This is a genomic window from Amycolatopsis sp. NPDC114484 (assembly GCF_055633755.1).
In genome coordinates this window covers 57,672-113,936 of sequence record NZ_JBVKDQ010000006.1, presented here as the reverse complement: position 1 = coordinate 113,936, position 56,265 = coordinate 57,672, and the positions used below count along the sequence as shown (strand labels likewise).

The 56,265-nt window shown below is 69.7% G+C and carries 49 protein-coding genes, 2 tRNA genes and 1 pseudogene (1 of these 52 cut by a window edge); 29 read left to right on the top strand and 23 right to left on the bottom strand.

Annotation, left to right across the window (positions count from 1 at the left end):
- Positions 1-474 carry the end of a vWA domain-containing protein gene (locus ACZ7SW_RS17275; protein WP_470231396.1) on the top strand. It extends 1,140 nt beyond the left edge of the window, so only the last 474 of its 1,614 coding nucleotides appear in the window; the start codon falls outside the window, past its left edge; its stop codon occupies positions 472-474.
- The gene (locus tag ACZ7SW_RS17270) at positions 471-1,037 is read left to right on the top strand and encodes a hypothetical protein (protein ID WP_470231395.1); all 567 of its coding nucleotides are present in this window, start codon (positions 471-473) and stop codon (positions 1,035-1,037) included. Before ACZ7SW_RS17275 ends, ACZ7SW_RS17270 begins: the two co-directional genes overlap by 4 nt.
- Here the strand turns inward: ACZ7SW_RS17270 and ACZ7SW_RS17265 are convergent.
- The 5 genes from ACZ7SW_RS17265 to ACZ7SW_RS17245 form a co-directional block, all read right to left on the bottom strand.
- A complete protein-coding gene (locus ACZ7SW_RS17265) occupies positions 991-3,174 on the bottom strand; it encodes an AfsR/SARP family transcriptional regulator (RefSeq protein ID WP_470231394.1) in 2,184 nt (727 codons plus the stop codon). The genes ACZ7SW_RS17270 and ACZ7SW_RS17265 overlap by 47 nt on opposite strands.
- Before the next feature lie 177 nt (positions 3,175-3,351).
- On the bottom strand, positions 3,352-3,747 hold the full coding sequence (locus ACZ7SW_RS17260) for a hypothetical protein (RefSeq protein ID WP_470231393.1): 396 nt from the start codon (positions 3,745-3,747) through the stop codon (positions 3,352-3,354).
- 133 nt (positions 3,748-3,880) lie between these two features.
- Complete coding sequence (locus tag ACZ7SW_RS17255; protein WP_470231392.1) at positions 3,881-4,537, bottom strand: response regulator; 657 nt, start codon at positions 4,535-4,537, stop codon at positions 3,881-3,883.
- A complete protein-coding gene (locus tag ACZ7SW_RS17250) occupies positions 4,534-5,688 on the bottom strand; it encodes a sensor histidine kinase (protein ID WP_470231391.1) in 1,155 nt (384 codons plus the stop codon). Before ACZ7SW_RS17250 ends, ACZ7SW_RS17255 begins: the two co-directional genes overlap by 4 nt.
- Positions 5,685-6,293, bottom strand: a complete 609-nt coding sequence (locus ACZ7SW_RS17245; RefSeq protein WP_470231390.1) for a DUF1453 domain-containing protein — start codon at positions 6,291-6,293, stop codon at positions 5,685-5,687. Before ACZ7SW_RS17245 ends, ACZ7SW_RS17250 begins: the two co-directional genes overlap by 4 nt.
- Before the next feature lie 223 nt (positions 6,294-6,516).
- Between ACZ7SW_RS17245 and ACZ7SW_RS17240 the strand changes: the two genes are divergently transcribed.
- A complete protein-coding gene (locus ACZ7SW_RS17240; protein ID WP_470231389.1) occupies positions 6,517-7,134 on the top strand; it encodes a VC0807 family protein in 618 nt (205 codons plus the stop codon).
- Here ACZ7SW_RS17240 and ACZ7SW_RS17235 read toward each other — a convergent pair.
- Complete coding sequence (locus ACZ7SW_RS17235; protein WP_470231388.1) at positions 7,125-7,574, bottom strand: MarR family winged helix-turn-helix transcriptional regulator; 450 nt, start codon at positions 7,572-7,574, stop codon at positions 7,125-7,127. The genes ACZ7SW_RS17240 and ACZ7SW_RS17235 overlap by 10 nt on opposite strands.
- 47 nt (positions 7,575-7,621) lie before the next feature.
- On the opposite strand from ACZ7SW_RS17235, the gene ACZ7SW_RS17230 reads away from it, so the two are divergent.
- The gene (locus tag ACZ7SW_RS17230; protein WP_470231387.1) at positions 7,622-8,083 is read left to right on the top strand and encodes a nitroreductase family deazaflavin-dependent oxidoreductase; all 462 of its coding nucleotides are present in this window, start codon (positions 7,622-7,624) and stop codon (positions 8,081-8,083) included.
- Entirely contained in the window at positions 8,080-9,279 is a 1,200-nt protein-coding gene (locus ACZ7SW_RS17225) for an FAD-dependent oxidoreductase (RefSeq protein WP_470231386.1), read from the top strand. The genes ACZ7SW_RS17230 and ACZ7SW_RS17225 overlap by 4 nt, the downstream gene beginning before the upstream one ends.
- On the opposite strand, the gene ACZ7SW_RS17220 is transcribed toward ACZ7SW_RS17225, so the two are convergent.
- From ACZ7SW_RS17220 to ACZ7SW_RS17210, 3 genes are all read right to left on the bottom strand, one after another.
- Positions 9,231-9,854: a CPBP family glutamic-type intramembrane protease gene (locus ACZ7SW_RS17220; RefSeq protein WP_470231385.1), complete on the bottom strand. Its 624-nt coding sequence runs from the start codon at positions 9,852-9,854 to the stop codon at positions 9,231-9,233. The genes ACZ7SW_RS17225 and ACZ7SW_RS17220 overlap by 49 nt on opposite strands.
- Positions 9,851-10,747, bottom strand: coding sequence for an NAD(P)H-binding protein (locus ACZ7SW_RS17215; protein ID WP_470231384.1), 897 nt, complete (start codon positions 10,745-10,747; stop codon positions 9,851-9,853). Before ACZ7SW_RS17215 ends, ACZ7SW_RS17220 begins: the two co-directional genes overlap by 4 nt.
- 90 nt (positions 10,748-10,837) lie before the next feature.
- Positions 10,838-11,281 (bottom strand): MarR family winged helix-turn-helix transcriptional regulator, encoded by a 444-nt coding sequence (locus tag ACZ7SW_RS17210; protein ID WP_470231383.1) that lies wholly within the window; start codon positions 11,279-11,281, stop codon positions 10,838-10,840.
- A 60-nt stretch (positions 11,282-11,341) separates the two neighbouring features.
- Between ACZ7SW_RS17210 and ACZ7SW_RS17205 the strand changes: the two genes are divergently transcribed.
- Entirely contained in the window at positions 11,342-11,686 is a 345-nt protein-coding gene (locus tag ACZ7SW_RS17205) for a hypothetical protein (RefSeq protein ID WP_470231382.1), read from the top strand.
- A gap of 69 nt (positions 11,687-11,755) precedes the next feature.
- Here the strand turns inward: ACZ7SW_RS17205 and ACZ7SW_RS17200 are convergent, their stop codons facing one another.
- Complete coding sequence (locus ACZ7SW_RS17200) at positions 11,756-12,106, bottom strand: hypothetical protein (RefSeq protein WP_470231381.1); 351 nt, start codon at positions 12,104-12,106, stop codon at positions 11,756-11,758.
- Between the two features lie 399 nt (positions 12,107-12,505).
- Here ACZ7SW_RS17200 and ACZ7SW_RS17195 point away from each other — a divergent pair, with 399 nt between their 5' ends.
- The 4 genes from ACZ7SW_RS17195 to ACZ7SW_RS17180 all read left to right on the top strand — a co-directional run bounded on the left by ACZ7SW_RS17195 (position 12,506) and on the right by ACZ7SW_RS17180 (position 16,188).
- A complete protein-coding gene (locus ACZ7SW_RS17195) occupies positions 12,506-13,420 on the top strand; it encodes a 3-oxoacyl-[acyl-carrier-protein] synthase III C-terminal domain-containing protein (protein ID WP_470231380.1) in 915 nt (304 codons plus the stop codon).
- Positions 13,421-13,432: 12 nt separating this feature from the next.
- Entirely contained in the window at positions 13,433-14,719 is a 1,287-nt protein-coding gene (locus ACZ7SW_RS17190) for a type III PLP-dependent enzyme (RefSeq protein ID WP_470231379.1), read from the top strand.
- Positions 14,719-15,477, top strand: a complete 759-nt coding sequence (locus ACZ7SW_RS17185) for a hypothetical protein (protein WP_470231378.1) — start codon at positions 14,719-14,721, stop codon at positions 15,475-15,477. Before ACZ7SW_RS17190 ends, ACZ7SW_RS17185 begins: the two co-directional genes overlap by 1 nt.
- A 66-nt stretch (positions 15,478-15,543) precedes the next feature.
- Positions 15,544-16,188, top strand: coding sequence for a LuxR C-terminal-related transcriptional regulator (locus tag ACZ7SW_RS17180; RefSeq protein WP_470231377.1), 645 nt, complete (start codon positions 15,544-15,546; stop codon positions 16,186-16,188).
- 97 nt (positions 16,189-16,285) lie between these two features.
- Here ACZ7SW_RS17180 and ACZ7SW_RS17175 read toward each other — a convergent pair whose 3' ends face one another.
- Positions 16,286-17,566 (bottom strand): sensor histidine kinase, encoded by a 1,281-nt coding sequence (locus ACZ7SW_RS17175; RefSeq protein ID WP_470231376.1) that lies wholly within the window; start codon positions 17,564-17,566, stop codon positions 16,286-16,288.
- Between the two features lie 138 nt (positions 17,567-17,704).
- On the opposite strand from ACZ7SW_RS17175, the gene ACZ7SW_RS17170 reads away from it, so the two are divergent.
- The 13 genes and pseudogenes from ACZ7SW_RS17170 to ACZ7SW_RS17110 all read left to right on the top strand — a co-directional run bounded on the left by ACZ7SW_RS17170 (position 17,705) and on the right by ACZ7SW_RS17110 (position 37,594).
- Positions 17,705-18,502: an ABC transporter ATP-binding protein gene (locus ACZ7SW_RS17170; protein ID WP_470231375.1), complete on the top strand. Its 798-nt coding sequence runs from the start codon at positions 17,705-17,707 to the stop codon at positions 18,500-18,502.
- Positions 18,502-21,075 carry an ABC transporter permease gene (locus tag ACZ7SW_RS17165; protein ID WP_470231374.1) on the top strand — a complete coding sequence of 858 codons (2,574 nt, stop codon included), beginning with the start codon at positions 18,502-18,504 and terminating at the stop codon, positions 21,073-21,075. The genes ACZ7SW_RS17170 and ACZ7SW_RS17165 overlap by 1 nt, the downstream gene beginning before the upstream one ends.
- Before the next feature lie 91 nt (positions 21,076-21,166).
- Complete coding sequence (locus ACZ7SW_RS17160; protein WP_470231373.1) at positions 21,167-22,843, top strand: phytoene desaturase family protein; 1,677 nt, start codon at positions 21,167-21,169, stop codon at positions 22,841-22,843.
- A 25-nt stretch (positions 22,844-22,868) separates the two neighbouring features.
- Positions 22,869-23,147, top strand: a complete 279-nt coding sequence (locus tag ACZ7SW_RS17155; RefSeq protein WP_470231372.1) for an acyl carrier protein — start codon at positions 22,869-22,871, stop codon at positions 23,145-23,147.
- Positions 23,140-23,706 carry a DUF2786 domain-containing protein gene (locus ACZ7SW_RS17150; RefSeq protein ID WP_470231371.1) on the top strand — a complete coding sequence of 189 codons (567 nt, stop codon included), beginning with the start codon at positions 23,140-23,142 and terminating at the stop codon, positions 23,704-23,706. The genes ACZ7SW_RS17155 and ACZ7SW_RS17150 overlap by 8 nt, the downstream gene beginning before the upstream one ends.
- Positions 23,703-24,923: an acyl-CoA dehydrogenase family protein gene (locus ACZ7SW_RS17145; RefSeq protein ID WP_470231370.1), complete on the top strand. Its 1,221-nt coding sequence runs from the start codon at positions 23,703-23,705 to the stop codon at positions 24,921-24,923. Before ACZ7SW_RS17150 ends, ACZ7SW_RS17145 begins: the two co-directional genes overlap by 4 nt.
- Complete coding sequence (gene sbnA / locus ACZ7SW_RS17140) at positions 24,914-25,894, top strand: 2,3-diaminopropionate biosynthesis protein SbnA (RefSeq protein ID WP_470231369.1); 981 nt, start codon at positions 24,914-24,916, stop codon at positions 25,892-25,894. Before ACZ7SW_RS17145 ends, sbnA (ACZ7SW_RS17140) begins: the two co-directional genes overlap by 10 nt.
- Positions 25,891-34,617 carry an amino acid adenylation domain-containing protein gene (locus ACZ7SW_RS17135; protein WP_470231368.1) on the top strand — a complete coding sequence of 2,909 codons (8,727 nt, stop codon included), beginning with the start codon at positions 25,891-25,893 and terminating at the stop codon, positions 34,615-34,617. The genes sbnA (ACZ7SW_RS17140) and ACZ7SW_RS17135 overlap by 4 nt, the downstream gene beginning before the upstream one ends.
- Positions 34,604-34,690, top strand: a pseudogene (locus tag ACZ7SW_RS17130) (acyl carrier protein); the annotation flags it as partial. The gene ACZ7SW_RS17135 and the pseudogene ACZ7SW_RS17130, both read left to right, overlap by 14 nt.
- An 18-nt stretch (positions 34,691-34,708) precedes the next feature.
- Positions 34,709-35,587 (top strand): alpha/beta fold hydrolase, encoded by an 879-nt coding sequence (locus ACZ7SW_RS17125; protein ID WP_470231367.1) that lies wholly within the window; start codon positions 34,709-34,711, stop codon positions 35,585-35,587.
- Between the two features lie 5 nt (positions 35,588-35,592).
- Positions 35,593-36,417: an ABC transporter permease gene (locus ACZ7SW_RS17120; RefSeq protein WP_470231668.1), complete on the top strand. Its 825-nt coding sequence runs from the start codon at positions 35,593-35,595 to the stop codon at positions 36,415-36,417.
- Between the two features lie 18 nt (positions 36,418-36,435).
- Positions 36,436-36,639: an MbtH family protein gene (locus tag ACZ7SW_RS17115; RefSeq protein WP_116202292.1), complete on the top strand. Its 204-nt coding sequence runs from the start codon at positions 36,436-36,438 to the stop codon at positions 36,637-36,639.
- 1 nt (position 36,640) lies between these two features.
- Positions 36,641-37,594: an ATP-binding cassette domain-containing protein gene (locus ACZ7SW_RS17110; protein WP_470231366.1), complete on the top strand. Its 954-nt coding sequence runs from the start codon at positions 36,641-36,643 to the stop codon at positions 37,592-37,594.
- A gap of 145 nt (positions 37,595-37,739) precedes the next feature.
- Here ACZ7SW_RS17110 and ACZ7SW_RS17105 read toward each other — a convergent pair whose 3' ends face one another.
- The 9 genes from ACZ7SW_RS17105 to ACZ7SW_RS17065 form a co-directional block, all read right to left on the bottom strand.
- The gene (locus ACZ7SW_RS17105; RefSeq protein ID WP_470231365.1) at positions 37,740-39,050 is read right to left on the bottom strand and encodes an MMPL family transporter; all 1,311 of its coding nucleotides are present in this window, start codon (positions 39,048-39,050) and stop codon (positions 37,740-37,742) included.
- Positions 39,051-39,170: 120 nt separating this feature from the next.
- Positions 39,171-40,148, bottom strand: a complete 978-nt coding sequence (gene sbnA / locus ACZ7SW_RS17100) for a 2,3-diaminopropionate biosynthesis protein SbnA (RefSeq protein WP_470231364.1) — start codon at positions 40,146-40,148, stop codon at positions 39,171-39,173.
- A 4-nt stretch (positions 40,149-40,152) separates the two neighbouring features.
- Positions 40,153-41,190 (bottom strand): 2,3-diaminopropionate biosynthesis protein SbnB, encoded by a 1,038-nt coding sequence (sbnB, locus tag ACZ7SW_RS17095; RefSeq protein ID WP_470231363.1) that lies wholly within the window; start codon positions 41,188-41,190, stop codon positions 40,153-40,155.
- Positions 41,191-41,227: 37 nt separating this feature from the next.
- On the bottom strand, positions 41,228-42,598 hold the full coding sequence (locus ACZ7SW_RS17090; RefSeq protein WP_470231362.1) for a preATP grasp domain-containing protein: 1,371 nt from the start codon (positions 42,596-42,598) through the stop codon (positions 41,228-41,230).
- A gap of 73 nt (positions 42,599-42,671) precedes the next feature.
- A complete protein-coding gene (locus ACZ7SW_RS17085; RefSeq protein ID WP_470231361.1) occupies positions 42,672-43,406 on the bottom strand; it encodes a beta-ketoacyl-ACP reductase in 735 nt (244 codons plus the stop codon).
- Complete coding sequence (locus ACZ7SW_RS17080; protein WP_470231360.1) at positions 43,403-44,491, bottom strand: beta-ketoacyl synthase N-terminal-like domain-containing protein; 1,089 nt, start codon at positions 44,489-44,491, stop codon at positions 43,403-43,405. The genes ACZ7SW_RS17085 and ACZ7SW_RS17080 overlap by 4 nt, the downstream gene beginning before the upstream one ends.
- The gene (locus ACZ7SW_RS17075; protein ID WP_470231359.1) at positions 44,488-45,735 is read right to left on the bottom strand and encodes a beta-ketoacyl-[acyl-carrier-protein] synthase family protein; all 1,248 of its coding nucleotides are present in this window, start codon (positions 45,733-45,735) and stop codon (positions 44,488-44,490) included. Before ACZ7SW_RS17075 ends, ACZ7SW_RS17080 begins: the two co-directional genes overlap by 4 nt.
- Before the next feature lie 5 nt (positions 45,736-45,740).
- Complete coding sequence (locus tag ACZ7SW_RS17070) at positions 45,741-45,992, bottom strand: acyl carrier protein (RefSeq protein ID WP_470231358.1); 252 nt, start codon at positions 45,990-45,992, stop codon at positions 45,741-45,743.
- Positions 45,993-46,160: 168 nt separating this feature from the next.
- The gene (locus ACZ7SW_RS17065) at positions 46,161-46,913 is read right to left on the bottom strand and encodes an AfsR/SARP family transcriptional regulator (protein ID WP_470231357.1); all 753 of its coding nucleotides are present in this window, start codon (positions 46,911-46,913) and stop codon (positions 46,161-46,163) included.
- A 776-nt stretch (positions 46,914-47,689) separates the two neighbouring features.
- On the opposite strand from ACZ7SW_RS17065, the gene ACZ7SW_RS17060 reads away from it, so the two are divergent.
- From ACZ7SW_RS17060 to ACZ7SW_RS17035, 6 genes are read left to right on the top strand one after another with little or no spacing between them, the layout of a single operon-like run.
- The gene (locus ACZ7SW_RS17060; protein WP_470231356.1) at positions 47,690-48,916 is read left to right on the top strand and encodes a cytochrome P450; all 1,227 of its coding nucleotides are present in this window, start codon (positions 47,690-47,692) and stop codon (positions 48,914-48,916) included.
- Positions 48,916-49,758 (top strand): polysaccharide deacetylase family protein, encoded by an 843-nt coding sequence (locus tag ACZ7SW_RS17055; RefSeq protein WP_470231355.1) that lies wholly within the window; start codon positions 48,916-48,918, stop codon positions 49,756-49,758. Before ACZ7SW_RS17060 ends, ACZ7SW_RS17055 begins: the two co-directional genes overlap by 1 nt.
- Positions 49,752-50,930 (top strand): RsbRD N-terminal domain-containing protein, encoded by a 1,179-nt coding sequence (locus ACZ7SW_RS17050; protein WP_470231354.1) that lies wholly within the window; start codon positions 49,752-49,754, stop codon positions 50,928-50,930. Before ACZ7SW_RS17055 ends, ACZ7SW_RS17050 begins: the two co-directional genes overlap by 7 nt.
- Entirely contained in the window at positions 50,927-51,823 is an 897-nt protein-coding gene (locus ACZ7SW_RS17045; RefSeq protein WP_470231353.1) for a fumarylacetoacetate hydrolase family protein, read from the top strand. Before ACZ7SW_RS17050 ends, ACZ7SW_RS17045 begins: the two co-directional genes overlap by 4 nt.
- A gap of 1 nt (position 51,824) precedes the next feature.
- Positions 51,825-52,130, top strand: a complete 306-nt coding sequence (locus tag ACZ7SW_RS17040) for a 2Fe-2S iron-sulfur cluster-binding protein (protein ID WP_470231352.1) — start codon at positions 51,825-51,827, stop codon at positions 52,128-52,130.
- Entirely contained in the window at positions 52,127-53,383 is a 1,257-nt protein-coding gene (locus tag ACZ7SW_RS17035) for an NAD(P)/FAD-dependent oxidoreductase (RefSeq protein ID WP_470231351.1), read from the top strand. The genes ACZ7SW_RS17040 and ACZ7SW_RS17035 overlap by 4 nt, the downstream gene beginning before the upstream one ends.
- Positions 53,384-53,447: 64 nt before the next feature.
- Here the strand turns inward: ACZ7SW_RS17035 and ACZ7SW_RS17030 are convergent, their stop codons facing one another.
- The 3 genes from ACZ7SW_RS17030 to ACZ7SW_RS17020 form a co-directional block, all read right to left on the bottom strand.
- Positions 53,448-55,721, bottom strand: a complete 2,274-nt coding sequence (locus ACZ7SW_RS17030) for a hypothetical protein (RefSeq protein WP_470231350.1) — start codon at positions 55,719-55,721, stop codon at positions 53,448-53,450.
- A gap of 23 nt (positions 55,722-55,744) precedes the next feature.
- Positions 55,745-55,817, bottom strand: a tRNA-Cys gene (locus ACZ7SW_RS17025).
- 11 nt (positions 55,818-55,828) lie between these two features.
- Positions 55,829-55,903, bottom strand: a tRNA-Thr gene (locus tag ACZ7SW_RS17020).
- Positions 55,904-56,265 lie beyond the last annotated feature (362 nt).

The following is a 56,265-nucleotide window of genomic DNA, read 5'->3' as shown; positions in this document are numbered from 1 at the left end:
GGCCGCTACCGGCAGTTCCGCAGCCGCGAAGAAGTCACCATGCTGCCGTTCAACACCCAGCCGGGGATGCCGGCGACGTTCACCGTGCCCGAGCAGTACCCGCAGCCCGAGCTGGCGAAGATCAAGGACTACGTCGGCGGGTTGACCGCGAACGGCGGCACAGCCATCTACGACACCCTGCAGCACGGCTACCAGGTGCTGGAGCCGCTCGTGGCGAAGGATCCGGACCGGTTCAACTCGATCGTGCTGATGACCGACGGCGAGAACGAGAACGGCTCCGATCTCGCCGCGTTCAAGGCGGCGTTCGGCTCGCTGCCGCCCGCGATGCGGCGGATCCCGGTGTTCACGGTCCTGTTCGGCGAGGGCAGCGGCGACGAACTCGGCCAGGTCGCCGCACTGACCGGCGGCAAGGTCTTCGATGCCAGGAACGTGCAGCTGTCCAGCGTGTTCCAGGAGATTCGCGGATACCAATGAGGCGCTGGTTCGGCTCCACCAAGAACATCTTCGGCTGTGTGGGCGCGCTGGCCGGGCTGCTGCTGTACGCGACCGGCGTGATCGGTCCATTGTGGCTGATGTTCGTTGTCTTGGTCGTGCTCTACACGGCGGGCGCGCTGCTCGGCCCACCGGAGAAGGTGCGGCTGGTCGTGGACCCGTCGGTGGAAGCGGCCGAGGTTCGCTCGTCGCTGGACACCTTGGTGGATACGGCTTCTGGGCGGCTTCCGGAGTCCACTATGGACTCGGTGCGGCGAGTGGCGGAGATGCTGTCGGATTTGCTTTCGGATCCTCGCCGGCTGGCGGCGAATCCGGAGCTGCAGCATCGGGTGCTGTTGCTGGCGCGGACGGATTTGCCGTTGTCGGTGCAGACGTATCTCAACCTGCCGCGGTGGTTCGCCGCGCATCGGGCCGAGGCGGGCCACGAGCTGGTGACCCAGTTGGAATTGATCGAGCGCCGGACGCATCGGCTGGCGGAGGAGTACTACGCGGCGGAGGTCAACCAGCAGAAGGACCAGACGCGCTACCTCGGCGAGGAGCCGTAGCGAGATCCGCCGGGGCTTGCCACTGGGCGAGCCGGTCGTAGAGCCGGGACAGCCGGACGTGGAAGGTCTCCAGCGCCCAGGCCAGCTGCCATCCGGAGGGGTTCCTCTCGAGCGTCGTCGCGGTGTGCTGGGCGGCGAGCAGACAGGCGTGTTCGGTGTTGCACCAGGCCAGCGCCGCCAGCGCGTCGGGCAGCGGATGCAGCAGGACGTCCGGTGCGGGCGGATCGAGCGGGACCGAGTCCTGCCGCGGGTTCAGCAGCCGGTCGGCGGCGTGGGCGGTGTGCGTGTAGAAGTACAGGATCCGCCGCAGCGCGGCGTCGCGCGCGTCTTCGGTGAGGGTGTGCTGGGCGGTCTCGCTGGCGTAGAGGCGGATCAGGTCGTGCATTCGATAGCGGCCCGGAACGTGTTGCTGCACCAGGGAAGCGATCTCCAGTTCCCGCAAGACCGTGCGCAGCCGGACCGCCGGGAGCGCCACCAGCGCCTCGGCGGCGGCCAGGCTGATGTCCGGGCCAGGGGCGATGCCCAGCAAACCGAAAAGCCGCGTCGCTTGCGGGCTCAGCGCGCGGACCGACCAGGACAGCACCGCGCGCAGATTCACGCGCAGGCCACCGGCGTTCAGACCGTCCAGCCGGGCGGAGGCGTCGCGCAGTTCTTCGGCCAGTACTGCCAGCGGGAAGGTCGGGTGGTGCTGGGCGCGGGCGGCCACGATCCGCACTGCCAGCGGCAATCCCGCGCACATCGCGAGCAGGTCGGCGACCGTGTCCGGTTCGGCGGCCAGCCGGTCCGGGCCGAGGTGCCCGGCGAGAAGCACCCGGGCGTCGGAGTCGGGCAGGACGTCCAGGTTGAGCAGATGCACGCCGTACAGCGCGGCGAGGCCGACCAGATGACGGCGGCTCGTGATCAGGACGGTGCAGGTGGGGGTTCCCGGCAGCAGCGGCGTGACCTGGTCGATGTCGCGGGCGTTGTCCAGCACGAGCAGCATCCGCTTTCCGGCGAGCAGGCTGCGGTACAACCCGATTTGCGCTTCGAGGTCGACTGGGGTCGCGGAGGGGGCGACACCGAGGGCGTCCAGGAAGCCGCGCACCGCTTCGGCGGCGGACATGGGCTGTCCGGTGGGATCGAAACCGTGCAGGTTGACGTGCAGTTGCCCGTCTGGGAAACGGCTGAGCCGCTGATGCGCCCAGTGCAGCGCCAACCAGGTTTTGCCGATCCCGCCGGTGCCGCCGATCGCCACCGTTCCCGCTAGGTCCATGTGCCGGTCCAGTTGGACGAGCTCGCCGCTGCGGCCGGCGAACAGCCGGGGCGGGCACGGCAGTTGCCGGGGGACCGAGGGCCGGGTCGCGGGTTCCGGCGAGGGCGCGGCCAGTGCGGGGTCGGCGGAGAGGATCTGCTCGTGCAACTGGCGGAGCGGAGGGCTGGGGTCGGTGCCGAGCTCGTCGGCCAGAATGCGTTGCAGGCGATGGTAATGCTGCAATGCCTCGGCTTGGCGGCGGCTTCGGTAGAGGGCCAGCAGGTATTGCGCGGCGAGGCGTTCGTCGAACGGGTGGCTCGCGGTGTCGGCGGCCAGTTCGGCGAGGAGTTCGGCGTGTCGGCCTTGGCGCAGCCGGATGTCGGTCAGGTCGAGGCGGGCGGTCCGCTGGCGCGCGGTCAGCGCGGCGCGCGACGCGCACAGCCACGGGATGTCGGCCGCCGCGGCGAGGTCCGAGAACGGTTTGCCCTGCCACAGGGACAGGGCCTGTTCCAGGGCGGTCGCGGCGGTCTGATCGGCACGGGAGTCCGGATCGCGTTGCTGTGCGGTGCGGCCCTGTTCCAGCAGGGCGTGGAAACGATGCAGATCGATCGCGTCCGGTTCGACGGAAATCCGGTAACCGCAGCCGTTGCGGGTGAGCGCGACCTCCGGAATCGGAGCGAGCACCTTGCGCAGCAACGGAATGTTGTGCTGCACCGCCCGGCGCGGCTGCCGGGGGAGCGCGCCCTCGGGCCAGACCCGGTCGATGAGCTCGTCCATCGAGACCGTCTGGTTGGCCTCGATCAGCAGCACCGCCGCCATGCAGCGCAGCTGCTGATGGCCGAGGGCGATCGCGCGGTCGTCCACCGTCACGCCAACAGGGCCGAGCAGACGGAATCGTACCGTCATCGTGACCACCCGTGAGCCGGTCGCCGGACCAGGACATAGTGTGTCTAGCGGCCTTTGCCCGGCTCGGGCAACGGCGCGGGCGGATCTGCGGCACTACGGGCGAGCAGTTTCGGCCAAGCGGACCGGAAACGAGTCCCGGGGCGGCCCGCCGGATGGCCGCCCCGGGACGTTTCCGGACTAGCCCAAGGATTCCCAGTTAATGGTTCGCACCGGTACGCCCGGGCAGGAAAGAACGAAACGGTAGAGGTTGCCCGCGTACATGACGGGGCCGTAGACCTGCGCATTGTTCGAGCAGACGAGGTAAACCCGCATCACGCCCGCCTGGACCGCGCAGCTGAGCAAGACGTCGTGGAACGGGGCCCGGGAGTAATAGTTGCAGTTGAACACGGGCGGGACGGCTTGCCGCGCGGTTCCAGAGCCCGCTGAGCTGAGGGTTCCGGTCCGCGGCGCGGCTGCCGGGGCCGCGGCGGCGACGCTCGCGCCGGCGAACAGGGCGGCGATCGTCAATGCGAGGGCGAGGAACGGCTTGGCCGCTCTTTCGGAAAGAGAACTGGGGCCGGTGAATCGAACCATATCGAATATTCCTTTGCGCCTGGGCGCACCTCGGGTGGTGCGCCTCCCGGCCCATGCTGTCCGGTCGCGGCGTCGCGGATGCGGCATCGATGCGTCATCGCGGAAACCGTGATAAACGGTTGCGCGGCTTCAGTTATTGCTGGCGCTGGCCGTTCTGATAGTTGAGTGCGTAGCGGACCGCGTCGGCGCGCGAGTGGAAACCGGCTTTGGCGAAAAGGTTGTTGATGTGGGTTTTCACCGTGGCCTCGCTGATGACCAATCGGGCCGCGATTTCCGGATTGCGCAGGCCGTCGCCGATCAGGCCGAGGATTTCCCGCTCGCGCGCGGTCAGCGAGAGATCGGGTTCCGCGGGCGGGGCCGGTTTGGCGGCCAGCGCGAGCAGCCGCCGCTGCACCTCGGGCGAGAGCACGGTCTGGCCCTGTGCCGCGGTGCGCACGGCGTGCAGGATCGTGGTGCGGTCGGCCTCTTTGGTCAGGTAGCCGCTCGCACCCGCCTGCAGCGCGGCCAGGATCGACTTGTCGTCGTCGAACGTGGTGAGCACGAGAACCGTGGTGTCCGGCTGGGTTTCGCGGATGCGCCCGGTCGCGGCGACCCCGTCCAGCACCGGCATGTTGAGGTCCATCAGCACCACGTCCGGACGGTGCTGCTGAGCCGCCGCGACGGCTTCGGCCCCATTGGTCGCGGTCGCGACGACGTCGACGTCCTGCGCGAGGTCGAGCATGACCGCGAGCGCCTCGCGGACTGTCGCCTGGTCGTCGACGACAACGAGGCTGATCGGGCGGTCGGTCATCGAGGCAGCTCCAGTTCCACGGTCCAGCCGTCGCCGGCCGGGCCTGCTCGCAGGGTGCCGCCGAGCAGGGCGGCCCGTTCGCGCATGCCGACGAGCCCGACGCCGGAACCTCCGGCCAGTTCGGCGCGGCGGGGTTCGGTCGCGGGCCCGTTGTGCACGGTCAGCCTGACACGATCGGCGGTGAAGACCAGCCGCAGGCCGCGGTTCGCGCCCGGCGCGTACTTGGCCGCGTTGGTCATCGCTTCCTGCGCCGCCCGGACCATGGTGTGCGTGGTCTCCGGGCCGACCGCCCCGGCCTCGCCCTCGATCGCGAACTCAGCCGACGCGTGTTCGGCGAGCTGGCGCAACGTTTCAGGCAGCGGCGAGGTGTCTTCGCGCAGCGCGTGCACCGCGCGGCGGGTTTCGCTGATCGAGTCGACGGCGATGGCGCGTGCCTTGCGAACCGCGGCAGCCGCCTCGTCGTCGCGGCCGCTGTCGCGCAGCGCGTCGGCCATGTCCAGCTGCAGCGCGATCCCCGAGAGCGAATGGCCGAGTACGTCGTGAATCTCGCGGGCGATCCGGCCTCGTTCGACGAGCGCGGCCTCGCGGGCTTCTGACTCGCGGGCTCGCTGGGCCGCGTCCGCGGCGAGCTGCGCGTTGCGGACGGCGTCGAGGCGGTCGTGGTGCGAGATGCCGACGGCGACCGGCAGGCCCACGGTCAGCGTCACCCACACCGGCCATACCGGGAAGCCCGGCGAGAGCTGTCCGACCGTCCAGGTCGCGGCGGCCGCGACGACGGTACCGGCGACCGCGATGGTCACCGCCGCCCGGCGGGACGCGAGCTTGACCCCCGAGGCGGAGGCGGCGATGAACGGGAACATCGCCGCGAACGTTCCGTGCGTCAGCGGCAGGAGCAGCGCGCCGGACAGCATGTAGGCGCTCATCACGACGATCTGCCGGTTCTCGGACAGCCGGGACCAGGGCAGCAGCGAGACGATCCCGGCGACCGAGGCGAGCACGAACAGCGGCAGGGCCAACGGCCGGTACGCGATCTGCGCGTCCGGCCATTGAACCGCGGAGCAGGCGATCGCGGTGAGGACGAGGACGGGCTGGATCAGCTCGTCCCGGTACTGCCCGAGAAGCGACAGCGACCGCTGGTCCGGGGTGCTCATGGGACCAGGTTCCTCCTCGTCGGGCCGGCGTCGTGGGTGGACTGAGTGTTCCACTCCGCCGGACGGCCGTTGAGGTTGCGCTGGATGTTGTCCAGCAGCGGCGAGGTCTTCGCGGGCGCGCCGTCGCCGCCCTGGGTCCACATCACCTGGTGCCCGGCGCGCAGGGCGCGGTAGAGCACGACCAGCCCTTCGGCGAGGATGCCGACGCCGAGGGTGAGCAGCAGGCTGTTGGCGACGCCGCCGGCGTCCTGCGGGTCGAACGCGTTGAGCGCGAGGTTCACGCCGACCTTGACCACGATGTTCGCCACCCACAGCGCGACCGTGACCGCGGTGTAGCGGACGAAGGCGGTGCCGTCGCGCCGGGAAATCCGGACGCTCGCCCCGCGCAGGATGCCGAGGACGACGCTGATCGCCGCGGTCCCGACGAGGAAAACCATCGAACCGGGCGTCTTCACCTCGCCGGACAGGGTGCTGAGGCCGACGACGGACAGCACCGCGGGCAGGATGAGCATCTGCTTGGCCTGCGCGGGTTCGCCGATCATCCGCCGCACCATCAGATAGCCGACCGCCGCCACGATCAGGACGATCTCCACGGGTCCGCTCATGAGTTGTTCCTGCCTTTCGCAAACGTTTCGATACCGGGAAACCTACGGAGGAACGGCTTCGAAGTCGTGCGGTGCGCGGGGTATCCGCGGGTGGAGAAATCCCTCCACCCGAGCCTGGGTTTCTCCACCCGGGATACCCCGGCAGCCGCACGACGGCGGCGGGCGGCGACCGTAGCGTTCGGTGGCGAATCCCAGTAACCAAGCCGAAAACGGGGAGCCCGGCATGACCAAGTCCACCCGCACGTTGATCACCACGATGTTCCTCGACGTCGGCCTGTCCGTCGTCGTCTACTACGCGGCCGACCTGCTCGGCGCGAGTGCTTACGTGTCGCTGCTGGCCGGCACGATCGTCGCGGGATTGCGGACCATTTGGGTCGCGGTGGCGCAGCGCCGGATCGACCTTTTCTCGTCGTTCCTCGTGCTGCTTTTCGGCCTGGGCCTAGGGTTGAGCTTCCTCACCGGTGACCCGCGCCTGCTGCTGGCGAAGGAATCGGTGACCACCTTCTGCGCTGGCGTGGCCCTGGTCGGCAGCTGCGTGCTCCGCCGTCCCCTCGCGTACTACGCGGCCCGGCGCCTCGCGCACTCGGCGGGCGGCGCTCGGCAGCGTGAATTCGACGCCACCGCGCAGGACGCGACTCTGCGGCGGCGCTGGTATCAGATCTCACTGGTGTGGGGTGTCGGGCTGACCGTTGATTCCGTGCTTCGCATCGTGGGTGTGTACACGCTGCCGTTCGACACGGCGGCTGCTTTCTCGCAGGCGCTGCTGGTCGTCGCCTTCGCGGGGCTCATCGGCTGGACTGTGCTGACCAAGCGGCGGTTCGAACAGCCAGTTCAGGGCTGACGGTCGTAGGCGCGCATCGCCGCCGCGACGTCGTCCAGGAACGACAGGACGACCGCGACGTGCTCGGGGTCGAGCCGATGGGTGATGGTCTCGATCTCGGTCAGCAACGGGGCCAGCGCGGCGCGGACGTCCTCGCGGGCGTGGTCGGTGGCCTGGAGGTGGACGCGCCGCCGGTCGGCCGGATCGGCGCGGCGGGCCAGATGCCCGGCGGCGGCGAGCCGGTCGACCAGCACCGTCGCCGACGCCGAGGTGATGCCGAGCCGGTTGCCCAGCTCGCCCGGCCCGATCGGCTCCGGACTGGAAACGACCTGGTCGATCGCTTGCACGTCGGTGACCCGCAGCGACAGCCTGCGCGCCAGCGCCGCCTGCATGCCCCGGCCCGCTTGCAGCAGCCGCCGCACCGCCAGGGAGACCTCCCGCGCCGTTCGCTCGTCCGCCACGCCCGCATAGTAGCTAGAACTTCTAGTTAAGAGGTACGCTGGGCGATATGGCTAGAAAATCTAGCGAACTTGCCCAGGTCAACCTCGAGATGGTGCGGAAGCTGCTCGAAACCGAGCCGCACCCGGTACCCGAGGGTGGCTACGGGCTCCGCGTGCTCGAAACCACCGGACGCCGCAGCGGCCGAACCCGGCAGACGCCGCTCGGAGTGCTTTCGCTCGGCGGCGACCGCTACCTCGTGTCGCCGGACGCGAACCGCGATTGGGTACGCAATCTCGCCGCCGTTCCGGCCTGTCGCATCCGGGCCGGAGACCTCGGCGAAAGCGTGCGCGCGCACCGGGTGAACGGCACCGAAGCAGTGTCGGTGATCTCGGCTTACTTGGCCGCGGTGCAGGCTCCGTGGGCGCTCGCCGCGTTCCCGGTCGGCTCCGGCTCGTCGGCGGCTGAGATCGCCGCGCACCTGGACTCGATGGCTGTGTTCCGCCTCGTGCCGGAAAGGGGCAGCGCGTGAGCGACCCCGTGGTCGTCGTAGGCGGCGGGCCGGGCGGGATGATGCTCGCCTATCTGCTCGGCCGGGCCGGAATCCCCGTCACGCTGCTGGAAGCGCACCAGGACTTCGATCGCGACTTCCGCGGCGACTCGCTGCACCCCTACACCCTCGAACTGCTCGACCAGCTCGGCCTGGCCGACCGGCTGCTCGCCCTGCCGCACCACAAAGCACGCTTCTTCCGCTTCCACACCCCGGCCGGGTCGATCACCACCGCCGACTACGGCAAGCTCTCCTCGCCGTACAACTACGTCGCCCTGATGCCGCAGGCGCGATTCCTCGACTTCCTCGCCGCCGAAACCGCCGCGCTGCCCAGCGCGAACGTGCGCACCGGAGCCAAGGTCGTCGAGTTGATCCGCGACGGCCGCGTCACCGGCGTCCGCTACCGCGACGACGCCGGAACCCACGACCTGCCCGCCTCGCTGGTGGTCGGCGCGGACGGCCGGTTTTCCCGGGTGCGCCGACTCGCGGACGCCCCGGCCCGCTCCCTCGGCGCCACGACCGACCTGCTGTGGTTCCGCTTGCCGCACCGCCGCGAGGACCCGCCGGACGCCGATGTGGACCTCTTCTTCGGGCGGGACCACTACGTCGGCCTGCTCGCCGGGACAACCGGCTGGCAGGTGGGGTACAGCCTGCCCAAGGGCGGGTACGCCGAGGCCCGCGAGCGCGGGGTCGGCCCGATCCGGGCGTTCCTCGCCGAGCACGTGCCGTGGCTGGCCGACCGCGCCGACCTGCTGACCGATTTCGGCCAGACGACCCTGCTGTCGGTCGACATCTCCCGGGTGGAGCGCTGGTGGAGACCGGGCCTGCTGCTCATCGGCGACGCCGCGCACGTCATCTCCCCGGTCGGGGGCAACGGAATCCTCATGGCGGTCCAGGACGCCGTCAGCGCGGCCAATCACCTCGTGCGGGATCGGTCCGACGCCGCCCTCGCGCGGATTCAAGCCGAGCGCGAACCCGCGATCCGGCAGGTGCAGGCCCAGCAAGTCCGGCTGGAACAACGCGCCGCCCGTGCGCGGGAGCGTGGTCGTCCCGCCGCTCCGCCGTATCGGCTGCTGCGGTTGCTCACCGGCGTTCCCGGCGCCCGCGCTCGCGCCGCCCGAGCCAATGCCTACGGACCCACTCCGCCCCGGCTGGATTCCGCGGTGCTGGAATCCTGAGGCGGGAAAAGCCGAGGCAGGAAGCCGATCATCAGGGCGGACCAGGTCACGTGCGTCAACACCGGTGCCTGTACCCCGCCGCCCCAACGGCGCTGCAGCGTAAAGAGCGTCCCCATGGTCGCCGACGCCAGCACCAAGGCCGGATTCCGCGTCGCCGTCGTCGACAGCACGTACATCGCGGTCGATGCTCGCGCGCCGAACGCGTCGTAAAGCGTGCCGCGAAAGAAAACCTCTTCAGCGGCACCGGTTACGAGGGCAGTCGTCACCACAGTCGGCGTCGAGCCGTGATGGGCGTGGCCGAGCACACCGGTGATCGCGCGGCGCAGCAACGGAATGCGGCGAGCGACCAGCGCACAGCCGTAGAACGCGGCGAACGCACCCGCTCCGACAAGCACCGGCTGCACGACCTCCGACCGGCCCCGCGGCACCGGCCCGGACGCTCGCGCACCGGCGAACCAGGTCGCCGCGACCGACGCGGTCAGCACGTGGAACCGCCGCGACCCCGGTTCGCTGGCCAGCGACGCGCCCAGCAGCCCGGACCCGGCCGCGGTCACCGCCTTCAGGACCGCCCTCACCGGGCCCGCCGTTGTCTCGCGCGTTCGCCGAGCGCTTGCAGCACGGCGTCGTTGTAGCCCAGCGGCTCGAACTCGACGATCCGGCGGATCGCGTCGTCGCGGACGACGACCTCGTTGCCCATCGAGTCGATCAGCGCGCGCCCGGTCGTCGCGTCGATGTCGGTGACCAGCGAAAGCCAGTAGGACGACAGCCGGGGCGTGAGCAGCGGGACCGGCACGATCGCCAGCATCCTGCCCTCGATGACCGCGACGCGCTGCAGCATCTCCCGGTAGGTCAGCACCTCGGGGCCGCCGATGTCGAACGTCCGGCCCTCGGTCTCCGGGTGCTCCAGCACGCCGGCCAGGTAGCGGACGACGTCGGCGAGCGCGATCGGCTGGGTGCGCGTGCCGACCCAGCGCGGGGTGACCATCGCGGGCAGGCGCTCGACGAGCTGGCGGGTCAGCTCCCACGACGTGCCGCCGTGCCCGATGACGATCCCCGCGCGCAGGACGGTCACCGGCACCTCGGTCTCCGCCAGCAGCCGTTCGACCTCGCGCCTGCTGGCCAGATGCTCCGACAGCGAGTCGCCGTCGTCCCCGAGACCGCCGAGGTAGACGATCCGGCGCACCCCCGCTTCCGCCGAGGCACGGGCGAACGCGCGGGCCGCGTTGGCGTCGCGCTGCTGGAAGTCGGTGCTGTCCAGGGAATGCACCAGGTAATAGGCGACTTCGACGTTCTTGAGCGCGTCCCGCAGGGAACCGACGTCGGCGACGTCGCCGTGGACCGGCTCGCCCGCACCGCGATAATTCGCCGGACGGCGGGTCATGGCTAGGACGTCGTGCCCGGCTTCTTCCAGCGCCGGGCATAGGCGGCTGCCGACGAACCCCGAGGCTCCGGCGACCAGTACGCGCATGCTTGCGACGGTAGCCGGGCGGGCGCTGTTCCGCAGAACCTTCGCGTCCGCGAGACAGGCAAGGTGAAACTGACTCAGGACGCGGGCTGGCTACGGCCGCTGCCGGGCCTCCACGAGCTTGCCCATCAGGTGCGCGAGAGCCTTGTCCAGCTGACGGCCGAGCCGGGGGTCCAGCTCGTTGTCGAAGGCGGCCGCGAACGAGGCGGCCTCGCCGAGCACGGACTTCCCGTCCGCGGTGACCGAAAGGATGTGCTTGCGCCGGTTCTCCGGATCGCGGCGCCGCTCGAGGAGGCCGCGCTGTTCCAGGTGGTCCGCCATCCGGACGACCAGGCTGGGGCTCACCCGCATGAGCCTCGCGATGTCGTCCTGGGTCCGCGCGAGTCCCTGCTCGACCATGGCGAGCGTCCCGAGATGCTTCGGGGTCAGCTCCGCCGCGCGGAAGTGCTCGGCGAAATCGTTGGCCAGGTCGGTGCCGAGCACCATCAGCTTGAAAGCCGAGGACTCGGGCAACGGGCGGGCGCTCTCGGGGTGCACTGCTTGACTGTACCATCTGTGAACAGTTCACTGTGTGAACAGTTGACAGACGGGGGAGCGATGATCGCCTTGGTGGTGGCGAACGCCGTGGTCGCGGTCGTGAGCGTCGTGTTCGCCGTGGTGGCGGCAGTGCGGCCGGCGGCGTTGAGCCACAGCGAGACGCCGACGGACGGCGAGAAGTTCTACGGCTTGATGTACGCGGTCAGGGCGGTTCCGCTGGGCGGCGCGGCCGCGGTCGTGCCGCTGCTCTGGTCTGGACCAGTCAGCGCGGTGGTATTGATCGCCGCCGCGGTCGCGCAAGCGGCCGACATCGCCATCGGCGTGTTTCGGCGGGAAACAGGCATGATCGCGGGCAGTTCCGTCGTGGCCGCGATTCATGTGGCGACCGCTGTCATGGTGTGGTGACGCCCGGCGGAAAGCCGCGCGCCAGCGTAGCGGACGGCGATTCCGATTCGCCGGGAAATCGTCAAGCCCTCAGCAGAAAACCCAGACGTACTTGGCCAAGTTGTGCTTGTCCAGTGGCCGGTTGGTCCACGCGGCGACGTCGTCCCACAGGCCGCTCTGGTAGGTGACTCGGAACGCGTTGCCGTGTGCTTTGCCCCAGAAAGGGAGAATGGCGAAGTCGTGGTAGCCGCAGCCGTCGAAGTTCCACCACAACGGAAGATCGGGACCTTCGACGCAAGCGCGTCCTTCATCGCACCTGCGCGCCCAGTACCCGTCCGCGCTGATCTTCTTGGGCATGGCCTCGGAAGTCGCCGCGAAAACGCTGGTCAGGGATACCGCGATCGCGGCGCAGGACAGAGTCTTTCGGAGAACCCGGATCATGTGCTGATTCCTTTCCCGCGATGGCACAGCGAATGGGGCTCCGAATCCTTGCTCGGAGCGTCTCGGTGCGGTGAACCCGGAACCGGGAAGAAACCTTCCGGAATTCTTCGGCTGCCGCTGGAGCCCCCTCTTGGCGCGGCTGTGCGCGCTCGGCAACCAGAAGACAGCTTACTGGTGAAACGGATTTCCTGACAAGCATTTTTCTTTTATTGCCGTCCGCTTCGAATAAGCAGCGAATAACTCGCCGGGTGAACGGATTCCCCGGCCGCGGAGCGCGGGCGGCCCGGAACCCGCGACCGCCGCCGACCAGCCGGGCCCGTCCGCCCCGAACGCCGTCTGAAAGCCGCGCGTCAGCGTCGCGTCAGTGCCGGTTGCGACGCTGTCGGGGTGACGTGCCTGATGTCTGTGTCCAGTTACCTGCCCGCCGCGGTGCCGATCGCGGCGTTGCAGGACGACCTCGACCTCACCGACGCCCAGTTGCGCAGGCTGCATCGCATCTACGGGTTGTCCGAGGTCTGCCGGTCGTCCGAGTCCGAGGCCGAGATGCTGCTCGGCGCGGTCGCGAAGCTCGACGGGTTCGCCGGGGTGGAGGAGCGCGTCCGTTACGTGCTGCGGCCGAAGACGGTGCCCGCGGCGGCGCCGTATCCGTTCGATCCGCTGGCCGAAGTACAGCAGCGGCTGGGACTCCAGAACGCACTGGCCTTCACCGTCACCGATCACGCGTGCGCGTCCGGGCTGCTCGCCCTCGACCTCGCCGGCGCGTTGCTCGAACAGGACGGCGACCCCGACGCGCTGGCGTTGATTCTCGCGGGGGAGAAGGCTTTTACCCCGGCCGCGCAGATCATCCCGGACGTCGCGGTGATGGGCGAGGGGACCGCTGCGGTACTGGTCGCGCCAGGCGGGCAAAGGGACCGGCTGCTCGGCTACGCGACCACGACGCTCGGCGGTCCGGGCGGCGAGGTCATCACGAACGAAGAGCAGAACAAGGTCTTCCGGCAGATCTATCCGGACGCGCTGGGCGACGTCACGCGCGCCGCGCTCGAAGCCGCCGGTTGCGCGGCGAGCGATCTCGCGCTTGTTCTTCCGCACAACGTCAACAAAGTTTCGTGGATCCGGGCAGCGGAGGCGATGGACGTGCCGCGCAAGAAGGTCTTCCTCGGCAACGTCCCGCGCACCGGCCATTGCTTCTGCGCGGACCCGTTTCTCAACTACCACACCGCGACCCGGCTCGGGCTGTTGAACCCGGGCGAGCGCTACTTGATGGTTTCGGTCGGCCTCGGCTCGACGTTTTCCGCGATGGTCTTCGAACACTAGGAGCAGAACCTGATGAGTACGGAACTCGAGATCGAGGGCGTCGGGATCACCGAGCTCGCGGACCGCTGCGGCACCCCGCTGTTCGTCTACGACGGCGGCGAGCTGGCCGGCCGGATGGCCCGGCTGCGGCGCGGACTGCACGCGAGCATGGAGGTCTTCTTCTCGCTGAAGTCGAATCCGAACGTGTCGATCCTCGCTGTGCTGCACGACAATGGGGCCCGCGCCGAGGTGTCGAGCCTCGCCGAGCTGCGGACCGCGCGCCGGGCCGGGGTCGAACCGCGCGACATCATTTTCCTCGGTCCCGGCAAGAGCCAGGCCGAGCTGGAAGCCTGTTTGGACGAGGACATCGCGGCGATCGTCTGCGAATCCTTCGGGGAGCTGGCGTTGATCGACCGGCTCGCCGCTGAGCGCGGGGTGCGAGCGCGGGTGGCGTTGCGGGTCAATCCGAGCTTCGCGGTCAAGGGATCCGGGTTGACGATGGGCGGAAAACCCCGCCAGTTCGGCATTGACGAGGAGCAGCTGTTCGCCGCCGAGGATCTGGTTTCCCGGCACGCGAACGTCAAGATCATGGGTGTCCAGGTGTACATGGGCACGCGCATTCTCAGCGAGGAATCGGTGGTGGAGAACACCACCCGGATCTTCGCGCTGGCCGAGCAGCTGTCCGCGCGGCTGGGCTTCGGGCTCGACCTGGTCGACGTCGGCGGCGGCCTCGGCGTGGCGTACTTCGAGGGGGAACGCGACCTCGACCTCGATCTGCTGACCTCGCGGCTCAACCCGGTGATCGACGAGTTCGCCACGCGGCATCCGGACACCCGGCTGGTGATGGAACTGGGCCGTTACCTCACTGCGGTGAGCGGCACCTACGTCGTACGCGTCCGCTATGTGAAAACCTCGCTGGGGCAGAACTTCGCGGTCGCCGACGGCGGCACCAATCACCACATGGCCGCGGTCGGGATCGGGTCCTACGTCAAACGTGATTTCCCGATGCGGCTGCTCAACCGGATCGACGAACCCGCCACCGAGACCTGGCAGATCACCGGCCCGCTGTGCACGCCGAACGACGTGCTGGGCAAGAAGATCCCGCTGCCGCCGGTCCGTCCCGGCGACCTGATCGGCGTGGAACGCTCTGGCGCCTACGGTCCGAGCGCGTCGCCGGTGCTGTTCCTCAGCCACGGCTATCCCGCCGAAGTAATGGTCCATGATGGACAGTCCTATGTGATCAGTGAACGGGACCAGCCGGAGGATCTGTTGCGCCGTCAGCACCTGCACCGGCTGCCGGTTCCCGCGGTGGAGGGCTGATGTTCAGCGCTGGCGCTCCCGAAGCGGCCACGCGCACCTCGCCGTTCGCCGTGCTGCCAATGGGGTTGAAAACCGTGCTGCATCGGCGATTCGAGTCTGGTGTCGACCGGCTCGACGGTCCGATCATGACGCGGTACTTCACTGATCTGGCAGCCGGGCACGACGTCGGCTACTCACCGGAACTGGTCGCCAGGGCTGAGGGAAACACGTTCATCTCCCTGGCCCGGGATTTGCTCCACGGCCAGGTGAGCGAGCCAATCGACTTGGTCGTCGTCGCGCACGACGGTCCCGATTTCGACCCGCGCCTGTCCGCTCCAGTCAACCTGACCGCCGTGCTGCCGGGCGGCCCGATGACGTACTCGGTCTCCGGGCAAGGGCCGCTCGCCGGTTTCCTCGCTCTGCGGGTAGCGGCCGGATACGTGCGGCGCAAGCCGATGCGTCGCGTGCTGATCCTCATCATGGAACAGCGAGGCATGCCGTACGCGGGAGAGCGGCCACCGTTGGATTCGGCGGCCGCACTGCTCTTCGAAGCCGGGGCGGGAACCACCCGAGTGGCGGTGCTGCCCGGGGTCGACCCGGACGACGCTCGGGCGGAGGCTGATCGGCTCGCGCTGGCGGACCGTTACGGACCAGGTCTCACCGGTGGGTCGGTCGCCGGAGGACGCTCCGCCACCGCGCTGTGGGCCGATCCGCCTGGGGTGCTCGCCGATTACGACCCGTTCCGCGGAACTCTGGGAATCTGCGCCTTCGCCCGGTAAAGCGAGCCGTCCGCGCCCCTATAATCGGGAGCGGAACAGCCCGCGGCGAAGAAAAGGTGAAGATCTGTGCGCGTGGTCATCGGCGAAGACCAGTTCCTGCTCCGAGACGGGCTGGTCCGGCTGCTCGAAGCGCACGGGATGACGATCGTCGCGGCGCTCGACAACGGGCCGGATCTGCTGAACGCGCTGGTCACGGAGAAGCCGGACATCGGCGTGGTCGACATCCGGCTGCCGCCGTCGTTCACCGACGAGGGGTTGCGCGCGGCGATCGAGGCGCGGCGCCAGGTGCCCGGGCTGCCGGTGCTGGTGCTGTCGCAGTACGTCGAACGCTTGTACGTCAACGAATTGCTGGCCGACGGCGCGGGTGCGGTCGGCTACCAGCTCAAGGACCGGGTGCTCGACGGCGACCATTTCGTCGACGTGCTGCGCGGGGTCGCCGCGGGCAACACCATGATGGATCCCGAAGTGGTGTCGAGGCTGTTCACGCACAACACGCGCGACGTCGCGCTGGAGAGCCTCACCCCGCGAGAGAACGACGTGCTCCGGCTGATCGCCGAGGGCCGGTCCAACAGCAACATCGCCGCCGAGTTGTTCGTCACCGAGAAGGCGGTGTCCAAGCACATCAACAACATCCTGGCGAAACTGCAGCTGCCGGTGTCCGAGGACAGCAACCGCCGGGTGCAGGCGGTGCTGGCCTACCTGCGCCACTGAGGTCTCCCGTGGTCCGTGAGGGGAACCCTGAGGGAATCAGAGTCCCGCAGGGTTCCCCTCACGGACCGGCAAGCCCGGGGAATCCGGGCGGACGGCCTCAGTCGACCGGCTCGCAGGGGATTTCGATGACCACCGAGGTCGGCCCGCCGAGCGGGCTGAGCACGGTGAGGAACCCGTCCAGCGGCGCGAGCCGGCGTTCGAGTTCGCGAAGGCCGGTGCCCTTGGCCGGGTCCGCGCCGCCCTTGCCGTAGTCGGTGACCGTGATGGACAGCCGTCCGCCGGAATGGTGCACGTCGATTTTCCCGGAATCCGCGCCGGAATGCTTCATCGCGTTGTTGAGCACCTCGGAAACGGTGAAATACGCGGCGGTCTCGACGGCGGGCGCGAACCGGCCGGGAAGGTCGACGGTGGTTTCCATCTCCAGCGTCGCTTCCATCCCGAGTTCGCGGACCGCGTCGGCGAGACCGCGGTCGACCAGCACCGGCGGCTGGATCCCGCGCACCAGATCACGCAGCTCCTGCAGTGCTTTCACCGAACTCGCCTTGGCCTCTTCCAGCAGGCTCTTCGCGGCTTCGGGCTGCCGTTCGGCGAGCTTCGCGGCCGCGTCGAGAGTCATTCCCATCGCGACCAGCCGCGCTTGCGCGCCGTCGTGCAGGTTGCGTTCGATCCGGCGCAGCTCCAGCGCCTGATGGCCGACAGCGTCGTCGCGCGTGGTGGTGAGGTGCTGGACGCGCTGGGCGAGCACGGTGCTTTCGGACGGGGAAAGGAATTTGGCCGCCAGCGCCGCGTGCAGCTTCAGCAGATGCGGCGCGGCCCAGAGGGCGAGCGGGAAATGCAGCAGGCCGAGCACGACGGCGATCCAGGCGACGGCCGGGTTGTCCACTGGCAACGCGACGTACCAGTCGCCGAGCCACAGATCGTCCAGAATCGGGTAGAGCAGCGGCATCAACAGCCCGCGCACGCCGTCGATCACGATCGCCAGCGGGGCGAGCGTGAGCAGACAGCCGATGGTGCAGTCCACCAGCAGCCAGGCGGTGTCCCGCCAAGTGGCACGGTCGGCCAGCAATCGCGCGAACACCTGGAAGAACCGCGTGCCCTCGGGCAGCGGGAGATACGGTCGCGGCACCTGCCGTCCGGTCCAGGTGCCGTGCAGTTTCCGCTGCAGATTGGCGACCGCGCGGACGGCGTAGACCACCGGGGGGATCAGGAACACCCCGACGCCCACGCCCAGCAGCGAAGCGGAGCAGGCCAGGAGCGCGAAAAGCGCCACCTCGACCGGTGCGAGCAGGCCCAGCGCGGTGCTGTGCAGCACGGCGAGGCCACCGCTGGCGAACCAGGGCTTCGGCGCCGCCGGCTCGCGGGCATCGGTTGAGGGCATATCCCGATTATGTGCTGTTCCGGGCAATCCTTGCAGGGGTGCTAGGACCAGTCCGGATCGAAGAGCTAGCACCATCGGAATCCGGCTCTGGCGCTCGTAACTTTCTTCTACAGCCCGACGCGCCTGGGAGAGTGACCGATGTACCAGTCCGGACAGCCAAGCACGGATGCGGTGACGCTCCGGTCCGTCACCAAATTCTACGGAGGGAACCGGGCCCGCGTCGTCGCACTCGACGGGATTTCCGTTTCGTTCGCCCGCGGCAGTTTCACCGCGGTGATGGGGCCTTCCGGTTCGGGCAAGAGCACGCTGCTGCACTGCGCGGCGGGGCTCGACCAGCCGGATTCGGGCACGGTCGTGCTCGCCGACCAGGACCTCGGCAGGCTCGACGAGGCGGCGCTGACCCGGATGCGCCGCGACCACATCGGATTCATCTTCCAGCAGTTCAACCTGCTGCCGTCGCTGGACGTGGTCGACAACGTGACGCTGCCGCTGCGGCTGGCGGGGAAGAAGGCCGATCCGGCGCTGGTGAACCGGATCATCGAGCAGGTCGGGCTCGGCGGGCGGCGCGGGCACCGGCCCGGTGAATTGTCCGGCGGCCAACAGCAGCGCGTGGCGATCGCCCGCGCGCTGGTCAGCCGTCCGCACGTGACCTTCGCCGACGAGCCGACCGGTGCGCTGGACACGACGTCGGCGAGCGAGATCCTGGACCTGCTGCGCACCGCGGTGCGGGCCGAGCGGCAGACCATCGTGATGGTGACGCACGATCCGGTCGCCGCCTCCTACGCCGACCGGGTGCTGTTCCTCGCCGACGGGCAGTTCGCCGGCGAGTTGCACGAACCGACCGTGGACGAGGTCGCGCGCGGGCTGACCGCGTTGAGCTCGCGTGCGTCGCGGCTTGGCCGCGACGGCCGCAACGCCGTCGGGACGGTGCGCTGATGTTGCGCCTCGCCCTGAGCACGCTCCGGTTCCGCAAGGCCGGATTCACCGCGACGTTCGTCGCGCTGCTCGTCGGCACCGCGATCGTGATGGCGTGCGGCGGGCTCATGCAGACCGGGATCTCGCCCCGGGTCCCGCCGCAGCGGCTGGCCGAGGCTCCGGTGGTCGTCGCGGGCGACCAGCACTACAACCTGCCGCCGACGAACCCGGGCACCGAGGACGAGGACCACGAGTCCGCGACCCTGCCCGAACGCGTGCGGCTGGACGCCTCGCTGGGCGCGGCGATCGCGGCCGTTCCCGGCGTCGCGAAGGTCATTCCCGACGTGTCGATCCCGGCGACGCTGCCCGCCGACCCCGACGTGAAGCTGGTGCGCGGCACCGCGCTGGGGCACGACTGGGCGACCGCCGAGCTGGCCCCGTATTCGCTGACTGACGGCCGGGCTCCGCAGCGCAGCGGCGAAGTCGTGCTCGACCAGGCGACGGCGGCGGCCACCGGGGTGGCCGCGGGCGGTTCGGTGCAGATCGCCGTGCGCGGCGGCGTCCGGTCCTTCCAGGTCACCGGAATCGCCGTCGCGAGCGGAAAAATGGCTTCCGACGCGGTGTTCTTCTCTCATGAAGACGCTCTCGCGCTGACGCCCGCGACCGGGCAGGTCGACGCGTTCGGCGTGCTTCCCACCGCGGGCACGGACCCGGCCGCGCTGAGCACCCAGATCGCGAACGCGGTCCGGGACCAGCACGCGGTCGCGCTCACCGGCGTCGCGCGCGGGACAGCCGAGTTCGCGCAGGCGAGCGACGGCGGGGAGATCCTGGTGATCCTGGCCGCGGTGTTCGGCGGCCTGGCGGTGCAGGTGGCGTTGTTCGTGGTGGCCAGCACCCTGGGGTTGTCGGTGCAACAGCGGCGGCGCGAGGTCGCGTTGCTGCGGGCGGTCGGCGCGACTCCGAAGCAGGTCAGCCGCATGATCACGGCGGAGTCGATGGTGATCGGCGTGCTCGCGACCGTGCTGGCAGCCTTCCCCGGCGAGCTGCTGGGAAACTGGCTGTTCGACCGGCTGTCCGGATTCGGCGTCTTCGAACCGGTGCTGGCGTATCACCAGGACTGGATTCCGACCGCCGCGGGCATTCTTGTCGGCCTGCTGTCAGCGTGGGGCGCGGGTTTTGTCGCGGCGCGATACGCCGGACGGACGCGTCCGGTGGAGGCGATGCAGGAACTGGTCTCCCCGAAGCGCTGGCTGACGTCGTTCCGGCTCTGGTGGGGCATCGGCAGCCTGATCGGCGGCGTGGCACTGGCCTATCTGACGATCACCGTGATGGACGGACCGCTCGCGGCCAGCACCGCTGGACCGGCGGTCACGCTTGTCGCGGCGGCGGTCGCGCTCTTCGCACCGGGGATCACCCGGGCGATGGTCGCGGTGCTGCGGGTTCCGGTGCGGGCGGTGAGCGGGCTGTCCGGCTATCTCGCGATGGCGAATGCCCGGGTGCGCTGGCTGCCGATGTCCGGTGCGGTCGTACCGGTCATGCTCGCCACGACGCTGGCCGTGTTCATGCTCTATTTCCAGACCACGCAGGTGGAATCGGCGAAGCAGAAGTACGCGTCGAACCTTTCGGCGGACGCGGTGGTCACCTCGTCGACCGGCGACGTCAGCACCGGGCTGCTCGACAAGGTCCGGTCGCTGCCCGGGGTCGGCACCGCTTCGGCGTACGTGACCAGCAAGGGCTACAACGAGAAGCCGTCCGACCCGGGCCAGGACGAGGACGGGCTCGCGCTGACCGGGGTCACCGGCGACGCGGTCGCGAAGACCCGGGCGGCGGAGGTCGCTTCCGGATCGCTGGCCGCCTTGCAGGGCAACACCATCGCGCTTCCGGTCGACCACGCGGACCGGTTGCACGTCAAGGTCGGCGACGAGATCGGGCTGCGGCTCGGCGACGGTGCGCAGGTGCGGTTGCGAGTCGTGGCGACACTGCGGTCCGCGCCGGCTTTCGCGGCGGCGCTCCTGCCCGCGGGCACGCTGGCTCCGCACACCACCGACGGGATCGCGTCGCAGGTGCTCGTCACCGCGGCGGCGGGCACGAGCGTCTCGCAGCTGATGAGCACGCTCGACGGGCTGGCGCAGGCCTCGCCCGGGGTGCAGGTCGCGAACCGGGACACGCTCACCGCCAAGTTCGTGCAGGAACAGGAAGCGAACGCCTGGGTGAACTACCTCGTCGTCGGCATGATCCTGCTCTACGCGGCGATCTCGGTGGTGAACACGCTCGTGCTCTCGACCGCGCACCGGCGGCGCGAGTTCGGCCTGCAGCGGCTGGCCGGGTCCAGCCGGGGCCAGGTGCTGGGCGTGATGGCCGTGGAGGGGATGGTCGTCGCGGTGATCGGAGTGGTCTTGGGCACCGCCGTCTCGCTCGCGATGCTGGTTCCGTTCAGCCAGGCGGTGTCCGACAGCTGGCTGCCGTATGGTCCATTGTGGATTTATGCGGTGGTGGTCCTGCTCGCGGTCGTGGTAAGCATGGTCGCCACGCTCTTCCCGACGTGGCTCGCGGTGCGCGGAAAGACCTCGATCGCCATGCTCTCTCCTGAATAGGTGACCCCTGGGCGACCGCCTGCTGCTGACTGCCCCCAGCTGTCAGCGCGCGGTCAGCCCGGGGTCACCGCCCCGCCGTAGCGTCAGCGGTATGAGTCCGAACGAGGCGGGAAGCCCTTCCTGGGACGCGATCGTGATCGGGTCCGGGATCGGCGGCCTCGTCTGCGCCGGGTACCTCGCCGCCTTCGGCCGCCGGGTGCTGGTGCTCGAACAGCACGACGTGGCGGGCGGCAACTGCCACATGTTCCGGCGGCGGCGCTCCTACGAGTTCGACATCGGCGTGCACTACCTCGGCGACTGCGGACCCGGCGGGCTGCTTCCGTCGCTGCTGGCCGGGCTCGGCGTCGGCGACCGGGTGCGGTTCCGCCGGCTCGACCCGGACGGCTTCGACCGGATCGTGCTGCCGGGCGTGCGCTTCGACGTTCCGGAAGGCTGGTCCCGGTATGGGGATCGGCTGCTTGAGACCTTTCCGGCGGAGGTCGCGGGGCTTCGGGAGTATCTCGCGATCTGCGGCGAGATCGCCGCGGCGGCCCGGTACTCGGCGAGTTCCCGGCCGGTGCTGGGCAATTCGGCCGCGGTGGTGCGCTGGAGCCGGCGCAGCCTGAGCCGTCTGTTTGACCATTGTGGACTGTCGGCGGCCGCGCGCACGGTGCTGGCCGCGCAGTCGGGAAACTATGCTTCGTCGCCGGCGAATACCGTTGTCGCGGCGCACATCCGCATGCTCGACGACTACCTGACCGGGGGCGCGTACTACCCCGAAGGCGGCGGTCAGATGCTGGCCGCCGCGCTGGTGGAGCAGCTCGAAACGCACGGCGGTCAGCTGCGCACCAAAGCGCGCGCCGCCCGGATCCTGATCGAGCGCGGGCGAACGGTCGGTGTCGAACTGACCGACGGAGACGTACTGCGTGCGCCGCTGGTGGTGTCCAATGCGGACTATCGACGCACGGTGCTGGAGTTGTGCGGTGGTCGGGAAAACCTCCCTGACGGCATTGTCCGGCGCACCGAAGACGCGGTCATGCGGCTGCCGCTGGTCACCAGTTACGCGGTGGTGGACACGGAATTGCCGGAAGCGTCCGAGGCCAACATCTGGTACTGGCCGAGCGGTGATGTCGAAAGTGCTTACGCTCGAACGGAAGCTGGCCAGTTCGACGAGCTGCCGTTCGTGTTCATCTCGTCCGCCTCGCACAAGGACCCCGGCAACACCGCAGTCTGCCCTCCCGGGTACACGAACCTCCAGATCATGACCGCGTGCCCGCCCGGCTACGCGCAGTGGGGCGTGGAGGCTGGACCGGCGTCGGGGCTCCGCTATCGGCGCGTGGCCGAATACCGTGCGGCCAAGGATAAACTCGCCGCCTGCCTGCTCGACCGCGCGGAAGAGGTGCTCGGTCCGTTCCGGGACCGCATCGTCCACCTCGAATCGGCCACCCCGCTCACGCAGGAGCGCTACACCTTGGCCACCGGCGGAGCCGCGTACGGACTGCAGTCCTGGGGCCCGCACGGACGACGGCCGGACGTGCGGACTGACATCGAAGGACTGTTCGTCGCCGGGCAGGACATCCATGGCGGGGGAGTCGTCGGCGCCGCGGTCGGCGGTGCGCAGTGCGCCGAGGCGATCCTCGACCGGCCGGTGCTGGCCGAAGCGTACGACGGCGCGGTCTTCGCCGACCGTGCCCTGCTGCCCGAACGCGGCCACGACTGGGATCCGCTGCGGATTTCCCGCGGCCAGGCCCGCCGCGACGCCCGCGGATTCGCTCCGACGGCGCGCTGAACCCTGTGTAAGGAAAAGGAGAGCCATGACTGAGATCGCGCAGCCCACGCAGACCCTGACCGAGGAGCGGATCGTCGAAGGCATCACCGGCGCGCTGGGCGCGGTGCTCGAACGGGACGTCGCCGACCTGTCCGCGGACACCCGGCTGTCGGACGCCGGGCTTGACTCCACCGGCGTGCTGGAGCTGCTGATGCAGCTCGAGGACACGTTCGGCATCGAGTTCGACACCGAGAACCTGGAGATGCAGCACTTCGAATCGGTGCGTTCGCTCGCCGCGTTCGTCATCGCGGAAATCCGTGCCTGACCCGGTGCCGTGGCAGGAGTACCGGCGCGTCGCCCGGGAGCAGGGCGTCGCGCCCGCGCTCAAGCTGCTGCGGACGAGGTGCCGGAACGGTGCGATCGCGGCTGTCCCGGCGGGGGAGTTGCCCGCCGGGGCGGAGATCTTGCGGGAAGCCGATCTTCCCGGCGGCGCTGTCGTGTTCGCCCGGGGGCTGCCGGACGCGCCCGCGGGGCCGGACCTGCTGTGGGTGCGGCTGGGACTTTCCCAAGGGCTGCTCGACGAGTGCCTGCAGTACTTGGGCGAGCGGCGTTCGGGGGAGGAGTCCTTGCTGCGCAAGCAGATGATCCAGGACTGCCTCGCCACCGCGCTCAACGGTCAACTGGCGGTCGAGGCGGACTTGCGGGCGGACGAGAGGGTGGCTCCCGCGCGAGCGCGGTATCTGCATCAGTGTCTGTCCGATGTGGACCGGAAGCTGCTCGGCCTGCTGGGGGCGAAGGGCTTCCTCTCCGGCGGACCGGGCGAGGTCGCCGACGTTTCGGAGCTGCTCGCGAGTGTGCACGAAATGGCCGAGGGGACGACGTGACGGGCACGGTACTGAGCGAACCCTTGCTGGCTCTGCGTGATCTCGCCGCGGAATGGGCGAGAGACCTCCGCGACGCCGGAGCGGTGCTCGACCGCGATCCCGAGGCCACCGCCCAGTTCGCCGATCTGCCCGCGGTGCGCTGTATGGCGCAGCTGCTGGTCCCGGCGGAGTACGGCGCGGAGGGCATCAGGGTCGCCGGGCACCGGTTCAATGGGATGACCGCGCTGGAACGAACGGTGCTGCTGGAGGAGTTCGCCCGGGGCGACGCGGGCGCGACGCTCGCCGCACCGGGCGCGTCGATGTCCGGCGTCCTGATCGACGTACTCGGGGACGACGAACAGAAATCCTGGTTCTACGGAAGGCTCATCGACCGTCCAACGTGGACCTTCTTCGCACTCACCGAACCCGACGCGGGCTCCGACGCGAACGCGCTGACCACCAGCCTGACGCCCGGACCAGACGGAGACTTCATTCTCCACGGCCGGAAACGGTACGTCGGCAACGCTTCCCGCGCGGGCATGGGTGTGGTCTTCGCCCGCACCGCGCCCGGTCCGCTCGGCGTGCGGGCGGTCTTGCTGGACACCGCTTCCCCCGGCTTTCGCGCCGAACCGCTGGGCATGCTCGGATTGCGCGGCGCACGGTTCTGCGCCCTCGAGTTCGACGGAGTCCGGATCCCCGCGAACCGGGTGCTGGGCCACCACCTTTCCCCGGCCCGGCGCGGGATGTGGGCCGCCACGCTGACGTTCAACCGCCTCCGCCCCGGCGTCGCGGCCATCGCGGTCGGCATCGCGCGGGCCGCGCACGAGTACGTCCGCGCCGAAGGCGGCCTGCTCACCGGCGGCGCGGCGGCCGAATGGGACCAGCTGGGATACCGGATCGAGAGCGTCCGGAACCTGGTGCACCTCGCGGCGATGGAGGTCGACGCGGGCGGAAGCCGCGGCGGGCACCTCGCCTCGTCGGCCAAGGCCGAGGCCAGCCGGCTCGCCGAGGACGCGACCAGAGCGGCCTGCCGGTTCTTCGGGCCGAGCGCGCGCTGGACGCATCCCTTGCTGGACAAGCTGATTCGCGACGCGCGCGGCGTCGAATTCATGGAAGGCGCCGCGAACATCCAGAAACTCATCGTCTTCACCGGGCTGCTCGCCGGCAAAGTCGGCCGGGGCGAGTCGTTCCCGGCGCTGAGCCGCCCCTCGGTCACCGGAGGTCTGTCGTGCGGGTGATATCCGCCCCTCAGGAGTTCACCGTCCCGGATCTGTATGTCGACCTGCGCAGGTTCGTCGGCCGCGACCTGTTCGTCAAATGCGAGGGGTTCAACTTCGCCGGGTCGATCAAGCTCAAGGCCGCGCTGGAGATCGTCGAGCGCGCCGAGCGGGACGGCACGCTGTGTCCCGGCCACACGATCGTCGAAAGCTCGTCCGGGAACATCGGCGTCGCGCTCGCGATGGTCGCGGCCAGCCGGGGATACCGGTTCATCTGCGTCACCGACGACCACTGCACGCTGTCGGCCCGGCAGTTGATGCAGAACTACGGCGCCGAGGTCCACGTGCTGACCGAACCGCACCCGGTGGACGGCCTGGTCGGCGCGCGGCAGCGGATGGTGGAGAGCCTCTGCGCGGAACACGAGGACTACGTCTGGCTCGACCAGCACACCAACCCGGGCAACTGGACCGCGCACTACCGGACCACCGGCCCGGAGATCCTGCGCATGTTCCCCGGCCTGGACGTCCTGTTCGTCGGCACCGGCACGGCCGGGACGTTGATGGGCTGCGCCCGCTACCTGCGCGAGGCGCGCCGGTCGGTCCGCGTGGTCGCGGTGGACAGCGTCGGCTCGGTGAGCTTCGGCGGTCCGCCCGGGCCGAGGCGGATTCCCGGGCTGGGCTCCGCGATCCGCCCGGCGCTGCTCGACGAGTCCTTAGTGGACGATGTGGTGCACGTCGAGGAGACCGAAACCGTCGAGATGTGCCGGACGCTGGTGCGGCACGGTTTCCTGTTCGGCGGCTCGACCGGCACCGTCGTCGCCGGCGCGCTGTCCTGGCTCGCCCGCGAGGACCGCGACCTGACCGCCGTGGCCGTCTCCCCGGACCTGGGCGACCACTACCTGGACACGGTCTACCGGGACCACTGGGCCGCCGACGCGCTCGGCCGGGTGCCCGAGCAGACCACCGACCGACTTTCCGAGGTGCCGCGATGACCGCTGTCGAGACCAGCCTGCCCCTGTCCACGGCCCAGACCGACGTCTGGTTCGACGAGCAGCTTTCCGGAGGCGGCCTGGCCTACGCGATGGCCGACTACCTGGACATCTCCGGCGACCTGGACGTGCCGGTGTTCACCGAGGCGTTCCGCCTGCTCACCGACGAGGCGGAGTGCTTCCGCGCCCGCTTCTTCGAGGTCGACGGCGAACCGCGCCAGGTGGTCGAACCGCTGACCGAGCTGCCGGTCCGCTTCCTCGACCTGTCCGGCGAACCGGACCCGGAGGCGGCCGCGCTCGCGTGGATGCACGAGGACCTGGCCCGGCCGTTCTCCGTCACCGATTTCCCGCTGTTCCGCGCCGCGCTGCTCACCCTCGGCCCGCGTCGGCGATTCTGGTATCTCACCACCCATCATCTGGTGGGCGACGGGTTCAGCGCCGCGATCTGCCACCGGCGGATGGGCGAGCTGTACACGGCCGTGCTGACCGGCGCGGAGCCCGAAGGCCGTCCGCTGCCGCCGTTTCGGGACCTGCTGGACTCCGAACTCGCCTACCAGACCTCGACTCACCTCGGGCGCGACCGCGAGTTCTGGAGCAGCCACTTCAGCACGGTCCCGGACCTGATCAGCCTGTCCGGCAAGGAACCCGCACCGGCTCGCGGATTCCTTCGCCGCACGCTCGCCCTGCCCGCCGACGCGGCCGCCGCGGCGCGTAAGGCGGTGGCGCAGGCCGGGGTGACCCTGCCGACCTTCCTGCTCGCCGCGATGGCGGCCTACACCGAACGCCTTTCCGGGATCCAGGACCTGATGCTGACCGTCCCGGTGGCCGCCCGCGCCGGTGTCCGGACCAGGACGATCCCGGGGATGATGGCGAACTACCTGCCGTTGAAAATGCAGGTCACGCCCGCGATGACCCCGCAGCTGCTGCTGAAGCAGGCGTCGCGGGAACTCGCCCGCACGCTCAAGCACCAGCGGTATCACGTCAACCAGATCCGGCGCGACATCGGCGTGCGCAGCGACGAGCGGCGGCCGTTCGGCGGTCCGTTCGTCAACGTGCTGCCCGCGGATCCCGGACTGCGGCTGGGCGACTGCGTGACCCGGGTGCGGAACCTGTCCACCGGGATCACGAACGACCTGTCGATCACTGTGCTCGACGAGCCCGGCGGCGGGATCGAACTGCACCTCAACGGGAATCCCGACCTCTACGACGAGTCCGGAGTGGACACTCATCTGCGCCGGTTCGCCGCGTTCCTGAACCGCTTCGCGCGCGCCGATCCGGAGGCGCCGCTCGCGCACGTCGACGTCGCCGATGCGCAGGAGCGCGAGGAACTACTCGCCGCCGGGTTGGGCGCTATTGGCCCGGTGGGTGCGGGCGTGGTGGAGCGGGTGCGCGCGCAGGCACCGGATGCGATGGCGGTGGTCGACGCTGCCGGGCCGGTGCGTTATGCGGACCTAGTCGGGATGGGCTCGGCCTTGTCGCGGCGGTTGCCGGTGGGGCGCGTGGTCGGCGTGCTCGCTGGTCCGGGAAGCGGCTTTATCTCAGGGGTTCTCGGCGTGCTGGGCGCAGGTGGCGCTTACGTGCCGCTGGATCCGACGTTGCCGTTGGCGCGGTTGCGCGACTTGGTGGCGGACAGCGGCGCGGCGTGTGTGCTTGCGGCACCGGAGTTTCGGGAGGTCGCCGCGGAACTGCCGGTGGACGTCGTGGAGCTGGACGGCACGATCGATGTCGAGTTGGCACCGGTGGTGGGCGCCGACGATGACGTCGCGTACGTGATCTTCACGTCGGGTTCGACCGGCCGTCCGAAGGGCGCGATGGTCTCGCGGCTCGGGATGATGAACCACCTGCTGGCGAAGGTCGAGGACCTCGGGCTGGGTGCGTCCGACGTGGTGGTGCAGAACGCGCCGCTGACGTTCGACGTGTCGGTGTGGCAGATGCTCGCGCCGCTGGTGGTCGGCGGTCAGGTCCGGGTGGTGGACCGGCGGGTCGCGGCGGATCCGGAGACGTTGTTCGGCCTGGGCATGTCGGTGCTGGAAGTGGTGCCGTCGTTGCTGCGGGCGGCGTTGGACTTCTGGGACGCCGGCGGTCCGCCGGAGCTGGCCGGGTTGCGGTGGCTGGTGGTGACCGGCGAGGCGTTGCCGCCGGACCTGTGCGCGCGGTGGTTCGGGTACTTCCCGGAGATCCCGCTCGTGAACGCCTACGGGCCGACGGAGTGCTCGGACGACGTGACGCACGCGGTTCTGTCCAGTGTGGACGATGTGCGCGGGGTGCGGACGCCGATCGGCCTTCCGGTGCGGAACACCCGGCTGTACGTGCTGAGCGACGAGCTGCGCCCGGTCCCAGCGGGTGCGGCTGGCGAACTGTATGTCGGTGGCTTGGTAGTCGGACGCGGTTACGTGGGCGACCCGGCCAAGACCGGCTCGGTGTTCGTCGCGGATCCGTTCGGCGAGCCGGGAACCCGGATGTACCGGACCGGCGACCGCGTGGTGCGCCGGGCCGACGGTGCGCTGGAGTTCATCGAGCGCCGGGACTTCCAGGTCAAGATCCGCGGCCACCGCATCGAACTCGGCGAGATCGAAGCCACCCTGCGCGAGCTGCCCGAGATCGCGGACGCGGTCGTCGTGGTGCGCACCGACGACGGGACCAAACGGCTCGCCGCCTATCTGGTCGGAACGGAGCCGGTCGACATCCCGTCCGTGCGCAGCGAACTGCAGCAGCGGCTGCCGGACTACCTGGTGCCGCCCGCGATGGTCGTGCTCGACGCGATGCCGTTGACCGTGCACGGAAAGGTCGACCGGGACGCGCTGCCGGAGCCCGATTTCGCTGCCGAGACGGTCGGCCGGGCCCCGCGCAATGCCGTCGAGGCCATTCTGTGCGACGTGCTGGCCGAAGTGCTGACGGTGCCGAAGGTCTACATCGACGACAACTTCTTCGCTCTCGGCGGCGACAGCGTCAGCTCGATCCAGGTGGTCAGCCGCGCGCGCAAGGCCGGGTTGATCATCACTCCGCGCGATCTGCTGGAAGCGCGCACTCCGGCGGCGATCGCGGAAAACGCGGTCCCGATCGGCGATGAGGTCGCGCTCGACCCCACCGCTGCCCTGGTCGAACTCGAACCGGGAGAACTGGACGAGCTGCGGGTCGGGCCGGTCGAGGAAGTCCTTCCGCTCGCGCCGTTGCAGCAAGGCATGCTCTTCCACGCCGAACTGGACGCCGAGGGCGTGGATTTCTATGCCGTGCAAGCGATCGCGGACCTCGAAGGGCCACTCGACACCGCTGCGGTCCGGGACGCCTGCGCCACGCTGCTGACCCGGCACACCGCCCTGCGCGGATACTTCCGGCGACGCCGCAACGGGGAACCGGTGCAGCTGGTCGCCGAATCGGTCGAACTGCCGTGGACCGAAATCGACCTGACCGTGCTGCCGGAGGACCGTCGGGTGGCGGAGCTGCAGCGGCTGGTCGAGCAGGACCGGTTGCGCCGCTTCGACCTCGCCCGCCCGCCGCTGGTCCGCTTCACCCTGATCCGGGTCGCCGCCGAGCGCTACCGGTTCCTGTGGAGCGCACACCACATCGCCACCGACGGCTGGTCGGTGCCCATTCTCATCGACGAGCTGGCGCAGCTCTACGCACGCGGCGCGACGACCGAACTGCCCGCCGTGCCGCAGATGCGCGACTACCTCGCCTGGCTGTCCCGGCAGGACCAGGAAGCCGGGCGAAAAGCCTGGCAGGACCTGCTCGACGGCCTGCCCGGTCCGACCCGTGTAGCGCCAGACCTGCCCGCCGCGGCGTCCCTGCCCGCGACTGTCGAGTTAGTACTGTCCGAAAGCGACACTGCGAATCTCTACGCGTGGGCACGGGAACACGAGCTGACGGTCAGCACGATCGTGCAGGCGTGCTGGGCGATTTTGGTCGGCAGGCTGGCCGGACAGCAGGACGTGGTCTTCGGCGCAGTGGCCTCCGGACGTCCGGCGGAACTGCCCGGCGTCGAAACGATGGTCGGCATGTTCGTGAACACCGTGCCGGTCCGGGCTCGCCTCGACCCGTCGCGGCCGGTCCGCGAACTGCTCGCCGAACTGGGGCAGCAGCAAGCGTCGATGGTGTCCTATCAGCACATCGGCCAGGCACAACTGAGCGGAGCCATCCCGGACAGCGGGGAACTCTTCGACACCGCAGTGGTGTTCGAGAACGTCCCCGCCGGCGACGGCGGCCCGCTGGTGAAACTCGGCGAGGACGTCCGCGTGGTCGACGCGGTGACGCTCGATTCTCGGCACTACCCGCTCAGCCTCGTGGTGGAACCGCGCGGCTCGCTCGTCTTCCGCTTCGATTACCTCCGCGAGGCGTTCGGCGACGATCGCGTCCACGGGCTGGCGCAGCAGTTCCGGGCGCTGCTCGACACGGTGCTCGTCGATCCGGACCGCCTGCTCGGCCGGATCGACGTGGTGGCCGAACCGTCGCAGACCTTCCTGCTCGGCGCGACTGGTCCGGTCGGTGCGGGCGTAGTGGAGCGAGTGCGCGCGCAGGCACCGGACGCCGTGGCAGTGGTCGATGACTCCGGTTCGGTGAGTTACACGGAGCTGGTCGGGTTGGCCTCGGCGCTGTCTCGGCGGTTGCCGCCGGGGCGGGTAGCTGGTGTGCTCGCCGGTCCCGGAATTGGCTTTATTTCCGCGGTTCTCGGTGTCCTGGGCGCAGGCGGTGCCTATGTGCCGCTGGACCCGACGGTGCCGCTCGCTCGGCTGCAAGGCTTGGTGGAGGACAGCGGCGCGGCGTGCGTGATCGTGGCCCCGGAATTCCGGGAGATCGCGGCCAGCCTGCCGGTGGACGTCATCGAGCTGGACGGCGTGGTCGACATCGAACTGGCACCGGTCGTCGGTGCCGACGACGATGTCGCGTACCTGATCTTCACTTCCGGTTCCACGGGCCGCCCGAAGGGCGCGATGGTTTCCCGGCGGGGGATGGTCAACCACCTGCTCGCCAAGGTGGAGGACCTGTCTTTGGCGCCGTCGGATGTGCTGGTGCAGAACGCCCCGCTGACCTTCGACGTGTCCGTGTGGCAGATGCTGGCGCCGCTGCTGGTCGGCGCTCAAGTCCGCGCGGTGAGCCGGGAGACGGCGGCGGATCCGGACGTGTTGTTCGGGTTGGGCATGTCAGTGCTGGAAGTCGTGCCCTCGTTGTTGCGGGCGGCGTTGGACTTCTGGGACGCGGGCAGCCCGCCGAACCTGGACGGGTTGCGCTGGCTGGTAGTCACCGGAGAGGCCTTGCCGCCGGACCTGTGCGTGCGGTGGTTCGGGTACTTCCCGAATATCCCGATGGTGAACGCCTACGGGCCGACCGAATGCTCGGACGACGTGACGCACGCCGTTCTGTCCAGTGTGGACGATGCGCAGGGCTTGCGGGTGCCGATCGGCCTTCCGGTGCGGAACACCCGGCTGTACGTGCTTGGCGACGAGTTGCGGCCGGTTCCCCCAGGCGCGGCTGGCGAACTGTACGTCGGCGGATTGGTCGTCGGACGCGGTTATGTCGGTGATCCGGTCAAGACGGGTTCGGTGTTCGTCGCCGACCCGTTCGGCGAGCCGGGCACCCGGATGTACCGGACCGGCGACCGCGTCGTGTGCCGGGCCGACGGTGCGCTGGAGTTCGTGGAACGCCGCGACTTCCAGGTCAAGATCCGCGGCCACCGCATCGAACTCGGCGAGATCGAAGCCGGTCTCCTCGCCCAGGAATCCGTCACCGACGCGGTCGTCGTCGTGCAGGGCTCCGACGCGGCGAACCGGCACCTGGCCGGCTACGTCGCGGGAACCGCCCGTCCCGAGGATCTGCAGGCCCAGCTGGCCGAGTTGCTGCCCGCGTACATGGTGCCCAGCGCGATCGTCGTACTCGACCGGCTCCCGCTGACCGCGCACGGCAAGGTCGACCGCAAAGCCCTTCCCGCACCGGAAAACCTGGCCGGGCAAGAGAAACGCGGCCCGAGGACCCCGGTCGAGGAACAGCTGACCCGGCTCTACGCCGAGGTGCTGGGGCTGCCCGAAGCCGGGATCGACGACGACTTCTTCGAACTCGGCGGGCATTCCCTCCTGGCCACCGCGCTGGTCAGCCGGATCCGGTCGGAACTGGACGTCGAACTGCCGCTGCGGGACCTGTTCGAGGCCCGCACCGTCGCCGCGCTGGCCGGACGGCTCGCGTCCGCGGGCCAGGCCCGTGCGGCGTTCCGCAAACTGGACCGTCCCGATCCGCTGCCGCTGTCGTACGCCCAGCAGCGGATGTGGTTCCTCAACCGCCTCGAAGGCGAACACGGCGGATACACCATCCCACTCGCCGTGCGGCTTTCCGGAGAGCTGGATCGCTCGGCGCTCGCCGCGGCCGTCGATGATCTGACCGCACGCCACGAAATCCTGCGCACCGTCTTCCCCGACACCGACGGCGTGCCGTACCAGCGCGTTCTCGACGCGGGGGAGTCCCTGCGCGCCGCACCAATGCCCGCAGACCTCACCGCGGTGCTGGAAGAAGAGGTCGCCCGCGGCTTTGACCTGGCCGTCGATCTCCCGTTGCGCAGCAAGCTGTTCGGCCCCGGCAAGAATGGCGACCACGTCCTCCTCCTGGTGCTGCACCACATCGCCGGAGACGCGTGGTCCGTCGATGTGCTCGCCCGCGACCTCGCCACCGCCTACGAGGCCCGGCGGTCCGGAAATAGTCCAGAGTGGACAGACCTGCCCGCCCAGTACGCGGATTACTCGGTCTGGCAACACTCCCTCCTGGACGACGCCAAGGACGGCGAATCCGCCCGCCTGCTGAAGCACTGGCGGGAAGCACTCGCCGGAATCCCCGGCGAACTGGCGTTGCCGGTCGACCTGCCCCGCCGAGCCTCAGCGGGCTACCACGGCGGAACCATCGAGTTCGAGATACCGTCCGCCGTGCACCGGGGCCTAGCGCGGCTCGCGCACGAACAAGGCGCGAGCCTGTTCATGGTCGTCCAAGCCGCACTGGCCACGCTGCTCACCCGTCTCGGCGCGGGAACCGACATCCCGCTCGGCAGCCTGGTCGCCGGCCGTCCGGACGAAGCCGTGCACGATCTCGTCGGCTTCTTCGTCAACACGCTCGTCCTGCGCACCGACACCAGCGGCGATCCGCACTTCGCCGACCTGGTCGCGCGGGTCCGCGACGCCGACCTCGCCGCCTACTCCCACCAGGACCTGCCCTTCGAACGGCTGCTGGAGGCGACGCAACCGGCACGGTCGATGTCGCGGCAGCCGTTGTTCGGGGTGCTGTTGTCCTTCTACGACGTCCCGCCGTCCGAAGTCAGCCTCGGCAGCCTGACCGCGCGTCCCGAAATGCTTCCCCCGACGCACAAGAAGTTCAAGTTCGACCTGACCTTCCAGCTGGGCCAGCACAAGGGGGAGCGCGGTCTGGAAGGCACGCTCGAGTACAACGCCGAGGCGTTCACCGCGGACACCGCGCAGCTGCTCGTCGACCGGCTGACGTTCCTGCTGACCGCCGCCGCCGAAGATCCCGGGCAGCCGCTGAGCCGGATCGACCTGCGCACTTCGGACGAGCGGACCACCCCGGCCGCGTGGTCTCCGCAGGCCCCGGATGCCGGTCTGCTGGTGCCCGGCGACATCGGCCTGCGCGAGCAAGCCAACCGGCTGGCCCGGGCTTTGCTGGCCCAGGGCGCGGGACCAGGGGAGACGGTGACCGTCGACCTGCCGCCGGGCCGGGACCGCTGGGCCGCGATCTTCGCCGTCCTCGCCACCGGCGCGGCCTGGACATCGAGCGGTCCGTCTCGCTGCACAGTGCACGCGGACGGGTCCGGATTCGCCGACACCGACCTGGAGGTGTCGCTGTCGGAGGCGGACCTGGCCTATCGCGGTGCCGCGGTGTTCACCCGAGGCGCGCTGGCCGCGACGATCGCCGCCCTGCTGACCGAATTGCCGCTCACGGCCAGCGATCGCGTCCTGGCACCGGACACCGAATTCGCTCTGCCGGTCGTGCTCGCAGCGTTGCACGTCGGCGCGGTGGTGACCGTCGCCCCCGCCTCGGAGATCGCGGAACTCGCCTCGTCGGTGGACCCGAGCGTCGTGGTCCTGACCCCGAACATCGCGAAAATGCTGGCGCTGCGTCCGGGCACCCGGGTGCTGAACTTCGGCGAGGAATTTCTCGACGGAGCACTCAACTGCGAAGGCACCGCGGCGTCCGGCTGGCTCTCGCTGGTCAACGGACGCCCGTTCGCGCACAGCCGCGCCGAGGTCCTCGACCAGAGTCTGCGGCCAGTGTCGCGCGGTGGCCGAGGCGAGCTGTACTTGGCTGGCGCGGGCTCCGAGCTGGCCTCCGCCGGCCTCCCCGCCCGCGTTCGCTTGGACGGAACCGTGGAACTGATCCGAGAGGCCAAGGTGCGCGGCTTCGCGATCCCGACCGGGCAGATCGAGGCGGCCCTGCTCCGCCAGCCCGCGGTCGCCGCAGCCGTCGTGATCGCCGAGGACGAGGTGATCGCCTACGTTGTCCCGCAATGGGAACGCGGCGTCGACCCGCTCACCCTGCGAGAAGCGTTGGCCGCCGAACTCCCCGATTACCTGATCCCGACCGCGTTCGCGGAACTGGACACCATCCCAGTCGCCCCGGACGGCTCCCTGGACCGCGCCGCCCTGCCCGCTCCCGCGGCACAAACCGGCCAGGACCCGAGCGAAACCGCCGAACTGCTGCGAACCGCTTTCGCGGAAACCCCTTGGCATCGCCGACGTTGACGTCCAGACCGGGTTCTTCGAACTGGGCGGCAACAGCCTGCAGTCCGTCCGGCTGGTCGCGCTGGCCCGGCGAGCCGGACTCCGGCTGACCGTGGCCGACGTCCTGACCCACGGCAGCGTCGAACGCCTGGCCGTACTCGCCGAACGAGCCGAACCCGACCTCGCGGACCTGCCGGACCCGTTCGCACCGGTGCTGCAGATCCGCCCGACTGGGTCGAAACCGCCGCTGTTCTGCCTGCACGCCGGACTCGGCCTGAGCCTGCCCTACCTCGGCTTGGCGGCCCACCTGCCGGACCGTCCCATCTACGGCCTGCAGTCGCCGGGAATCAGTGGCACAGAACAGTTCCCGGACTCCGTCGAACAGGTCGCCGAGGACTACTTGACGCACCTCCGCCGGATCCAGCCGCACGGCCCGTACCACCTGCTCGGCTGGTCCTACGGTGGCTTGCTGGCTTTCGAACTGGCCGTACGCCTTGAGTCCGAAGGAGAAACGGTCGGCTCACTGTCCATCTTGGACAGATACCCGCAGGACGGTTCCGAAGCAGCACTGACCAGGCACGAGCTGCTCGTCGATTTCCTGGAGCACGTGGGCTTCCACGACACCGACTCCGACACTGAGCTAACCCCAGCCGACGTCATAGCCGTGCTGCGACAGGGAGACAGCAGACTCGCTGACATCGGCGAGGAACGCATGACCCGCGTCCTCGCCGTGATGGACAACAATGCCGCGCTGGCACACCGCTACCGCCCCGCGAGATTCACCGGAGCAGTCGAGTTGTTCGTCGCCGCCGAGGGATTGACCGACGCGGAGGTGGCCGAACGAGCGGGCCGCTGGGTGCCGCACGTGGCAGGCCCCGTGCGAGCCCGTCGCATCGAGTGCGGCCACGAATACCTGATGGACCCCCAGCCGCAGGCGGAGATCGGTGCCGCGGTGGCCGAAACGCTGGCGAGCAACGAGGAGTCGCAGTGACCACAATGACCGCCCCGACCACACCGACCGCCCCGACCGAGCCGCCGCGGGCCATGGCCGCGGCCGTCGAAACACTCGCGCTGGCGGGCCGCCGGCTGACCCACCTGCGCAAAGTGCCCGGCCGGCTCCTCGCCATCACCCTGAACTCCCTGATCACCATGCTGGCCATCGGCTACGTCTTCAAAGGCGCGGTGAGTGTGGAAGGCGGCGGCAGCTACCCGGAATTCCTCTTCCCGGCCGCACTGATGCAGGTCGGTCTCGCCGGCGTCGCACCGACCGCGATCGCGGTGGCGATGGACCTCAAAGGCGGCCTGACCGACCGGTTCCGCTCCCTGCCGATCTCCCGCCCCGCCGTGCTGTTCGGCCACACCATCGGCGACGCGCTGGTCGGCTTGGTCGCACTGGCGATCGTCGCCGGGATCGGGCTGGCGGTCGGCGGCCGCGTGCACGCCGGGTTCCCCGCGCTGCTCGCCGGATTGGCCGTGCTCGCCCTCTTCCTCTACGTGATGATCTGGGTCGGCGTGCTGCTCGGGCTTTCGATGGGCAATCCCGAATCGATCGACGGCGTCGGCGCGGTGCTGACGCTCGGCCTTTCCTTCCTGTCCAACGCGTTCATGGCGGTCAGCCAGCTGCCGTCCTGGATCCGGCCGGTCGCCGAGTGGAATCCGGTCAGCTCCGTCACCACGCTGTGCCGCCAGCTGTGGGGCGTGCCGGTGCCCGCGGACAGTTCGTTCCCCGCTCAGCATCCCGGCCTCGTCGTCGCGGTGACGCTGGTCGTGCTCTTCGCCGCGGCGACCCTGCTGAGCTTCCGCCGTTACCGCCTCGCCTAACCGATCCGGAGTAATGCGATGACAAACCCGTTTGACGACCAGAACGGAGCTTTCCTGGTGCTGGTCAACGACGCACAGCAGTACAGCCTCTGGCCCTCGTTCGCGGAGGTCCCGCCAGGCTGGCGGGTTTCGCTCGGCGAGAGCAGCCGCGAAGAAGCACTGGCGCACATTTCGGGCCACTGGACCGATCTGTCGCCCGAGAACATCCGGGAAGCAGGCTGACATGGCGCACGGAGAACTCGCGATCGAAGCCGAAGGGCTCCGCAAACGCTACGGCGACCACGAAGCGCTCGCCGGCGTCGACCTCGCCGTCCCGCCCGGCACGGTGCTGGGTTTGCTCGGCCCCAACGGCGCGGGCAAAACCACGACAGTCCGGATGCTCGCGACCCTGCTCCCGCCGGACGGCGGCCGCGCGCTGGTCGCCGGGCACGACATCGTTCGGGAACGCAAGCAGGTCCAGCGGCACATCGCGCTCGCGGGCCAGTACGCCGCCGTCGACGAACTGTTGACCGGCAGGCAAAACCTGGTGCTGCTGGGTCGTCTTCTGCACCTCGGCCGTCGAGGAGCGCGCGCCCGCGCGGGAGAGCTGCTGGAGCGGTTCAACCTGGTCGAGGCGGCGGACCGCGCGGTCGGCACGTACTCGGGCGGGATGCGCCGCCGCTTGGACCTCGCGACCTGCCTGGTGGCGCGGCCCTCGGTGCTCTTCCTCGACGAACCGACCACGGGACTCGACCCGGCGAGCCGGATGGGCTTGTGGACGATGGTCCGCGAACTCGTCAGCGACGGCGTCACGGTCCTGCTCACCACGCAGTACCTCGAGGAAGCCGACTACCTCGCCGACCGGATCGTCGTCATCGACAAGGGCCGGAGCGTCGCCGAGGGAACCGCTGACGAACTCAAGCGCAAGGTCGGCCGGGAACGGCTGGAAGTCGCCGTCGCGCACCCCGAAGGTCTCGCGGACGCAGTGGCGGCGCTGACGCCGGTCGCGGTGGGCGTCCCGGTCGTCGACGAACGCCGGTGCAGCATCTCCCTCGAACTGCTGGACGAGAGCGGCGGGATCGCGGCGGCGGCGAACGCGTTGCACGAACGCGGCGTCGCGCTGGCGGACTTCGCGCTGCGCAGGCCGACCCTCGACGAAGCCTTCCTCGACCTCACCGGGCACCCGACCACCGGGTGATCCCGATGCTCGGACCTTAAGCCTGCTGCTCCCGCCCCGAGGCGCTTACGTCCGTGAGGGGAACCCTGAGGGAATCAGAGTCCCTCAGGGTTCCCCTCACGGACAGCGCACATGTTGGCGTCCTTTGTGGACAGTCAGCGGAGTCTCACTTTCGCGCAGCCCCCGGCCCGGTCCGCCGCCACCAGCGGACCGGGCCGGCTAGCGAGAGCAGCAAGGGCAGCAGCACCAACCGGATCACCAGCACGTCCATCGCCAGCGCCGCCGCGGCTGCCCAGCCGAACTCGCTCAACGCGCCGGTGCCAGCGATCCCGAGGGCGCTGAAGACCCCGATGGACACCACACTCGCGCTGGAAATCGCCACGGTGCCGCGACGCAGTCCTTCAGCGAGCACATGCTGTGGCGACATTCCGGTCAGCGCTTCGACGCGGAAGTGGTGCAGCAGGCAGACGTGCATGTCCGTCGTGGGCGCGGCGAGCACGGCCACCAGCGCCACTGGCAGCCACGTCGGGGTCGGCGGGTCCATGCAGGTGAGCATGGTCAGCGCGAAAAGCGCGGACAGCACCGAAAGCACCGCGGTCGTCAGCGCGACCGCCACCGGCCGGAAGGCCGTGATCACCGCCAGCGAGGTCAGCCCGATCAGCAGCGCCAGCGGCAACGGCGGCAGGGTCGGCGATTCGAGGTAGCGGTAGACGACGTAACCGAGCGCCGCGACAGTGCACCCCAGCGCGCCGATGAGCCCGGCCGCGCTGCGGTAGCGCCAGGTCGCGGGCAGGCGGGCGACGAACCGGGGCAGCCAGTGCCACTGGAACGACCTCCGCACCGGAAGCGCGATCCGGGTCAGCAACACCGGGAGCAGAGTCAATGCCGCGGCGGCCTCTACGAGGATCACCAGGATCACGGCCGCGGCGAGCCGCATGACTTGCGGCTCGCCGGTCAGATAGAGCCCGGTCATCGCCGTCAGCATCGCGAGCCCGGTGACGAGCGCGGTCCGTCCGGCGGTCGAGGCGACGATCTGCGCGGTGTCGGACGCGTCGTGCTTGCCCGGCGGCATCTCCTGCTGCCTGCGCACCGCGAACAGCAGATGGTTGGCCGCGCTCGTGATTCCGGGCAGGAGAACGAGATTCCAGCTGCCGAACGAGCCCGCGCCGGCCTCGGAGACCGCCATCAGCACCCCGAGCGCGCCGACCCCGACCGTCGCGAGGTATCCGAACGCGATCGCGGCCAGCCGAAGCGAACCCAGCACCAGCAACAGCAGCAGCGCGGTGAGCAGGCAGCCGACCGCGAGGACGGAACCGGCCGACGGGGCCGACACGAAGCCCGCCGGTGCGGAGCCGCCGTTCGCGGCGGCGAGGCCCTCGCTCGCCGCCACGACCAGGAACAGCAGCCACGCGCACAGGACCGGGCCGGGGTGTCCGGCACACCAGCGCGCGAGACGGAGCAGAGGTAGCGTTCGCAATTGCCGCACTCCTTGGGCCGCTTCAGGCCTCCCGCCGCGCAGGCGGCAAGCCGGACGGTCTAAGGATGGCTCCTCGTGATCGTGCGCACACTGGGCGTGGCACCTCGATTTCGAGTGGTACTAGCTCCCGAGCGCGGCGGGCGGGGCGAGCGCCGCGTCTCCGTAGAGGTCGGCCACCCACTGGTCGTGATAGACCGTGTCGAGGTAGCGGTCGCCGAGATCGGGGGCGACCGCCACCGCGGTGAAGCTCTCGCCGGGCGCGTGCCGGTCGAGCCAGTTCAGCGCCCCGGCGACGACAGTGCCGGTCGAGCCGCCGAACAGGAACCCCGCCCGGACGAGATGGCGGCACATGCGCACGGTGTCGAGTTCCGGCACGTGCACCACATCGTCCACATAGGACTCGTCGAGCAGCGCGGGCCGCACCCCGGTGCCGAGACCGGGGATCATCCGCGGGGCGGCCGGGGTCCCGAAGGTCACCGAACCCACGGTGTCGATGGCCACCACGCGCATTCCGGGGCAGTGCTCGCGCAGGTACCGCGCGCATCCCATCAGCGTGCCGGTCGTGCCCGCTCCGATGAACGCCACGTCGGCGCCGGGGAACGACTTCGCGATCTGCGGTCCGGTGGTGCGGTAGTGCGCCTGCCAGTTGCCCGCGTTCGCGTACTGGTTGAGCCACACCCGGTCGTCGCCTTCGGCGCACAACCGCCGCACGTGCGCGATCCGCGCGCCGAGCAGCCCGCCCTCCGGATGCGGTTCGGTGATCACGTGCACCTCGGCGCCGAGCGTCTGCATCAACTGCCGGGCACCGAGGGTGCAGCGTGAGTCGGTGACGCAGATGAACCGGTAACCCCGGCTGGTGGCGACGAGGCTCAGCGCCACCCCGAGGTTGCCCGACGAACTCTCCACGAGGGTCGCGCCCGGCCTCAGCGTGCCGTCCAGTTCGGCCGCGTCGATCATCTCGGTCGCGGCCTTGATCTTGATGGAACCGGCGAAGTTGAAGCCCTCGCATTTGAGGTAGAGCGATCGCCCTGTGCACCCGTTCAGGTCGACGAACAGGTCCTCGACGTTGAACTCGTGCGGACTGGTGATGATCGGCATCGGCTCAACGCTTGCCGTAGCGGTCGAGTTCGAAGAAGAAGTCGCCGACCTCGTGCAGTTCGCCGCGGCGGCGCAGTTCGTCCAGGACGTGCTTGCCGACCGCGAGGTCGAGCACGCCGAGGCCGAACGGCGAGAACACCAGCGGCCGGTCCGCGTCCAGGGCGAGTGCCCCGGTCATCACGTCGAAGAGGGTGCCGTCGAGGAAGTCGCGTCCGCCGGTCGCCTGTTCGGCCAGGTGCACCGAGGTGTTGGCCTTCAGGCAGTGCTCGACGTCGTCGACCACGTTGGCCGACGCCAGGATCACCTCGGTGGACAGGTCGCGCAGGGAAACGTTCAGCACCAGCGGGTTGTGCCCGAACCAGGCCGGATCGTGCACGTGCGGCTCGCCGGCCACGGTGGCGAACACGATCAGATCGCTGCCGCGGATCAGTTCCTCCGCGCTCCCGCGCACCGAGATCCCGCTCGCGCCGGTCGTCTCCAGGTATCCCCGGAAACCCGCGGCGTGCTCGGCGGAGAGGTCGAACACCGCGGTCTCGTCGAAGTCCCAGCCGGTGCCGACCAGGAACCGGTGCGCGTAGCGCGCGATGAGACCGGTGCCGACGAACCCGAGCCGCCTCGGCCGTTCGCCGCGCCGGCTGAGCCAGTCGGCCGCGAGTGCCGCCGAGGCCGCGGTCCGGGTGGCGCTGATGATCGAGCTTTCCATGCAGGCCAGCGGGTAGCCGGTCGCCTGGTCGTTGAGGATCAGCACGGCCGAGGCACGCGGCAGGCCGGTGCGGACGTTCTCCGGGAAGCTGGAGATCCACTTGACCCCGTCCACCGCGACCTCCCCGCCGACCGAGGCGGGCAGCGCGATGATCCGCGCGGACGGCCGGTCCGGGAACCGGAGGAAGTAGGAGGGCGGGTTGACGGTCGCCTGCTGGCCGTGCAGCCGGTAGGTCGCTTCGATCAGTTCGGCCAGTTGCTTCTCGGCGCCGTCGAGCACCTGGTGCACCTGGGCCCCGGACACGACGGCGAACTCCGGAACGGTAGCGGTTTCGGTCACAGAACTTCCTTATTCTTCGGCTGGGCGGAAACGGGGCTCAGTCCTGCTGCAGGACGGCCAGCGCGCGTTCGACCTGGGCGTCGATGCGGTCGACCTCGGCGACCGAATCCCCGATGAGCACGCCGTAGAGGCGGCCCGCGAACGGTGCGCCGTCCGCGGTCTGCGCACCGGCGTTGACGGTGGCGAAGTTGTTCACCAGCAGGCCGCTGCCGGCGCCGTCGAACAGCAGGTCGCCGAGCACGTCGCGGACCCGGTCGAAACCGACGCTGGCGCCGAGCCGCAGCGAATAGTGCCGGGCCATCGCGGTCTCGCCCGCGGTGACGAAGCGTTCCTGGATCGGCACCTGATAGGTGGACATGTTGTTGCGGGCGTTGATTTCCAGCACCGGGAAGATGCCGCCGTCCGGCTCCACGATCGCGTCCACTCCGACGACGCCGTAGTAGCCGTCGGCGGCGAGCTGCCCGCCGAGTGCCTGCGCGGCGGACCGGATGCTCTCGATCTGCGCCTCGTCCAGCCGGGGCGGGATCCGGTGTCCTTTGTGGACGCCGTGCTCGGTGATCAGCTCCTTGACGAAGTCGAAGTGCACCGAACCGTCGCGGCTCACGGTGAACTGGTAGTTGAGGTCGGAGCGCTTGTCGACCCACTCCTCGACGACGAACGCGATCCGGTCCCGGCCCTTGCGCCGGGCGGTCGCGGAGATCATCCGGCGCAACCGGTCGAGCCTGCGTTCGTCGGAGACCACCGAGATCCCCTTGCCGGACACCCCGAACGCCTCCTTGACGACGACCTTCCGCCCGGTGGCGAGCACCGCGGCCGCCTCGGTGACGGCCTCGTCGAGCAGGTCGAGCGTGTCGCACGCCCAGCCGTTCGGCTGGCGCAAGCCCAGTTGCGTCGCGATGCGCCGGCTGTAGATCTTGCTGTTCACTGCCTTGCACCGAGCCGCGTCCGGGGCGGCCAGCGGCAACCCTGTCGCGGTGGACAGCTCTTCCTCGACTGCGGAGACGCCGTGCGCGAGCAGATGCGCTTCGTCGGTGCGCAGTGCGGAAAGCGCGGCGATCAACCACGGATCGTGCAGCGCGTCCTGGCTGACCGTGCGCGCCGGATCCGGGTCCGCGATCACGTGGATCTGCGGCAGGTCGAGGCCGAGGCCTTCCAGATAGCTGCGGTAGCCGGGGTCGGGCGCGTGCTTGAGCACGACGTGGTCCCGCTTTCCGCCCAGCAGCAACGCGAACTCGTCCATGCTGTTGACGACCGCCATGCCGCCCGGGGCGGACACCCGGGGCAGCCCCTGCTCGTCGACCGCCCACTGCTCTTCGACCTCGAAGTTGCCGACGAACACCAGCGGGCGCTCGGCCGTGCCCAGAACCGCGGTCTTCAGCCGCGGGATGAAACCGTTGTCGGCGCTCATGACGTCCTTTCGCCAGCGCAGGAGATAGGACGCGGCACGCGCTGCCTGCGCTGCCGCGGGGGAGAAGGACCGGCTAGACGACGAAGCCGCCGTCCACTTCGAAAACGCTGCCGGTGATGTAGGAGGCGCGTTCGGAAACCAGGAAGGACACCAGGTCGGCGACTTCTTCCGGCCTGCCGAAGCGGCGCAGCGGAACAGCCCGCAGCATCTTCTCGCGGGTCGCTTCGCTGAGCTTGCCGAGCATGTCGGTCTCGATCAGGCCGGGCGCGACGGAGTTGACGCGCACGCCGTAGCGGCCGACTTCCTTGGCTAACGCCTTAGTGAAGCCGAGCACTCCGCTCTTGGCCGCGGAGTAGTTGGTCTGCGTCGGATTGCCGTGCACGCCGGACACCGAGGAGAGTGTCACCACGCTTCCGGTGCGGCGCTTGATCATCCGGAACACGGCGGGACGGCAGGCGTGGAAGACGCCGTCGAGATTCGTGCGCAGCACACTCGACCAGTCCGGCTCGGACATCAACGCGAGCGAACCGTCCCGGGTGATTCCCGCCGAGGTGACCAGCGCGTCCGGTGCGCCGAACTCGTCCGCGGTGCGCTCCACCCACGCCGTGACCGCCTCGCCGTCGGCCACGTCGACCTGGCTGGCCTCGACCCGAACGCCCAGGTCCAGGACTTCCTTGACCAGGACGTCCGCCGCGGTTTGGTTGCTGTGATAGCAGAAAGCGACGTCGAATCCGTCTTGCGCCAGGCGGTGCACGACCGCCCGGCCGATCCCCCGCGAGCCGCCGGTCACGAGTGCGGTTCTGCTCATCGCGGCTCACCGCCGAGCTGCAGCAGCGCGCAGGCCACCGAACCGTCGTCGTCGCACGCGGTGACGACGATGTGGTCCTGCTCGCCTCGTTCAGCACTGTCGGCGCCGTCGGTGATGCTGAGCACCGAAGCCAGACCGAACAACGCAGTCGCCGCCGAGGTGTCGCCGATGAGATCCACTGGCGGCACGCGGTCTGTCACTTCGTCGCCGAACAACTGCCGCAGCGTCGCGTCTTCCGGCCGGTCCGACCCGGCGGGGAAACCACTGCCGACCGCCGCCCACACTCGTTCCGCCGCGACCCCGGACCGTTTCAACAGCGAGGAGACGGTGGCGTGCAGGGTTCCGGCGAGGTCGCCCTCGAGACAGATCCGCGAGTCGATGCCGGTCAAGGTCGCCAGCACGCTGTCCGGATCGGCCGAGTCCGCCGGTTCGAGCAGGAACATCGCGCAGCCTTCGCCGAGCGTCGCCGACCCGCCGCGCCGATGGTGTTCCAGCCACGACCGAGCGTCGGAATTCTCTTCGGCGGCACCGCACAGCACCTGCGCCGCACGTTCGGTCATCAACAGGCGGCGGGCGTAGTTCAGCGCCTGCAATCCCGTGGTGCGACCGGCGGCGATCGTCGCGTTGGGTCCCTTGAGCCCGTGCCAGATCGCGGCCTGCCCGGCGGCGCAGTTCATCACGGTGCCGGGGACCGCGGCGGGCTCGACGTGGTCGGGCTGTTCGCCGGTGATCGACGCCCTGGTCAGGTCCATCATGCTCTGCGCGCTGCCGGTCGTGGTGCCGAGCACGAAGCCGATGTGCTCGCGGTCGCCGTCCGGAGCCAGCTCCATGTCGGCGAGCAGCTGCTGCGCGGCCGCCACGGTGAGCCCGCTGACCCGGTTCATCGCCCGGGTTTTCTTGCGACCGAACATCTCGCGCACGTCGAAGCCGGGCACGATGGCCGCCGGATCACCGGGCCCGCCCGGGTCGATTTCGGGCTCGCGCCGGGAGCGAACGCCGTCGGCGAACGCTTCCCGGCCGTAGCCGAAGGGGGAAATGGCCGTCCAGGCCGAGATGACCGGACGGCGCCGAGCAGGTGCGGTCATCGCACGGCCTCTTCTCGGGGTTGCCGCTCGTACCGGCCGAGCAGGACCACGGCGTTGTTGCCGCCGAAGGCCCAGCCGTTGTTCTGCACGATGTCGAGGTCGGCGTCGACGGATTCGTTGGGCACGCAGTCCACCGGGCAGTCCGGGTCGGTGTCGCGGTGGTTGATGGTGGGCGGGATGAACTGCTCGGTGAGCGCGATCGAACAGCCGATCGCGGCCAGTGCGCTCGCCGCGCCCATCGAGTGGCCCAGCATCGACTTCATCGACACCGTCCGCGGCGGCTTCGGCCCGAAGAGGTCGCGGATCGCCGCGGATTCGGTCATGTCGTTGGCTTTGGTCCCGGTGCCGTGCGCGGAGATCAGGTCGATCTCGGCGGGTTTGACCCCGGCGTCGGCCAGCGCCAGTTCCATGCAGCGGGCGATCCCGGCCTGATGCGGCGCGACCGGATGGTGCGCGTCGCAGGACATGCCGTACCCCAGCACCTCCGCGTAGATCCGGGCGCCGCGGGCGAGCGCGGAGTCCAGGCTCTCCAGCAGGAGGATGCCCGCGCCCTCGCCGGTGAGGATGCCCATCCGGTTGCGGTCGAACGGACGGCAGCAGTCCGGGGCGATGCTGCGCAACCGGTAGAACGAGGTGAACGTCTTGCGGCACAGCGCATCCGCGCCACCGCAGAGGGCGAACTCCGCGTCCCCGCACCGGATCGCGTCGAGCGAGTTGCCGATGGCGTAGTTGCCCGCCGAACACGCCGTCGCGATGGTCCCGGTCTCGACGTCGGTCAGTTCGAGCTCGCGCGCGATCGACGTGGCCAGCCGGCCCGCGGAGGTGCGCCGCACCAGTCGCGGGTCGAGACCGGCCAGTCCGGCGGAGAGTTCCTGCGCCACCAGGCCGTCGAGCTCGTGCGCCTCGCCGTCGGTGCTGCCCACCGAGACGAGCGTGCGCGCGGCGCGCAGGGTTTCCAGCGGCAGCCCCGAATCCTCGACGGCGAGACGGGCCGCGGCGGTGGAGAACCGGCTCGCCCGGCCGAGATCGCCCGGGTCGAGCGTACGGATCCACTGCGCGGGCTCGAAATCGGTGACCTCGCAGCCGTTGTCGTGGGCGAACCCGGTGGTGTCGAACACCGAGATCGGCCGGACGTTGCTGCGCCCGGCGCGCAGCGCGGAGGTGAACTCCCGGACGCCGATGCCGATGCTGGACACGACACCGCATCCGGTGATGACGACTCGGCGTCCGATGCTCGTCGACATGGTCTCTACCAGCTCGCGGATTCCGACACGACCTCGTACACCGCGCGCAGGTTGGTCATCCTGGCGAACTGGGCCTGGTCGATCGTGACGCCGAACCTCTTCTCCAGCGCGGCCAGCACGTCCATCAGCGACAGCGAATCTGCCTCGTGGTCGTCGGCGAAATCGCTGGTTTCGGTGAGCTCGGCGTCGTCGAGCTCGAGGTGCGTGCAGACGATCTCGCGGATCTGCTGCATGCGTTCGGAGACGGCTGTCGTCATGGGGGCACTCCCGATAGTCAGGGACCGGTTCTGGGGATCGGCCCGAAACTAGCGGCGAGCGGTGACACCCTTCTGACAGCGCCCTGACGCGGCGGCCCTGTCGGTGCGGTGTCAGCAGGCGGTCATCGGGGGCTGCCATGCTGACGCCGTGGAAGAGAAGACGACGGCTCAGTCGAGGAGCTGGTCCTGCATCAGGATGGACTGGTACAACCTCCGCAGCCCCGGCCCGGGCTCCAGCCCGAGTTCGGCGCTCAGCCACTTCCGGGTGCTGTGGAAGACCGACACCGCCTCGCCCTGCCTGCCGTCGCGGTAGAGCGAGATCATCAGGTACTCGCTGAGCCGCTCACGGGCCGGGTTCTCGGCGACGAGTTGTTTCAGGTCGTGGGAAAGCCCGTGGTGCTCCCCGACTTGCAGCCGCGCGGAGATCAGGTCCTCCTGCACGGTCAGCCGATGCTCGTTGAGCTGCTCGGCGGCCATCCGGCAGCGGGTGCAGTCGGCCACGTCGAGCAGCGCCGGCCCGCGCCAGAGCCGCAACGCCTGCTCGAACACGGTGATAGCGGCGCGCGGATCCTGGCCGAGCAGCCCCGCGCCGCGCTGTGCCATGGCGGAGAACCGATGCGCGTCGACCGCCTCGGCGGGCACGGTCATCAGATAACCGCTGCTGACCGTGCGGACCACCTCGCGCTCGCCGGTCACGTTGAACACGAGTTTCCGCAACCGCGCGATGTTGGCCTGCAAAGCGTTGCGGACGTTGGAGACCGGTTTGTCCGCCCACAGCTCGTCCGCGAGCGTGTCCAGGGACAACGGCACCCCCGGCGACAAAGCCAGCAGCGCGAGCACGGTCCGCACCTTTCGCGAAGCGACTCCGTGCCTCCGGCCGGCTTGCCGGAGCGTCACCGATCCCAATAGCTCAATTTCCATATCTACCCCTGAGGAAAAATAGCCCGTCTCAAGTGACCCCACGCACCGAGCTGTCGGCCGAGCCGAGCATGTCAGAACTTGAAAAGACGGTCTACCTCCGATTGGGGTAATGAGTTGGCGTCATGTTCGACAGTTTCGCGCTCCGAATAGGAAGGACGCTCCCGATTTACCTGCCCCGACCTCCCGATGGTGGTGCTGGCACCAGGTGCGACAGTGGTGTTACCTCCCCCAAGAGGCCCTCCTCCGGCGAATACCTTGTCGTACTCGCCGGTACGGTGTTGAATCATTTAACGCGGACGGGAGGCGCCGCCTTTTCCGATCCGGGGCGACTTCTATTTGCAGTTACGGGCAACATTTCTGCCCGTTGTCGCAGAGTCGGCGAATGGTTATTTATTAGCGGTCCGGCGACGCAGGGTGTTTCTGTTGTCCCCCAGAGTCGCCCGCGGCATTCGACATCGTGAACGCTTCTCCTCCCGACGGTTGGGACGGAATCCTTCTATTGCGCCAGTGTGCAATCTCCCCGCTTCGGTCAGCCGAGTCGTAACAAGGGAATTTTGCGAACTTCCGTACTTTCGGCGGATCAGCCCGGCTGATTAACGCGCCCGCGTTCCGAGGAGGTCCGCCGCGCCCTGCCCGCGCGACGGCAGGACGCGGGGCTTCGAGGTAAGTCACAAACCACCGCATCGATCTCCTCGTTTTCCCCCATGACGCGGGCGCGGCCGCTGCTTAGCATTGCCGGGGTACGGCACTCGGGCGAGATCGAAGGGGATTTCGAGATGACCAATGCCTCAGACGTCGTTCGCCTGGATCCGTCCGACCCGGTCTTCAGCGCCGACCGCCACGCGGCCTACCGCCGCCTGCGAGAGTCGGCCCCGGTCGCCAGGACGGTTGTCCACGGGCAGGATTCCTGGCTCCTCACCGGCTACGCCGAGGTCGAGAAGGTGCTCAAGTCCCCGGACCACACCGTGCAGCCGAACCCCGGCGAGTTCCCCGCGCACATCGGCGACGGGCCGGCCGCGGAGTTCTACCGGTTCTCCCTCCCGAACGTCGACGCGCCCGCGCACACCCGGCTGCGCAAGCTCGCGTCGCCCGCGTTCCAGCCGCGTTCGGTCAACCGGATGCGGGCGTGGGTCGAGGAACTCATCGTCGGCGGGCTGGACGAGCTCGCCGGCCGCGACGACGTCGTCGACTTCGTGCGGGAGTACGCGATGAAGATCCCGGCGCTGATCGCGTGCCGGCTGCTGCACGCGCCGCTGGCGGACGCCGGGACCGTCCTGGAGCGCATGCCCGGCCTCAACGCGGTGCTCAGCCAGGGGGACATCACCGCGGAGCAGCTCGCGGAGGCCGACGCGACCGCGCAGTTCTATTTCGACTACCTCGGCGACATCGTCGACACCCTGCGCGGGAAGCTCGGCGAGGACGACCCCGTCGGGGCGCTTTTGCTCGCGGAGGCGGACGGCGAACGCCTGTCGAGGACGGAGCTGGTCGTGACCCTGGTCGGGTTCTTCGTGGCCAGCTACCACACGACGATGGTCGCGATGACGAACGCCGTTTACGCAATGGCTCGGCACAAAGACCAGTTCCGGTCGCTGGCCGAGGATCCGGCGCTGGCGAAGGCGGCGTGGGAGGAGAGCCTGCGGTTCGAGGCTCCGGTCCATTTTGTCTGGCGCTACGCGGGCGCCGGCACCGAACTGTCCGGCATTCCGATCCCCGAGGGCGAGCACCTGCTTCTCGGCTTGGCCGCCGCGAACCGCGACCCGGCCCGATTCGAGCGGCCGGACGCGTTCGACCTGAAGCGCCCCGGCAACCGGCACCTCTCGTTCACCGCGGGCGGCCATTTCTGCCTCGGCGCGCCATTGTCCAGATTGGAGGGAGAGATCCTGCTGCGCGAGCTGCCGCGGCGACTGCCCGCACTGGAATTGTGCGACGACGAGCCGCCGCGCACGACCGACCTGACCTTCGCCCTGATCTCCCGGCTCGACATCGCGCCCCAGGGCCGGTGATGGCCGGCCGGTGGGGTCCCGACGGCGCGGAGTGCGCGGTCGCGGTCACGTTCGACCATCTCGGCGAGGCAGCCGAAATCCAGCTCGGTTCGGCCCCGCAACAGGGCGATCACCACAGCGTGACGCGAGAACTCCCGGCCTTGCTCGCGATGCTGGAGAAGCACCGGTACTCCGCGACTTTCTTTGTGGAGGCGTGGAATTTCCGGCACTATCCGGACGCGGTGCGCTCGATCGTCGAGGCAGGGCACGAAATCGGCTGGCACGGCTGGCTGCACGAGCCGTGGCACCGGTCGTCGGCGGAGGAGATCGACGAGTCGCTCCGGCTGAGCCTGGACGCCTTCGCCTCGCTCGGCGTCCGGCCGCGCGGCGCGAGGCCGCCGGCGGGACTTCTCGGACCGCATTCGGTGGACGTCCTGGCCGAGCACGGTTTCGACTACGTCTCCCTGGCCGGAACGGCTTTCGGTACCACTGTCGGCGACACAGCAACGCTTCCTCTTCTGCCGTATCCGTGGCACGCGGTGGACGGCGCCTACTACGTACCCGGCTTCACCCGGCTCCGGATGCCGCCCGGCGACGAACCGGTCGGCCCGGACGGACTGCTCGACGGCTACGCGGCGATCGTGGACGACACCGCGGCCGCCGGCGGATGCGTCGGCCTGATCTTCCACGTGCCGTGGCAGGACAGTCCCGGCCGGGTCGCCGCGATCGGAACCTTGGTGGACCGGCTGGCCGCGGACGAGCGCGTCTGGCTCGCCCGGGCCGACGAGATCGTCGACTGGGTCCGGGACCGCCCGGCGGACTTCCCCGCGACGGCGCACGTCGACCGGGAGCCGGCATGGTGAGCGAGGCGCCCCGGCCGCGGCTGTCGGCAGTGCCCGGACCCGTGGAACGGGACCGGTTCTGGGCGTCGGTCGAGGACCTGCTGGACGAGCTGGCGCGAGGGCTGGTCGCGCGGATCCGCGCCGAACTGCCGTCGTACGCGCGGCTTCCGGAGGACGAGCATTTCCGCAACGTCCGGTCTCTGTACGAGACGATGACGCGCAGCCTCGCCGAGAGGGTGCCGCCGAATCCTGAAGTGCTGCAATCGATCCGCGCCTCAGCCCGGCGGCGAGCCTACTACGACATGCCGGTGTACGACGTGCTGGCGGCTTTCCATTACGCACACCGGGATTTGTGGGAGGCGCTGCGCAGCTCGGAGCTGGCCTCGGAGTCGCTCCTGGTCGAGCTGGTCGGTCCGATGGCTCATTGGTCGCAGGCGATGAGCCAGGCCGTGGTGGACGCGTACGTCGCTCAGCAGGGCGGTCGCGAGCAGCACGAACGGGAGACGAGGGCGCGCTTCTTCGACCTCCTGCACGCGGACGGTCCGAGCGAGGGTGCCACGGACGTAATGCGCGAGCTCGCCTTCGACCCGGAAGGGGAGTTCACCGTTCTCGTCGCGGGAAACAGCTGGTGGCCACGCGAATCCGTCGACGCACTGCAACGCGCGGGGCGGCGGATCACCGGCGTCCTGCACGTCGACGCGCGTGCCGGGCTGATGACGGTCGTCTTCCAGGGCGCGGCGATCGACGACGTCGTGGCTCTCGCCACCGAGGTGGGCGGCGAGAACCGGCCCCTCGGCATCGGGCTGACGAGGGCGGGGCTGGCCGGAATCCGGCTCGGCCTCGGCGACGCCACGCGCGCGTTGCGGCTGGCCGAGGCCGACGGGCGGGCGGCGGTCCGGTTCGAGACCGACTGGTTCCGGGCCGCCATCCCCGATCTGGCCCCGCTGATCGGCCCGCTCGTCGCACCGGCCAGCCGGATCGCTGCCGAGCAACCCGACCTCGCGGACGCTGTCGTCGCGTACGCCGAGTCCGGATTCACTTTGCGCGGGACCGGATCCGCGCTCGCCCTGCACCCGAACTCGGTCTCGTACCGCCTCTCGCGATGGCATCAGCTCACCGGCCTGGACGTGCGGTCCTTCTCCGAACTGGCGCTGTCGCTCGTGGCGATCACCGAAGCCAGGAGGAACACGTGAAGCTCGTCAGTTTCGGGTCGCCGGGAGCAGCGGAACCAGGGGTGCTGGTCCGGCCGGACGCGATCCTTCCGTTGCGCGGCAGCATGTTCCGCGGTGGCTGGAGCGAACTCCTGTCGAGCTGGCCGTCCGCCGAGCCGCTGGTGCGGTCCTCTGTCGACCAGCACCGCGACGCCGATCTGGTGCCGCTGGCCGAAACGAGGCTCGGGCCGCCCGTGTCGCGCCCCGGCACTGTCATCGCGATCGGCTTCAACTACCCCGCGCACGGCGACGAGGTACTGGGCGCGCCGCGTCCGCCGGGCGAACCGATCGTCTTTCTGAAGCCCGCCAGCAGTGTGTGCGGTCCCTCCGACGCGATCGTCTGCCCGCCGGAAACCCGCCAGCTGGACTACGAGGTCGAGCTGGCGGTGGTCATCGGCCTTGGCGGACAACGGATTCCGGCTGGCGAAGCGCTGAAGCACGTGGCCGGATACATGGTCGCCAACGACGTCACGGCCCGGGACATCGCGTTCGGCGAGGGGGTCGAGCACCCGCTGCTGTTCCAGATGGCGCGGGCGAAGGGAGCCCCGTCGTTCTGCCCGACCGGACCGTGGCTGGTGACCCCGGACGAGTTCGACCCCGCCGGCGCCACGCTGCGGCTGTGGGTCAACGGCGAACTCCGCCAGCAGGACTCCACCGCGGGCATGGCGGTCGGGGTCGCCGGGCTGATCGAATCGGTCAGCCGGTCGATGGCGTTGCGCCCCGGGGACATCCTGCTGACCGGCACGCCGCCGGGCTGCGGTTTTCAGCTGGACCCGCCCCGTTTCCTTGCCGACGGCGACGTCGTCGAAGCCGAGATCGACGGCCTCGGCCGCATGCGCTCGCCCGTCGTCGCGCACTCGCTGGAGAGGATCTGACATGCCGAAGGTGATCTTCCGGGCGCTGGACGGCGACCGGACCGTCGACGTGCCCCCAGGCACCACGCTGATGCAGGCCGCCCTCGACGGGGATGTCGAGGGAATCATCGGGGAATGCGGCGGCAACGCCATGTGCGCGACCTGCCACGTCTACGTCGCCGCTGATGCCGGCTTCCCGCCGATCACCCCGACGGAAGACGAAATGCTGAACTGCACGGCGTCCGAGCGCCTCCCGACCAGCCGGCTGAGCTGCCAACTGCCCGCACCCGAGCAGGACGTACTCGTCGAACTGCCGGAGGAGCAGTGAACGCGGTCGACCCGATCGTCGTCGTAGGCGCGGGCCACGCAGGTTTCCACGTGGCGCTTTTCCTCCGCGAAGAGGGCGTCGACACCCCGATCGTCCTGGTAGACCGCCTGCACGGCCCGCCAGTGCAGCGGCCGCCGCTGTCCAAAGCGATGCTGCTGAACGCCACCGAGCCCAGGCTGGCCTTCCGCAAACCGGACTTCTATCCGGCGCGGAACATCACCCTGCTGCACGACACCGTCACCCGGATCGACCGGGATCGCCGCCTCATACAACTCGAATCCGGCCGCTCACAAGGTTACTGCGACCTGGTCCTGGCCACCGGCTGTCGCCCACGCGAGCTGCCCCTGCCCGGTTCCACCCTCCCCGGGATCCGCACGTTGCGCACCCCCGACGACGCCCGCGCCATCCGAGACGCCCTAACCCAAGCCGACAACGTGGTCGTAGTAGGCGGCGGTTTCATCGGCCTGGAGACAGCCGCAGCGGCGCGCACCCGCGGCTGCGCGGTCACAGTCGTGGAAAGCCTGCCCAGGCTCATGCGACGAGTCGTGTCGCCTGACGTTTCCGCTCATTTCCGCACACTGCACGAGAACCAGGGGGTGCACGTCAGAACCGCCAGCATGGTCCGCACCTTCGACGGCGACACCCACGTCCGCGAAGTCACCCTCGCGGACGGGACCCGGCTACCGGCCGATCTCGTAGTACTGGGAGTAGGCGTCAGCCCCGAAGCCGGTCTCGCCCACGAATGCGGCCTCGCCGTCGGCAACGGCGTGGAGGTCGACGCCACTCTGCGCACGGCAGACCCCAGAATCTCCGCGATCGGCGACTGCGCGTCCTTCCCAACTGGCGACGGAACCCGCCGACGCCTCGAATCGGTGCAGAACGCCACCGACCAGGCCCGAGTAGTCGCCGCCCGCCTATCCGGCCGGCCAGCGATGTTCGACGCCGTGCCCTGGTTCTGGACAGACCAGTTCTCCACCAAACTGCAAATCGCCGGCCTCGTCCCCGAGACGGACACCGAGACCGTTCGAATCGGCGAATCCGAGAAGGCGTTCTCCATCCTGCATTTCCGCAACGGCCGACTCGCCGCGGTCGAATCCGTGAACCGCCCCGCAGACCATGTCGCCGCCCGCCGCCTCCTCTCCGAAGGCGGCCCCTCCGCCCAGAAGAGGCGCGTGTCCCGCAGTTCCGCCTGCACTCCGCCGTCACAACCGACTGACGCGCTTCTCTTCTTTGCTGGCCAGGAATTCGCGTGAATGCGCACTGTGCGCGGTCGACCTGCGGTGCCGCGCTGGCGGCGACGGTGTACGGGGGAGCGCTTTAACGTTCCTGGTCGGCGGGTTCCGGCAGGACCCAGTGCCTGCCAGTGGTCCAGCCGAGGAAACGCCGTCCTGTTCCGCTGTCCGTCCGGCCCTCCGGGGTGAACCGGACGCCTTCCACCACGTGTGCCAAGCCGGTGATTGCCGGGGTGAATCGCTCGGCCAGGCCTGCCCGGGCCACCTTCTCGGCGAGCTGGCTTACGGTCGCCCGCTGAGTGTCGAGGTCGCAGAAACTCAAGAAGTACAACGCCTGCCGCCAGGCGTAGGCGGCGTTCTTGACCGCCTGCAGGGCGGCGTGGTGGTGGTCCGTGCCGGTTGCCAGCCGGGCCACCGCCCACGTCAACGATTCGGCGGCCAGTTCGGGTGCTGAGGCCCGGACCCGTTTCCGCAGATCCAGCGTGTCCACTAGAACTGCCAGGTTCTGCGTCGTGAGGATCTGGCTCTGCTCCAGCACCGTGCCGTTCGCGGCCACCGAGCCGGACCTGTGCGTCGGCCGGGCTTCGGCGGCGCGGGCCACGCACACGTCGGCGAAATCGTCGGCGGTGCGCTTGGCGAGCACGCGGAACGGGCGCGGCGTTGACGTCCAGGACTGCGGCAGGTCGTAGTAGCGGGCGTAGAGCGTGCCCGCCATCGCGCGGCTCGTGAGTTCCGCCGCCGTGCGCCACTTCTCGGTGAACGTTCCCATGAAGATGTCGGCGGCGACCTCCTCCACCAGCGGCATTGGCAGCCCAGCCTGTTTGGCCAGCGCGCCCAGTTCGCGCACCAGCGTGTTCGGCAGGATCGCGTGCGGGAACGCGCTGAGCGCCAGCAGCACCGTCTGGGCCAGCGTCTGACGCGCCGCCCGGGCCGTGTCCGGACGCCGTACCCGCAACTGATCGATCGCGTGGACCCAGGGCAGTTCCTCGATCCGGACTTGATGTTCCAAGTCCAGCAGCAGCAAGCTGCGCCGACGGCGGAAGGCCGCGTAGGTCTGGGCGTAGAGCGTCGAGAGCTGCTCGTTTTCGAAGTTCGCGGCCAGCAGCTGTGCGGTGATCTGCGGCAGGACCGTCGCGAGCACGTCGGCCGAGGTGATCACGTCCTGCGCGACCAGTTCCTCGATCGGCGCCTCCAGCGCGCGGGCGATTTTGGCGACCAGATGGGCCGGCGCGTCCGCGGCGACCGGCTCGATCGACGGAAGCCCGCCGTCGGCCGGGAAGCGGTCCAGCCGCTCAGCCAGCGCGCCCGCGAGTTCGGCGTGGGTGGGCCGAGCGGCGACCGCGGCCTGCAGCGCGCGCAGCGCCGCCCGCGGTTCCGAGCCCGGCTCGCCGTGCTTGGTGATCGTGTTCGCCAGGGCACGGCGGATCCAGCCCACCTCCCGGCCGGTCAGTTCCGTACTGTCGTGCTCGCACGCCAGCAACGCGCGGTGCAGCCGGGCGAAGTTGCTCTTGGCGTGAGCGTGAGCCGTCGACGCGTTGTGTCGGGCGCTCGCCGTCGCGTAATCCGCCAGCCAGTGAGCGCGTCGCTGTTCCCAGTCCTGTGGCCACGTACGGCACGGCCAACCGCCGGTGACGCCGGTTCCGGCCAGCCGCGGCAGATCGCCCTCCACGGTGTCGCACCACAGCGCGACCAGCCGGTCGAACAACGGATGCCACACCTTCAGCGTTTCCAGCATCGCCGCGATCGCGGGCCGGACGGTCGCCGACCGCAGCGCCTCCCGGACCTCGCCGACAGTGCTCAACCGCACCAGCGCGCCCGCCGGCCGCGGCGCGGCACCGGGAAGCGGCGCCAGGCGCAGGCGATGCAGGTGCGGACGAAGCTCGGCGACCAAGTCGAGCGCGGCTTCGGCGTGTCCGTGGTCCAGCAGCCATGCCACGACCGGCAGCGCGGCGTCCTCCGGAACCTCGATCCGGTAGGACTCCGAGGCCAGCATGGCGCGCAAGGTCCCGAGCCCGGCGTCGGTGAGATACCAGAGGTTGAGCCGTTCGCGATCGGTCGTGCCCGGCCCGTCGGCACACAGACCGGCCTCGGCCGCCCGCAGCGGAACCTCGGCCAGGAAGCGGCCGGTGGCGAACCCGCCGTGCACGACTTCGAGGGTCACCCATGCCGGAGTGTCCGCGACCGGAACCCGCGAGCCGATCCGCAGGGAACCCTCGGTCATTCCCGCCAGGACGTCCCGCCACCGGCTTGCCTTCGCCCGCGCGCGCTGGCGCGTCGCGCTGTCCTTCGCGGACACCGCGGTGCGCACAGCCCGTTCCAGCTGCCCGTAGGCGTACCCCGGCGGCGCGGTGTGTCCCATGTGGATTCTCCCCTGTGGTCAAGACTTGGAGGCAGGACTCGAACCTGCGCCCTCCCGGAATGCAGCCGGGTGTTCTGCCTGCTGAACTACTCCAAGACGCGGAGGGATGGACATGGAGGCAGGACTCGAACCCGCGCCCTCCCGGTCACGAGCCGGGCGATCTGCCGCTGATCTACTCCATGCCGCTTCCCCGCACTGGAAAGCCTATGCCGCTGCGGGACAGCACCGCCACTGATATCCGATGGCCCCCGCTGTTTCTCGGGTGCCTTGGTGCGAGACAACCGGCATGCGCTGCTGTGCTTACGTGCTGACCGCAGCTCAGCGGCGGACGAACCAGCCCCGGTAGCGGCCGTGCAGTTTTAGTGCGTGGGTTCCGGGCCGATCCCTGAACGGGACGGTGCCCGCCATCTACACCGCTCCTCGCGCGGACGAACTCACCAACTCCAACAGTGTGTGCTGGATAAGTCCTTGCGCGCCAAGGAATTAGCCAGGAACACGGTCATCAGCATCACGAATGCTTCTCCCCGCCGCTGTCCGAGGCCGT

What these genes read in the sequence shown, in the direction of transcription:
- ACZ7SW_RS17270 (WP_470231395.1), top strand. Translation starts at nt 471, where the DNA reads ATGAGGCGCTGGTTCGGCTCCACCAAGAACATCTTCGGCTGTGTGGGC.
- ACZ7SW_RS17265 (WP_470231394.1), bottom strand. Translation starts at nt 3,174, where the DNA reads ATGACGGTACGATTCCGTCTGCTCGGCCCTGTTGGCGTGACGGTGGAC.
- ACZ7SW_RS17260 (WP_470231393.1), bottom strand. Translation starts at nt 3,747, where the DNA reads ATGGTTCGATTCACCGGCCCCAGTTCTCTTTCCGAAAGAGCGGCCAAG.
- ACZ7SW_RS17255 (WP_470231392.1), bottom strand. Translation starts at nt 4,537, where the DNA reads ATGACCGACCGCCCGATCAGCCTCGTTGTCGTCGACGACCAGGCGACA.
- ACZ7SW_RS17250 (WP_470231391.1), bottom strand. Translation starts at nt 5,688, where the DNA reads ATGAGCACCCCGGACCAGCGGTCGCTGTCGCTTCTCGGGCAGTACCGG.
- ACZ7SW_RS17245 (WP_470231390.1), bottom strand. Translation starts at nt 6,293, where the DNA reads ATGAGCGGACCCGTGGAGATCGTCCTGATCGTGGCGGCGGTCGGCTAT.
- ACZ7SW_RS17240 (WP_470231389.1), top strand. Translation starts at nt 6,517, where the DNA reads ATGACCAAGTCCACCCGCACGTTGATCACCACGATGTTCCTCGACGTC.
- ACZ7SW_RS17230 (WP_470231387.1), top strand. Translation starts at nt 7,622, where the DNA reads ATGGCTAGAAAATCTAGCGAACTTGCCCAGGTCAACCTCGAGATGGTG.
- ACZ7SW_RS17215 (WP_470231384.1), bottom strand. Translation starts at nt 10,747, where the DNA reads ATGCGCGTACTGGTCGCCGGAGCCTCGGGGTTCGTCGGCAGCCGCCTA.
- ACZ7SW_RS17205 (WP_470231382.1), top strand. Translation starts at nt 11,342, where the DNA reads ATGATCGCCTTGGTGGTGGCGAACGCCGTGGTCGCGGTCGTGAGCGTC.
- ACZ7SW_RS17200 (WP_470231381.1), bottom strand. Translation starts at nt 12,106, where the DNA reads ATGATCCGGGTTCTCCGAAAGACTCTGTCCTGCGCCGCGATCGCGGTA.
- ACZ7SW_RS17195 (WP_470231380.1), top strand. Translation starts at nt 12,506, where the DNA reads ATGTCTGTGTCCAGTTACCTGCCCGCCGCGGTGCCGATCGCGGCGTTG.
- ACZ7SW_RS17190 (WP_470231379.1), top strand. Translation starts at nt 13,433, where the DNA reads ATGAGTACGGAACTCGAGATCGAGGGCGTCGGGATCACCGAGCTCGCG.
- ACZ7SW_RS17185 (WP_470231378.1), top strand. Translation starts at nt 14,719, where the DNA reads ATGTTCAGCGCTGGCGCTCCCGAAGCGGCCACGCGCACCTCGCCGTTC.
- ACZ7SW_RS17175 (WP_470231376.1), bottom strand. Translation starts at nt 17,566, where the DNA reads ATGCCCTCAACCGATGCCCGCGAGCCGGCGGCGCCGAAGCCCTGGTTC.
- ACZ7SW_RS17170 (WP_470231375.1), top strand. Translation starts at nt 17,705, where the DNA reads ATGTACCAGTCCGGACAGCCAAGCACGGATGCGGTGACGCTCCGGTCC.
- ACZ7SW_RS17165 (WP_470231374.1), top strand. Translation starts at nt 18,502, where the DNA reads ATGTTGCGCCTCGCCCTGAGCACGCTCCGGTTCCGCAAGGCCGGATTC.
- ACZ7SW_RS17160 (WP_470231373.1), top strand. Translation starts at nt 21,167, where the DNA reads ATGAGTCCGAACGAGGCGGGAAGCCCTTCCTGGGACGCGATCGTGATC.
- ACZ7SW_RS17155 (WP_470231372.1), top strand. Translation starts at nt 22,869, where the DNA reads ATGACTGAGATCGCGCAGCCCACGCAGACCCTGACCGAGGAGCGGATC.
- ACZ7SW_RS17135 (WP_470231368.1), top strand. Translation starts at nt 25,891, where the DNA reads ATGACCGCTGTCGAGACCAGCCTGCCCCTGTCCACGGCCCAGACCGAC.
- ACZ7SW_RS17120 (WP_470231668.1), top strand. Translation starts at nt 35,593, where the DNA reads ATGACCGCCCCGACCACACCGACCGCCCCGACCGAGCCGCCGCGGGCC.
- ACZ7SW_RS17115 (WP_116202292.1), top strand. Translation starts at nt 36,436, where the DNA reads ATGACAAACCCGTTTGACGACCAGAACGGAGCTTTCCTGGTGCTGGTC.
- ACZ7SW_RS17110 (WP_470231366.1), top strand. Translation starts at nt 36,641, where the DNA reads ATGGCGCACGGAGAACTCGCGATCGAAGCCGAAGGGCTCCGCAAACGC.
- sbnA (WP_470231364.1), bottom strand. Translation starts at nt 40,148, where the DNA reads ATGCCGATCATCACCAGTCCGCACGAGTTCAACGTCGAGGACCTGTTC.
- ACZ7SW_RS17090 (WP_470231362.1), bottom strand. Translation starts at nt 42,598, where the DNA reads ATGAGCGCCGACAACGGTTTCATCCCGCGGCTGAAGACCGCGGTTCTG.
- ACZ7SW_RS17085 (WP_470231361.1), bottom strand. Translation starts at nt 43,406, where the DNA reads ATGAGCAGAACCGCACTCGTGACCGGCGGCTCGCGGGGGATCGGCCGG.
- ACZ7SW_RS17080 (WP_470231360.1), bottom strand. Translation starts at nt 44,491, where the DNA reads ATGACCGCACCTGCTCGGCGCCGTCCGGTCATCTCGGCCTGGACGGCC.
- ACZ7SW_RS17075 (WP_470231359.1), bottom strand. Translation starts at nt 45,735, where the DNA reads ATGTCGACGAGCATCGGACGCCGAGTCGTCATCACCGGATGCGGTGTC.
- ACZ7SW_RS17070 (WP_470231358.1), bottom strand. Translation starts at nt 45,992, where the DNA reads ATGACGACAGCCGTCTCCGAACGCATGCAGCAGATCCGCGAGATCGTC.
- ACZ7SW_RS17065 (WP_470231357.1), bottom strand. Translation starts at nt 46,913, where the DNA reads ATGGAAATTGAGCTATTGGGATCGGTGACGCTCCGGCAAGCCGGCCGG.
- ACZ7SW_RS17060 (WP_470231356.1), top strand. Translation starts at nt 47,690, where the DNA reads ATGACCAATGCCTCAGACGTCGTTCGCCTGGATCCGTCCGACCCGGTC.
- ACZ7SW_RS17055 (WP_470231355.1), top strand. Translation starts at nt 48,916, where the DNA reads ATGGCCGGCCGGTGGGGTCCCGACGGCGCGGAGTGCGCGGTCGCGGTC.
- ACZ7SW_RS17050 (WP_470231354.1), top strand. Translation starts at nt 49,752, where the DNA reads ATGGTGAGCGAGGCGCCCCGGCCGCGGCTGTCGGCAGTGCCCGGACCC.
- ACZ7SW_RS17040 (WP_470231352.1), top strand. Translation starts at nt 51,825, where the DNA reads ATGCCGAAGGTGATCTTCCGGGCGCTGGACGGCGACCGGACCGTCGAC.
- ACZ7SW_RS17030 (WP_470231350.1), bottom strand. Translation starts at nt 55,721, where the DNA reads ATGGGACACACCGCGCCGCCGGGGTACGCCTACGGGCAGCTGGAACGG.